At 48.0% G+C, this 55,902-nt stretch carries 67 protein-coding genes and 1 pseudogene (2 of these 68 cut by a window edge); 13 read left to right on the forward strand and 55 right to left on the reverse strand.

The window, feature by feature from the left end; genetic code table 11:
- From FN001_RS13485 to FN001_RS13495, 3 genes are all read left to right on the forward strand, one after another.
- Positions 1–452 carry the 3' portion of a lactate utilization protein gene (locus tag FN001_RS13485; protein ID WP_142412187.1) on the forward strand. 142 nt of this gene lie to the left of the window's left edge, so only the last 452 of its 594 coding nucleotides appear in the window; its start codon lies off the left edge, out of view; it ends in the stop codon at positions 450–452.
- Between the two features lie 11 nt (positions 453–463).
- Positions 464–880, forward strand: a complete 417-nt coding sequence (locus FN001_RS13490; RefSeq protein WP_118530560.1) for a CBS domain-containing protein — start codon at positions 464–466, stop codon at positions 878–880.
- A gap of 123 nt (positions 881–1,003) precedes the next feature.
- The gene (locus FN001_RS13495; protein WP_021903995.1) at positions 1,004–1,174 is read left to right on the forward strand and encodes a DUF1540 domain-containing protein; all 171 of its coding nucleotides are present in this window, start codon (positions 1,004–1,006) and stop codon (positions 1,172–1,174) included.
- Between the two features lie 84 nt (positions 1,175–1,258).
- Here FN001_RS13495 and FN001_RS13500 read toward each other — a convergent pair whose 3' ends face one another.
- Positions 1,259–1,822: a manganese catalase family protein gene (locus tag FN001_RS13500; protein WP_486463524.1), complete on the reverse strand. Its 564-nt coding sequence runs from the start codon at positions 1,820–1,822 to the stop codon at positions 1,259–1,261.
- Positions 1,823–1,960: 138 nt separating this feature from the next.
- Here FN001_RS13500 and FN001_RS13505 point away from each other — a divergent pair, with 138 nt between their 5' ends.
- The gene (locus FN001_RS13505) at positions 1,961–2,509 is read left to right on the forward strand and encodes a hypothetical protein (protein ID WP_142412189.1); all 549 of its coding nucleotides are present in this window, start codon (positions 1,961–1,963) and stop codon (positions 2,507–2,509) included.
- 790 nt (positions 2,510–3,299) lie between these two features.
- Here FN001_RS13505 and FN001_RS13515 read toward each other — a convergent pair.
- The 5 genes from FN001_RS13515 to FN001_RS13530 form a co-directional block, all read right to left on the reverse strand.
- The gene (locus tag FN001_RS13515; RefSeq protein WP_142412191.1) at positions 3,300–4,073 is read right to left on the reverse strand and encodes a M15 family metallopeptidase; all 774 of its coding nucleotides are present in this window, start codon (positions 4,071–4,073) and stop codon (positions 3,300–3,302) included.
- Positions 4,074–4,140: 67 nt separating this feature from the next.
- On the reverse strand, positions 4,141–4,608 hold the full coding sequence (locus FN001_RS13520) for a phage holin family protein (RefSeq protein ID WP_142412192.1): 468 nt from the start codon (positions 4,606–4,608) through the stop codon (positions 4,141–4,143).
- 24 nt (positions 4,609–4,632) lie between these two features.
- Positions 4,633–5,895, reverse strand: a complete 1,263-nt coding sequence (locus tag FN001_RS13525; protein ID WP_142412193.1) for a fibronectin type III domain-containing protein — start codon at positions 5,893–5,895, stop codon at positions 4,633–4,635.
- Between the two features lie 3 nt (positions 5,896–5,898).
- The gene (locus FN001_RS18635) at positions 5,899–6,015 is read right to left on the reverse strand and encodes a CD1375 family protein (protein WP_279230972.1); all 117 of its coding nucleotides are present in this window, start codon (positions 6,013–6,015) and stop codon (positions 5,899–5,901) included.
- Positions 6,015–6,413 (reverse strand): hypothetical protein, encoded by a 399-nt coding sequence (locus FN001_RS13530; RefSeq protein WP_142412194.1) that lies wholly within the window; start codon positions 6,411–6,413, stop codon positions 6,015–6,017. The genes FN001_RS18635 and FN001_RS13530 overlap by 1 nt, the downstream gene beginning before the upstream one ends.
- A 188-nt stretch (positions 6,414–6,601) precedes the next feature.
- Between FN001_RS13530 and FN001_RS13535 the strand changes: the two genes are divergently transcribed.
- Complete coding sequence (locus tag FN001_RS13535; protein WP_142412195.1) at positions 6,602–7,189, forward strand: hypothetical protein; 588 nt, start codon at positions 6,602–6,604, stop codon at positions 7,187–7,189.
- Here FN001_RS13535 and FN001_RS13540 read toward each other — a convergent pair.
- From FN001_RS13540 to FN001_RS13720, 39 genes are all read right to left on the reverse strand, one after another.
- A complete protein-coding gene (locus FN001_RS13540) occupies positions 7,186–8,022 on the reverse strand; it encodes a pyocin knob domain-containing protein (protein ID WP_142412196.1) in 837 nt (278 codons plus the stop codon). The two genes, FN001_RS13535 and FN001_RS13540, sit on opposite strands and share 4 nt — an antisense overlap.
- Positions 8,019–8,174 carry a hypothetical protein gene (locus tag FN001_RS18175; protein ID WP_185911941.1) on the reverse strand — a complete coding sequence of 52 codons (156 nt, stop codon included), beginning with the start codon at positions 8,172–8,174 and terminating at the stop codon, positions 8,019–8,021. The genes FN001_RS13540 and FN001_RS18175 overlap by 4 nt, the downstream gene beginning before the upstream one ends.
- A 2-nt stretch (positions 8,175–8,176) precedes the next feature.
- Entirely contained in the window at positions 8,177–8,614 is a 438-nt protein-coding gene (locus FN001_RS13545) for a hypothetical protein (protein ID WP_142412197.1), read from the reverse strand.
- A complete protein-coding gene (locus FN001_RS13550; protein ID WP_142412198.1) occupies positions 8,608–9,012 on the reverse strand; it encodes a hypothetical protein in 405 nt (134 codons plus the stop codon). Before FN001_RS13550 ends, FN001_RS13545 begins: the two co-directional genes overlap by 7 nt.
- Positions 8,996–11,227, reverse strand: a complete 2,232-nt coding sequence (locus FN001_RS13555) for a hypothetical protein (protein WP_142412199.1) — start codon at positions 11,225–11,227, stop codon at positions 8,996–8,998. The genes FN001_RS13550 and FN001_RS13555 overlap by 17 nt, the downstream gene beginning before the upstream one ends.
- Positions 11,227–11,604 carry a hypothetical protein gene (locus FN001_RS13560; RefSeq protein ID WP_142412200.1) on the reverse strand — a complete coding sequence of 126 codons (378 nt, stop codon included), beginning with the start codon at positions 11,602–11,604 and terminating at the stop codon, positions 11,227–11,229. Before FN001_RS13560 ends, FN001_RS13555 begins: the two co-directional genes overlap by 1 nt.
- 12 nt (positions 11,605–11,616) lie before the next feature.
- Positions 11,617–14,712: a phage tail protein gene (locus FN001_RS13565; RefSeq protein ID WP_142412201.1), complete on the reverse strand. Its 3,096-nt coding sequence runs from the start codon at positions 14,710–14,712 to the stop codon at positions 11,617–11,619.
- Positions 14,713–14,897: 185 nt separating this feature from the next.
- Positions 14,898–15,263: a Gp15 family bacteriophage protein gene (locus tag FN001_RS13570; RefSeq protein WP_142412202.1), complete on the reverse strand. Its 366-nt coding sequence runs from the start codon at positions 15,261–15,263 to the stop codon at positions 14,898–14,900.
- A complete protein-coding gene (locus FN001_RS13575; RefSeq protein WP_142412203.1) occupies positions 15,238–15,534 on the reverse strand; it encodes a hypothetical protein in 297 nt (98 codons plus the stop codon). The genes FN001_RS13570 and FN001_RS13575 overlap by 26 nt, the downstream gene beginning before the upstream one ends.
- A gap of 12 nt (positions 15,535–15,546) precedes the next feature.
- Complete coding sequence (locus FN001_RS13580) at positions 15,547–16,002, reverse strand: phage tail tube protein (RefSeq protein ID WP_142412204.1); 456 nt, start codon at positions 16,000–16,002, stop codon at positions 15,547–15,549.
- Positions 16,003–16,012: 10 nt separating this feature from the next.
- Entirely contained in the window at positions 16,013–16,417 is a 405-nt protein-coding gene (locus tag FN001_RS13585; RefSeq protein WP_142412205.1) for a phage tail terminator protein, read from the reverse strand.
- The gene (locus FN001_RS13590; RefSeq protein ID WP_142412206.1) at positions 16,417–16,797 is read right to left on the reverse strand and encodes a hypothetical protein; all 381 of its coding nucleotides are present in this window, start codon (positions 16,795–16,797) and stop codon (positions 16,417–16,419) included. The genes FN001_RS13585 and FN001_RS13590 overlap by 1 nt, the downstream gene beginning before the upstream one ends.
- Positions 16,797–17,135, reverse strand: a complete 339-nt coding sequence (locus FN001_RS13595; RefSeq protein ID WP_142412207.1) for a hypothetical protein — start codon at positions 17,133–17,135, stop codon at positions 16,797–16,799. Before FN001_RS13595 ends, FN001_RS13590 begins: the two co-directional genes overlap by 1 nt.
- Positions 17,136–17,139: 4 nt before the next feature.
- Positions 17,140–17,526: a head-tail connector protein gene (locus FN001_RS13600; RefSeq protein WP_142412208.1), complete on the reverse strand. Its 387-nt coding sequence runs from the start codon at positions 17,524–17,526 to the stop codon at positions 17,140–17,142.
- 1 nt (position 17,527) lies between these two features.
- Positions 17,528–17,767, reverse strand: a complete 240-nt coding sequence (locus FN001_RS13605) for a hypothetical protein (RefSeq protein ID WP_142412209.1) — start codon at positions 17,765–17,767, stop codon at positions 17,528–17,530.
- 11 nt (positions 17,768–17,778) lie between these two features.
- Complete coding sequence (locus tag FN001_RS13610) at positions 17,779–18,735, reverse strand: major capsid protein (protein WP_142412210.1); 957 nt, start codon at positions 18,733–18,735, stop codon at positions 17,779–17,781.
- 3 nt (positions 18,736–18,738) lie between these two features.
- Entirely contained in the window at positions 18,739–19,329 is a 591-nt protein-coding gene (locus FN001_RS13615; RefSeq protein ID WP_142412211.1) for a phage scaffolding protein, read from the reverse strand.
- A 581-nt stretch (positions 19,330–19,910) separates the two neighbouring features.
- Positions 19,911–20,138 carry a hypothetical protein gene (locus tag FN001_RS13620; RefSeq protein ID WP_142412212.1) on the reverse strand — a complete coding sequence of 76 codons (228 nt, stop codon included), beginning with the start codon at positions 20,136–20,138 and terminating at the stop codon, positions 19,911–19,913.
- A complete protein-coding gene (locus FN001_RS18275; RefSeq protein ID WP_207705629.1) occupies positions 20,135–22,567 on the reverse strand; it encodes a phage minor capsid protein in 2,433 nt (810 codons plus the stop codon). Before FN001_RS18275 ends, FN001_RS13620 begins: the two co-directional genes overlap by 4 nt.
- Positions 22,545–22,796, reverse strand: coding sequence for a hypothetical protein (locus FN001_RS13630; RefSeq protein ID WP_243122025.1), 252 nt, complete (start codon positions 22,794–22,796; stop codon positions 22,545–22,547). The genes FN001_RS18275 and FN001_RS13630 overlap by 23 nt, the downstream gene beginning before the upstream one ends.
- Complete coding sequence (locus FN001_RS13635; RefSeq protein ID WP_142412213.1) at positions 22,753–24,285, reverse strand: phage portal protein; 1,533 nt, start codon at positions 24,283–24,285, stop codon at positions 22,753–22,755. Before FN001_RS13635 ends, FN001_RS13630 begins: the two co-directional genes overlap by 44 nt.
- Before the next feature lie 2 nt (positions 24,286–24,287).
- A complete protein-coding gene (locus FN001_RS13640) occupies positions 24,288–25,676 on the reverse strand; it encodes a terminase (protein ID WP_142412214.1) in 1,389 nt (462 codons plus the stop codon).
- Positions 25,673–26,182: a terminase small subunit gene (locus FN001_RS13645; protein WP_142412215.1), complete on the reverse strand. Its 510-nt coding sequence runs from the start codon at positions 26,180–26,182 to the stop codon at positions 25,673–25,675. The genes FN001_RS13640 and FN001_RS13645 overlap by 4 nt, the downstream gene beginning before the upstream one ends.
- Before the next feature lie 427 nt (positions 26,183–26,609).
- A complete protein-coding gene (locus tag FN001_RS13650; RefSeq protein WP_118598649.1) occupies positions 26,610–27,035 on the reverse strand; it encodes an RNA polymerase subunit sigma-70 in 426 nt (141 codons plus the stop codon).
- A gap of 404 nt (positions 27,036–27,439) precedes the next feature.
- On the reverse strand, positions 27,440–27,772 hold the full coding sequence (locus tag FN001_RS13660; RefSeq protein WP_142412217.1) for an SH2 domain-containing protein: 333 nt from the start codon (positions 27,770–27,772) through the stop codon (positions 27,440–27,442).
- Between the two features lie 20 nt (positions 27,773–27,792).
- Positions 27,793–28,248, reverse strand: a complete 456-nt coding sequence (locus FN001_RS13665) for a hypothetical protein (RefSeq protein WP_142412218.1) — start codon at positions 28,246–28,248, stop codon at positions 27,793–27,795.
- Positions 28,241–28,597: a hypothetical protein gene (locus tag FN001_RS13670; protein ID WP_142412219.1), complete on the reverse strand. Its 357-nt coding sequence runs from the start codon at positions 28,595–28,597 to the stop codon at positions 28,241–28,243. The genes FN001_RS13665 and FN001_RS13670 overlap by 8 nt, the downstream gene beginning before the upstream one ends.
- Entirely contained in the window at positions 28,557–28,901 is a 345-nt protein-coding gene (locus FN001_RS13675) for a hypothetical protein (RefSeq protein ID WP_185911942.1), read from the reverse strand. Before FN001_RS13675 ends, FN001_RS13670 begins: the two co-directional genes overlap by 41 nt.
- A gap of 11 nt (positions 28,902–28,912) precedes the next feature.
- Positions 28,913–29,206 carry a hypothetical protein gene (locus FN001_RS13680; RefSeq protein WP_142412221.1) on the reverse strand — a complete coding sequence of 98 codons (294 nt, stop codon included), beginning with the start codon at positions 29,204–29,206 and terminating at the stop codon, positions 28,913–28,915.
- Positions 29,207–30,620: 1,414 nt separating this feature from the next.
- Positions 30,621–32,717, reverse strand: coding sequence for a PcfJ domain-containing protein (locus FN001_RS13690; RefSeq protein WP_142412223.1), 2,097 nt, complete (start codon positions 32,715–32,717; stop codon positions 30,621–30,623).
- Positions 32,718–33,290 carry a DUF7666 domain-containing protein gene (locus FN001_RS13695; RefSeq protein ID WP_142412224.1) on the reverse strand — a complete coding sequence of 191 codons (573 nt, stop codon included), beginning with the start codon at positions 33,288–33,290 and terminating at the stop codon, positions 32,718–32,720.
- Positions 33,277–33,789, reverse strand: a complete 513-nt coding sequence (locus tag FN001_RS13700) for a hypothetical protein (RefSeq protein WP_142412225.1) — start codon at positions 33,787–33,789, stop codon at positions 33,277–33,279. Before FN001_RS13700 ends, FN001_RS13695 begins: the two co-directional genes overlap by 14 nt.
- A complete protein-coding gene (locus FN001_RS18180) occupies positions 33,723–34,061 on the reverse strand; it encodes a hypothetical protein (RefSeq protein ID WP_185911943.1) in 339 nt (112 codons plus the stop codon). Before FN001_RS18180 ends, FN001_RS13700 begins: the two co-directional genes overlap by 67 nt.
- Positions 34,054–35,082, reverse strand: coding sequence for a tyrosine-type recombinase/integrase (locus FN001_RS13705; RefSeq protein WP_142412226.1), 1,029 nt, complete (start codon positions 35,080–35,082; stop codon positions 34,054–34,056). Before FN001_RS13705 ends, FN001_RS18180 begins: the two co-directional genes overlap by 8 nt.
- Complete coding sequence (locus FN001_RS13710; RefSeq protein ID WP_185911944.1) at positions 35,079–35,939, reverse strand: rolling circle replication-associated protein; 861 nt, start codon at positions 35,937–35,939, stop codon at positions 35,079–35,081. The genes FN001_RS13705 and FN001_RS13710 overlap by 4 nt, the downstream gene beginning before the upstream one ends.
- Before the next feature lie 144 nt (positions 35,940–36,083).
- Entirely contained in the window at positions 36,084–36,365 is a 282-nt protein-coding gene (locus FN001_RS13715) for a hypothetical protein (RefSeq protein WP_142412227.1), read from the reverse strand.
- Positions 36,341–36,502 (reverse strand): hypothetical protein, encoded by a 162-nt coding sequence (locus FN001_RS18185; RefSeq protein WP_182427652.1) that lies wholly within the window; start codon positions 36,500–36,502, stop codon positions 36,341–36,343. Before FN001_RS18185 ends, FN001_RS13715 begins: the two co-directional genes overlap by 25 nt.
- Positions 36,499–36,660 (reverse strand): hypothetical protein, encoded by a 162-nt coding sequence (locus FN001_RS18190; RefSeq protein WP_185911945.1) that lies wholly within the window; start codon positions 36,658–36,660, stop codon positions 36,499–36,501. The genes FN001_RS18185 and FN001_RS18190 overlap by 4 nt, the downstream gene beginning before the upstream one ends.
- 38 nt (positions 36,661–36,698) lie before the next feature.
- Positions 36,699–36,896, reverse strand: coding sequence for a hypothetical protein (locus FN001_RS13720; protein ID WP_142412228.1), 198 nt, complete (start codon positions 36,894–36,896; stop codon positions 36,699–36,701).
- A gap of 452 nt (positions 36,897–37,348) precedes the next feature.
- Here FN001_RS13720 and FN001_RS13730 point away from each other — a divergent pair, with 452 nt between their 5' ends.
- From FN001_RS13730 to FN001_RS13745, 4 genes are all read left to right on the forward strand, one after another.
- Entirely contained in the window at positions 37,349–37,756 is a 408-nt protein-coding gene (locus tag FN001_RS13730; protein ID WP_142412230.1) for a helix-turn-helix domain-containing protein, read from the forward strand.
- Positions 37,757–37,761: 5 nt separating this feature from the next.
- Positions 37,762–38,199, forward strand: coding sequence for an ImmA/IrrE family metallo-endopeptidase (locus FN001_RS13735; RefSeq protein WP_142412231.1), 438 nt, complete (start codon positions 37,762–37,764; stop codon positions 38,197–38,199).
- Positions 38,196–38,804 (forward strand): hypothetical protein, encoded by a 609-nt coding sequence (locus FN001_RS13740; RefSeq protein WP_142412232.1) that lies wholly within the window; start codon positions 38,196–38,198, stop codon positions 38,802–38,804. The genes FN001_RS13735 and FN001_RS13740 overlap by 4 nt, the downstream gene beginning before the upstream one ends.
- 392 nt (positions 38,805–39,196) lie before the next feature.
- A complete protein-coding gene (locus FN001_RS13745) occupies positions 39,197–39,646 on the forward strand; it encodes a DUF4231 domain-containing protein (protein WP_142412233.1) in 450 nt (149 codons plus the stop codon).
- On the opposite strand, the gene FN001_RS13750 is transcribed toward FN001_RS13745, so the two are convergent.
- A complete protein-coding gene (locus FN001_RS13750) occupies positions 39,639–39,821 on the reverse strand; it encodes a hypothetical protein (protein ID WP_021905403.1) in 183 nt (60 codons plus the stop codon). The two genes, FN001_RS13745 and FN001_RS13750, sit on opposite strands and share 8 nt — an antisense overlap.
- A gap of 36 nt (positions 39,822–39,857) precedes the next feature.
- On the opposite strand from FN001_RS13750, the gene FN001_RS13755 reads away from it, so the two are divergent.
- Positions 39,858–40,277, forward strand: coding sequence for a TIR domain-containing protein (locus tag FN001_RS13755; RefSeq protein WP_142412234.1), 420 nt, complete (start codon positions 39,858–39,860; stop codon positions 40,275–40,277).
- A 247-nt stretch (positions 40,278–40,524) separates the two neighbouring features.
- Positions 40,525–41,979 (forward strand): recombinase family protein, encoded by a 1,455-nt coding sequence (locus tag FN001_RS13760; RefSeq protein ID WP_142412235.1) that lies wholly within the window; start codon positions 40,525–40,527, stop codon positions 41,977–41,979.
- Positions 41,980–42,030: 51 nt separating this feature from the next.
- On the opposite strand, the pseudogene FN001_RS13765 reads toward FN001_RS13760, so the two are convergent.
- From FN001_RS13765 to ileS, 7 genes and pseudogenes are all read right to left on the reverse strand, one after another.
- Positions 42,031–42,132 (reverse strand): annotated as a pseudogene (locus tag FN001_RS13765) (manganese catalase family protein); the annotation flags it as partial.
- 1 nt (position 42,133) lies between these two features.
- Positions 42,134–42,508: a spore coat protein CotJB gene (locus tag FN001_RS13770; protein ID WP_243122027.1), complete on the reverse strand. Its 375-nt coding sequence runs from the start codon at positions 42,506–42,508 to the stop codon at positions 42,134–42,136.
- Positions 42,505–42,777 (reverse strand): spore coat associated protein CotJA, encoded by a 273-nt coding sequence (locus FN001_RS13775; RefSeq protein WP_118514883.1) that lies wholly within the window; start codon positions 42,775–42,777, stop codon positions 42,505–42,507. The genes FN001_RS13770 and FN001_RS13775 overlap by 4 nt, the downstream gene beginning before the upstream one ends.
- Before the next feature lie 217 nt (positions 42,778–42,994).
- Positions 42,995–43,855 (reverse strand): peptidoglycan DD-metalloendopeptidase family protein, encoded by an 861-nt coding sequence (locus FN001_RS13780; protein WP_142412236.1) that lies wholly within the window; start codon positions 43,853–43,855, stop codon positions 42,995–42,997.
- Positions 43,856–44,118: 263 nt separating this feature from the next.
- The gene (locus FN001_RS13785; RefSeq protein ID WP_185911947.1) at positions 44,119–45,084 is read right to left on the reverse strand and encodes a SpoIID/LytB domain-containing protein; all 966 of its coding nucleotides are present in this window, start codon (positions 45,082–45,084) and stop codon (positions 44,119–44,121) included.
- Positions 45,085–45,354: 270 nt separating this feature from the next.
- Positions 45,355–47,808 carry a glycogen/starch/alpha-glucan phosphorylase gene (locus tag FN001_RS13790; RefSeq protein WP_142412238.1) on the reverse strand — a complete coding sequence of 818 codons (2,454 nt, stop codon included), beginning with the start codon at positions 47,806–47,808 and terminating at the stop codon, positions 45,355–45,357.
- Positions 47,809–47,990: 182 nt separating this feature from the next.
- Positions 47,991–51,194 carry an isoleucine--tRNA ligase gene (gene ileS / locus FN001_RS13795; protein ID WP_142412239.1) on the reverse strand — a complete coding sequence of 1,068 codons (3,204 nt, stop codon included), beginning with the start codon at positions 51,192–51,194 and terminating at the stop codon, positions 47,991–47,993.
- Between the two features lie 796 nt (positions 51,195–51,990).
- On the opposite strand from ileS, the gene FN001_RS13800 reads away from it, so the two are divergent.
- Positions 51,991–53,448 carry a nicotinate phosphoribosyltransferase gene (locus tag FN001_RS13800; protein ID WP_142412240.1) on the forward strand — a complete coding sequence of 486 codons (1,458 nt, stop codon included), beginning with the start codon at positions 51,991–51,993 and terminating at the stop codon, positions 53,446–53,448.
- Positions 53,449–53,569: 121 nt separating this feature from the next.
- Positions 53,570–54,148, forward strand: a complete 579-nt coding sequence (locus FN001_RS13805) for a TIGR01440 family protein (protein WP_142412241.1) — start codon at positions 53,570–53,572, stop codon at positions 54,146–54,148.
- Positions 54,149–54,332: 184 nt separating this feature from the next.
- Here FN001_RS13805 and rbr read toward each other — a convergent pair whose 3' ends face one another.
- A complete protein-coding gene (gene rbr, locus FN001_RS13810) occupies positions 54,333–54,869 on the reverse strand; it encodes a rubrerythrin (protein ID WP_118298609.1) in 537 nt (178 codons plus the stop codon).
- Positions 54,870–55,151: 282 nt separating this feature from the next.
- A protein-coding gene (cysK, locus tag FN001_RS13815) for a cysteine synthase A (RefSeq protein ID WP_142412242.1) crosses the window boundary here: on the reverse strand, positions 55,152–55,902 show its 3' portion. Its footprint extends 182 nt past the window's final position; 751 of the gene's 933 nt are visible here — the last part of the coding sequence; its start codon lies off the right edge, out of view — the gene reads right to left on this strand; its stop codon occupies positions 55,152–55,154.

A 55,902-nucleotide genomic window follows, 5' to 3' on the forward strand; every position in this document is an offset into this window, starting at 1 on the left:
AAGAGATGAATCTCTTTGAGATCCTCGGAAAAGACAACGAAGTGATCTGGCACTGGGAACAGGGACCGGATGCAAGGATCAAGGCGAAAGATTCCACCGTATATATCCTGAGTGCCAACTCCGCTGCCGCGACTGGCCAGATCATCAACATCGACGGGACCGGAAACCGTCTTTCCGAGAGCTTATTTGGACCGAAACGAGTATACTATGTGATCGGGAAAAATAAAATCGCGCCGGATCTGTCCTCCGCAATGGATCGCGCGCGAAATATCGCCTGTCCAAAGAACGCGGCGCGTTTTAACAAGAAGACTCCTTGCGTCGTGTCCGATGACAAAAAGTGCTATGACTGCAACAGTCCGGAGAGGATCTGTAACGCGATCCTGATCTTAGAACGCCCCTGTACCGGAATGGAAGTTGAAATGGTATTTATCAACGAAGATCTTGGATATTAAAGGAGAGACACATGAATATTCTGTTTTTTCTGACACCAAAGAGTGATGTGGCATTTATCTATTCTGATGCGAACCTGAGAGAAGCGATCGACCTGATGGAAGCGCACCGCTACTCCGCCCTGCCGATCCTTACGAAACAAGGACGGTATGCCGGAACGCTGACGGAAGGTGATCTGCTCTGGTACATGAAGAGCCATATGAACCAGAGTTTAAAGGATATGGAGCTGATCTCCATCATGGAAGTAAAGCGCCGTCAGGACAACAGCCCGGTAAACGCCGGTGCGAAAATGGAAGATCTGCTGGACAAGGCGATGCAGCAGAACTTTGTCCCGGTACTCGATGACAATAAATCCTTTATCGGAATTATCACGAGACGTGATATCATGAAATATTTTTCCGGTTCCTATAAGAAAACAGGAAATGCTTAAGTTATTGGATTCCGGTTCAAATGGCTTTTTCCAGACTGTCGCATAAATTCCTGTCATTTTCTTCCAGCATCATTTTCTGCCGTCCGGTTATACTGATACCATCCCAGAAAAAGGTGGTGAGAAATGATGAATCAGGAAAAGAACGACAGCATCCAGTGCTCGATCCATAACTGCGTGCATCATGCGGAAAATGTGGATTACTGCACCTTAGACCGCATCCATGTAGGAACGCATGAGCTCAATCCTACAAAAAAGGAATGTACCGACTGTGATTCCTTCCAGTGCAAGATGTAGTCCTGTCTGACCCTTGACGAGAAAAGAGATCCCTTCCTCCCATAAATTTTATGGAAAAGGAACGGGATCTCTTTTTCTATTCTTCTACCGTGAATTTCCTGCCCTCACCGGTGCCGGATCGAAGCTCGGATTGAACGCATAGAAATTTCTGGAATCGAGCCGGTCCTGGAGGCCGCGGAGTGCTTCTCCGAAGCGCTGGAAATGGACGATCTCGCGCTTCCTTAAGAAACGGATCGGTTCACAGACATCGGGATCTGTCACGACACGAAGGATGTTGTCGTAGGTGCTCCGGGCTTTCTGTTCCGCAGCAAGGTCCTCGAACAGATCGGTGATCGGATCACCTTTCGACTGGAATTCGCAGGCATTAAACGGCACGCCGCCGGCTGCCTGGGGCCAGATCCCTGTGGCATGGTCGATATAGTACGGGCCGAATCCCTGCGCTTCCAGCTCCTCCGCTGTTAAGTTTCTCGTGAGCTGGTGAACGATCGCCGCGACGATCTCCAGATGGGCGAGCTCCTCCGTTCCGATATCCGTCAGAACCGCTTTCTGCTCCCCATACGGCATTGAGTAGCGCTGGGAGAGATAGCGCATGGACGCACCCATCTCGCCGTCAGGTCCACCGAAATGCAGAAACCTATGATAATATATTGGCTGTTAGCATGTCTGGATCTTTCAAGACAAGAGTGTTGAGAAGTGCCTAAAAATAAGACTTTCTGGTAAAAAAATATTCCGGCTCATTCGCCTGGACCTCATGGCTGAAACCTATGATATTTAAAAAATAATAATTTGAGTAAGTGCAATATCGGTTATTCTTATAATGGAACGGATGGAACAAACGCTATCTATACAGCAATTCCGAACGGATCGACTGTGTGGTTTAGCATAAATGGAAATACCAAAGTAGGGCAAGAACTTGGCTTATCACAACAGTATGAAGGCGCAGAAATCATTATATGGAAAAGCTCGGATTGGCGTGGTGGAGCTTTAGCAATAGGTGGAGATGGATCGCCAGTGATGATCGGTCAAAACAATGGTTCGAATTCTATAAAATGGAATCCACTTGCTTTAAAGAGTGATTTGTTTAGCTCAGGGTCTATAACAAATCCAAATACTTGTACTGTTCCATTTTGTCTTGTAAATGGATGGCACTCTGCGATTACTAATGTTCCTGATGCCGCAAAGGGGAAGTATTCAATCTTATTGAACATATGGGAGTACGGACCAAGCAGCACAGGAAATTTAACAAGTAACCATATGCAAGCACTTATTATTGAGAAAGGTGGCGGGATATTTACTCGACTGTACATCAATAGTGCTTGGTCCGACTGGGCATAATTATGACCAGTTTTCGAAGTTACCGTTTTCATACATCCTCGTGTGCACAGTATTATTACCTGTTATAAGAATTTGTAATCTCACTTTTGTCAAATCACCGATATCTGTAGGATAAAGCCAGGTAGTTTGTAAGCTATTCCAAGTGTTTTTTGCGTCATCAGGAACATTTACAAGATCATGACTCCATCCGTTTACAACAGAAAACGGCGTAGTACAAGTATTTGGATTAGTAATCCAGTTGCGTGAAAACAAATCACTCTTTAACGCGTATGGAGATGCTTGCCAGCCCTTCGAGGAATCATTACAGTAAAAATGTTTGCCGCTATAATCAAATGCATGGAGCATTCCCCGTTCGGCAATACCAACAGTATTGTTGGTTGCAGGAGCGATTGGAGATGTGTATGGGATCTCAAACACAAACGACTTACTCCATGCACCAACGTCCATGAGCTGAGACAGCTGAGTGTACCCTTTATCGGAAACATTTATAAATTTGTTACTCAAATTATTATTTTCATCTGACNCGATTGGAGATGTGTATGGGATCTCAAACACAAACGACTTACTCCATGCACCAACGTCCATGAGCTGAGACAGCTGAGTGTACCCTTTATCGGAAACATTTATAAATTTGTTACTCAAATTATTATTTTTTTTAAAAGCGGTCACAAAATCTAAAAATTATCGTTTATATTGTCGAGGTTGTGTAATCGTTGTTTTTATCTTCGGTATTTTCCATCACCATTTAAGGAGGCGGCTCTTGCTTACGCAGGAGACCGCCTTCGCCCCTTTACAAGATGATCGCTCCTCTATCATTTGTCCTCACCTGCATCTCGCCCTCCAGCATACCACCATCCTGGCCAAATGCAAATACTTCTTTTCCAATCACCTGTATGCAGCTGGTGAGCATCGCCCCATCAGATCCGAGATAATACCATCTTCCCTCAGACTGTTTCCAATCGTCGTGAAGCATATACCCTGCTGACCCGAAGTAATACCAGTGCTTTTCTCCATTCCACTCCAGCTCTTCCCATTTATTCTTTGGATAACTGCCATCAGCATTCTGCCACCACCAGCCGTTTGCATCATGCTGCCATCCTGCGATGACGGTCTTTTTCTCTTCCTTTGGCCATGTCTTCATGAACTCTTCCGGGGTCCTAAATTTCTTTTTGATTCCACTGGTACTGCTGCCCCAGTCTGGGAGCTGGAAATGGGGTTTATCCGGGATAGACTTCCAATTTCCTCCCCACTCCAGGCCGATGGATATCCCGATCGCGCCGACCTTGCCGAAAAATCCATCGTTATCGTAAAAAGCGTCCTTCCCATCAGCTCGATAAATATCAAAGGCCGTTCCCCACTGGTGATAAGAGCTGAACGATGATCCTGGAGCATTTGTTACTCTCTTTCCTGGCTTTGTGCGTCCCTGAGCATACAGGGCATCCTGCTCCGCCGTGGTGCGTAGCGTCTCACTTATCTTAATCTGCAGCCCCTGCTTCGCGCACTCTTTGATCAGCTCTGCGGCCAGTGTCTGGAGCCGCGGATGGCATAACGTAATATCTCTCATAAACATTTCCTTTCCTTTAAAACAAAAAGCCCCGGAGGCATCCTCCCGGGAAGTTGCACCGGTGCAACTAATCATGATCTTCTGGAATAGTTACCCCTGCATGAATTAGCTTTTCCGTCACCGCCAGACCACGGATCAAGAACTCCGGCACATTATATCCGCATTCCACGAGATTTTCCAGGATGCTGCGGATCTCATTGACAAGCAACGAAGCCAGCGTAAACCAGCCAAGTAGCACCAAGAATCCCAGATCAATTCCCATGAGGTCTTTCCCGAGATGGATAAACAGTGCCGGGATCAAAAATGCAACCGCAATGATGATCCAATATCCTACTTTCTTTACTGCTCCTTTAAGTCCCGCTTTGCTACTTTCCTTCCCAAGTCTTCTTGACTTGTACCATCCAGTAAGCCAGTCCAGAATATTGCAAAGCAAATATCCTGCAAACACATACCAGTATGTTCCAAAAATCAGTGTCAGAATCATCACTACTGAGCCAGCCACAGCATTGTAGCGATCAATGAAGGTTTTTGTCATGATTACCACTCTCTTTCTTTAAATTTATTCTAACCAAATCTCATAGATTTCTGCCTGTATGCCTCCAGACGTTCCATTCAAACTGTTTGAATTTCGTGCACCAAAATACAGAATGTCGTTCGTCTTCTGTTTTATCGACATTTCAAGCGTTTGTTCCTCTCCCGTCCACGCTACTCCTCCAGATGCAACACTGGTGAAAGTCGAATTTGGCTTTGCGAACATGCTGAAATAAAAATTATAATTATGCCCATATTGTGCATCTGTAGCCTTGAATTTTACAATAACTTTCGAATACTGGCTCAGATCCCATTTGCCTTTTGTTACAAATGTCCCCGATGACAATTTTGTGCCATACACAATAGACTCGGTTCCCACATATGTAGTGCCGCTATGTACATACTCATCGCTGAGAGCGATCTCCGCAAAGTTCGTTCCCCTGTTATATAAATATACATGAGTAGTTGTCGCATCTATATTGACCTGCGTTCCATTTGGCCATCCTGTGTAGAAATTCACACATGAAAAGTAATACTTTGTCACCGGTTCTAATCCTGTAATATCTACATAGTTACTTCCACCTTTTTCATGAGGGTTATTTCCTGCCCCTGTATACACTCTTGTTCCGCCGCTCGCTCCCGGAGTTCCTGATGTGCTCATTTGAATAAATATCCCTTCCCACGGCCAGCTTGTTGGATTTTTCCAGCTAATACGGATCGTGTTATGAGAGAGAGCGGCCGCACTAAAAGATATTGCTGATTGAGTTTCCCCTTTTCCCGTTTCTAATACTCCGTTTGCCCAGTAGGTCTTTCCTTTTGGTACTTCTTCAGGTTTTACAGTTGCTCCGGCAGTCTGGCTTGCCAAGCTCGCCGCGATGATTTTGCCTGATCCATTATGTATTCCAGCTGGAATGGTAACAGACTGCCCTGCTAAAAGTCCCGTACTGGACCATGCGCCGCGATCTTCCTGTGTTCCTGTAATCGTTTTACCATTAACCACCGCTGTCTTGCCTTTTCTTATGTCTGAGTCTGCCGCGGTTCCACCGGTCTGGCTTGCAAGGTCTTTTGCCGTTACGGTTCCCTTTCCATCGTGATATCCTCCCGGAACCGTTACAGACTCTCCTGCTGCTAAGGTCTTTTTCCAGCCAGACTGATCTAACATTGTTCCTGTTGTTGGATCGTCTCCAGAATCTCCTGTGATAGCTGTATACGGGGCAAGAACATGTTTACGATTGGCTGTGCACTCATCTGATCCGGCGGCTCCCTGCTTAATTAAATACGCGTCTGCCACTTTTTATCCCTCCTTCGAGTTCTCCTGAAGCCACTTCTCTGTCTTTTGTCTCCAAAGCTTCGGAACATCTTCAAGTTTCATTTCTCCTGCCTTGATACGCATACCATAAAATCTCGCCATTATTCCGCCACCCCTTCCATCTGCTCTGCAAGGTCACTCGTCGCTTCTCCAAGATCTTTGATAGCTCCATCCTGCGTCGCCTGTCCCTCTTCCAAGGCATCCAGACGCTTCTCTTCGGCAGTTTTCTCCCGTAAACCGAAGAGAACCTTCACAGTGCCATCTTCCTGTTCTGTAGCCTGAATATGAGGTTCCGTAAGAACCATTCCAGAATAAACGCCGACAATGAGATCTGCACCATTCTTCACAGTAACCTCCTGAAGGTTCTCCTGAGTAAGTCTTTTCCATAACGTGATCACATCAGCAGCAGACTGGCAGATTACCTGCAACGCTGTGAGGGAAGCTCCCGCCTCCAGTTCGATGGCAGAGCCATCCTTTAGGATCAGTTTATCTTTGTTCATATGAACTCCTTTCTGCCCTTCCTTATGGGCATAAAAATAGCCCTGGAATGGGCTTGTCTACGGGTAAATAAAAAGAACCATCACGGTGTAATCACCGAAATGGTACTGGGCTTAAGCATCGTTTTGTTGACATCAACAAAATCATCACCATATCCCCGGCCCCGGGAAAATGGTATGTTAATAATAATTTGAGTAAGAGATTATTAGTTGGAGACAATATTGCATCTGCCGATCTCTTGAATGATTCCCCTGATGAACGATTTGGCACGTTGTCTATGCGTTTTAGTGATGGAACAATAAATCAATTATTGCTCTTAAAGGACACAGCGGCTGTTACCATTTTGAGAAATAATGTATGGCAGGAACAGTATCGGCTTGCAACGACGTCAATGCTATCTAATTACATTTCTAAGTCAGGGATTAAATTTGTTGAACAATATTTAAAATCTACGCAAACATTATCACCATCTGGCACAACTTTATTAAATGACGCAAGTATAACCATTCCTTTTAACTGTATCGCAATTTTAACATGGAAATTATGGTGTAAATCTTCTGAACAGAAGACATGGTTTTATTATATGGTGAATAATGCTTATGTTCAGGGAGAACACCAGTGGGACGGAACTGTTCAAAACGACGAAGTCATAAATATATTTGTTATGAACCGTTTTTCAAAAGATCAGGAGTTGACAGTTTCGGTAAAGGGCAACTGCTCAGTTGTCGGCAATAATACATCGCTAACAAGATACAGTTTTGTTTTCATCCCTGTTTAGGATTTGAATTGAATTTCATGTGTTGTCCATTTTTTGCTATCCTTGTTATATGTTTGAATAACACGCCTATTGCAAAGATAAGAAGTATACTCTTGTGCTATGTAATAAATATTTTCAGCTGATCCACCAGCAGACCTATAGACGACGAGTGTAAAAGCATCTGATAACGGGCAATTTTTTAAAGAAACAGCTGTACTATTATCTGTGCAATAGTAATGTCCTGGAGTTGTTATTGTTTGCATATCTGTTCCGGCAATAATTTCAGTGCCTGAACTTTGTGGCCATAAATCATTTAATGTAGCTACTTTGTATTGTTCTTGCCAGACGCCATCTCGACGCAATGTAACACTAATACGATCTTTGAAAACAATCATTTGGTCCTGTCCTTTATCAGAATCAAAATTTAAAACAAAAATCCTGTTGTTTTCAGATGACGCATCAGCTAACCATCCGCCTTTATATCCGACAATACCGATTCTTTTACTCAAATTATTATTAGTCGTATCAATCAGATCCTTCAGCGCCTTCCCCTGTGTGGCATCCAGCGGATTTCCTTCCACCGTAGCCAGAAGATTATTGACCACCTGAGATTTCGCCAGCAGCTTGTTCGCGACCTGTTCTGCAAGCGCATCAAGAAGCTCCTGAGCAGTGACCTCTCCACCTCCTGCCAGATTCTCCGTATCCGTTGCAAGCATATTCTCCAACTTTTTAAGCACCACCTGCGCCTTCGGTATACGTTTCAGTTCTCCGCCGTCTTCAGCAATAAAATACTGGCTGTCCGTCAGATCTGCGGCCGGTACCGTACACAGGTTTTTTGTCTTTGTTTCGCTCATTCTGTCTCCTTTCCGCAGGTCAAGTAAACTCCATCATTGTCCACCAGCTGAACCCCTGCATTGTCCGTAAGATAGATATTCAGATCCTTATCTCCGCCACCTTCATCAATCCGACTGGCCGTCGCAAGGATTCCTCCAATTATGGTCCACATTCCTATGCCCCCTTAATCTTCAGAGGCAGATCCATGGATGGTTTTTCGAAATTACAGTACGCCGTAAACTGCCCTTCTTCTGTTACAATCCGATCCACTTTGTCCCATTCTTTTCTAAGCCTTGTCTTCTCTGCTTTTGATGTTATATCAGCCGCACACTCAATAAATGGGCGGTCCGTATCCAGCATTCCTTCAACCTTAATTGTTTGCGCATACGGCGGTGTACTTGTCCATCCTGCCTCCGTCAGCGTCACTGATTTCTCCCCATACAGCCTGTTTACTGCCGTGTTGGTATTATTCATATCCAGTGCTCCGAAGCTCGTACCTTTCTGGGTGTACGTGGTCGCATCCTTTAATGTAACCTTCCCTTCCGTATCCGTTGTCATTTTATATTTCCGTTCTCCCTCAAAGAGATCATCCTTGTAATCAGTCTTTAACATCTGAAATCACCTCCTCCCAACGTGAATGCCAGAGACTTTCTTCCCGCAAGTGCTCCAGTGAAATTATTGTGCATGATGAGGCATGCCGACTCGATCCGGTTCAGCTCCTCCCATGTGATGAACGGCTGGTTATCCTGATAGTTTTTCCGCACTCCCACATCAAACGGGTATGTTCCTGCACAGATATGGTCCACATTCGCCTCAAACCGGTTGATCTCATCGGCGTAAAATCCGTAATCTGTATACGTCTTATCCTCACCCATCTCCTCAAAAGGAAACTCTTTCCACAATTCTCTGGACATATCCCGGAGTTCATTCAGATTATTCTTGATCCGGTTATAATCCTCGATATTCATGAAGTCACTGGCCTTCCAATCTGTCTTAGGAGTCTGCCACATATCCCATTTCCCTCCTTGCCTTTACTGATCCGGAGAATGCTCCGTTAAAATTCAGCGTATGCTCGTAAATTCGGAGCAACAGCCCTGATACATATTTGTTTTCCAGATATGCCAGATCGTTCGCGTCAAGCCGCGGATCCCCACGATAGCTCAGATCATATTCCCGGTCCGCCTTCATGTAGTCCCCGATCCAGTCCGCCAGATCTGCGGCATGTACAATATCAGATACCAGTGGATTCTCCCAGGTTTCTACGGATCCTGTGGTACCAAGCTGTCGGCTCACTTTCGCCTGGGAAGTCATGTATTCTTTTCCCGATACAACGATCTCACAGGCTCCTGCTACCCCTGAAAGCTCCACAGTAGCAAAGTAGCACCCAGATTCTACAATCTTCGCCGTCTGCCCCTCCTGTGCGTTTGTGATCTCACATGTGATGTCATATGAAGCGTTCGAAAAGTAAAATGTATACCGGTTATCCAGTGCGGACACCGCAATCGTTTCCCGAGTGAGTTCCTTCGCCGCTTCACTGCTCGGACCGTAAATTGTACGCACCACCTGTAGCTCCCGTACTTTTGCCAGCTGTGTGCCTTTCGGCGTCTTCGTCAGCTCTGCGCCGTACTGGAATTCGTAATCGGTGCTGTCTCCGAAAATTACATTGTCGAGGATCACACGGTTATACGGGGTTCCCTCGGTGAACTCCATGATCATCTGATCAAATTCTGGGAATTCATGGTTTATGGTGATCGTCTCATCCAGCCTTGAAACGGTATAAGACTCCTGCGGCACTCCTGCCAGATATGTATGGAAGATCATCTGCTTCGGGGAATTCTGTCCAAATTCGAGCGTGATCCCAAAGCACTTGTATCCTGCTTCCATATCGATCTCCAAAGATGGATTTTCCGTGAAGGTGCCATCTGCTCCTGCCACCTGTTCTGAGATGTAGCCCGTGCTGATTTCTTCCGAAGCCTGGCGGGGCAAAAAGTATCTTGTTGATCTTACATCCGTATAGTCCCGCGCCGGTGATGCATAGGCTCTCCTGTATCCTCTCTGAAGGACTCCGGCTGCGTTGCTGTAATAAGTCTCATTATCCGATTTTGCTGTGGCATCCGGATTGAAGCTTGAGCCCATGAAAATCTTTCCTGTTCGATCCTGATAGAGAAGACATCTCCCAGCGTTCGCAATCAGTTGCAAGGCCTCTCGGTGAGATACCGCAGGCATGGGATTTTCTACCATGATATCCTTCAAGTAAGTGTCCAGCCAGTAATCACGCCGATCCACTCCGGCATCATCCAGCACATCGACCGCTAAGTCGTACAGGCTGATACCCTCCGGATGAAGGATCCCGCCATAATACGTCCCCGTAAGGTCTTCAAATCGGTCCGATGCAGTGAAACTCATTTCTTCATCGTCCGCCGACCACTCCCGAAGGTACGCTGTGGCTCCCGGCATCCATTCTATAGATCCATCATCCAATGTCTGACCGTATAAGACCGTGATCTCCTGCCCAATTTCAAGATAGTTCACTGCTGATTCCGAATTTTCAATGTCCCAGGCACGATTCTTGTTGTCGATCGTCAGATCCATGTCCAACGTCGGTAGTTCCTCCATAATCGGGCTGATATGCTCTTTTTTCGTAGCCGATAGAATCTCGCGATTCCCGAAGTAGATTCCGATTCCCAGCGTGATCTGCTGGATCCGGAACCGGCTCTGTCCATTTACCATTTTTGATGGAGTAAATCTCAGGTACGTCGCTCCGATAAACAGCTCATCTGTAGTGAACGCCGCTGCAGTGTTTCCTGTTACCGTAACAGTGTGATTATCTGATTCGATCATAAAATCGACCGGATAGGCTTTTCCAAAGTCAATCGTGACTCCTTTGATATCATGGAGCTCCGGGAGCCGGATCTCGATGGGACCGAGAAGGGATTCACTCACAAGTCCCTGGTTCAACACCACATCCGCCCTTGTACGGGGAAGGAAGTACATACTGCCGTCCACAGCGCTATAGTCCTGATCGCATGTTGCGTACAGTTCTTCCACTTTATAGTTATCAAGCGGCATTTTAAAACTGCTGTAGTAGGTATAATTGTCGTGATCCGGCACGTATGCTGAGGACTGCGCTTCCTGGTTAATGAGTCCAATCGATACACGAATGTACCCCTGCTGCCGGAAGCTTCCCTTCATGTGTTCCTTATATGCGTTGCTTGCTGACTGCATTATTCGATCACCCCGCAATCGATAATATTCACTTTACAGTCCTGGTACCTGGTCGGAAGCCCGTCCGCATCAAACTCGATCGGCGTGGCCGTTCGGTTTCCTGGGTACATCCGGATCGTCTGGAACCCATTATGTACCATATCCGGGATCTTCGCTGTCACCACAAACTTATCGAACTCCTGCAGCATTGCGGCCCACGTCTCAGCATCCAGAAACTTCCACTGCAAGCCATCCACTTTATGCTGATCTCTTCCGACTTTCTGCCCCACGAACTCTCCCAGGGCATTCTTTCCGTCTGAGACATTCGTTGCCACTACAAGATTTGCTCCAACATCGGGGGCGGGAAATTCCCGCCCGTTGATCGTAATCACTGCCATGCTCCCGCCTCCTTATGTCGTTTTCAGTGTGTAGCCGGTCCTCTTATCCAGCTCCGTCAGTTTCTTCTTGATATCCCGCACATCAATCTTGACCGTCAGGTCCATCGCCTCGATGAGGTTAATGATTTGCTTCAGTAGATCTACCATAAGTGCCAGATACTGGTCGCTCATATTATTTCCGGATGCAAGTGCCACGGCGCGGTCTACCATCGCCTGCATGCGGTCCTCCGGCGCTACGATCTCGCCGTAATGCCGGTTATCACCGATCATTGCAAGCTGCGGTGTATTTGCCCGCACAAAGCCGCCCTGCGCCAGTCTCGGGAGTTTTACCGTGGACATGGTAGGAATATCAAGTCCAAAGCTCTCTCCGCCGATTCCCGGCACCCAGTCCGGTATATCAAAACTCAGATTGTTAAGAGCATCTATCATTTTGTTGACGCCCTTAACGACTCCGTTTGCCATCTTCTCGACACCGGAAAGAATATTGTTGATCGCACCGCGGATTCCAGACCAGATACCGTCGAAGATACTGATAGTCTTCTCCTTCAGCCCGGACCAAACACCATTCCACTTCTCCTTGATACCATCCAGTGCCGTACTAATTCCAGACTTGATCGCCGTCATGATCGCCGTGATCTTATCCCGGATTCCATCAGTAATAGTCGATATCGTGGTGCGGATTCCGGTCCAGATCTGCTCGGTCTTTGCTTTTACAGCGTTCCAGGCTTCTGCAATCTTATTGCTGATTGCAGTGAAGATGCTCTCTACCAGAGCTTTTATCGCATTCCAGCAGGTCTCCCCAAATGCTTTTACCGCGTTCCATGTGAGCGTCCACTTATTCTTGATTCTGTCTAATATCAGTTCGATAACAGACCGTATCGCCTCGAACACGGTCGTTACCAAGGCCTTCATTGCCGTCCAGGCACCCGACAGCATCTGTTTTACACCGCTCCATGCCCTTTCCCAGTCCAGAGTAAATACTCCTAACAGGAAATCCAGGAGACCGTTGAGGAAATCCAGAACTCCGCTGATCACTTTTCCAACATTTGTGAGAAAATTAAAGAATGCATCGATCGCCTTTCCAAGGTGACTTGCAATCTTCGGCGCTACATTCGCAATAAACCACGCCAGGAACGGCTGAAGCACTTTCTCCCACACCTGCTGAATGCACTCGGTTACTTTTCCAGCAAACTCCAGGAACTTATCGATCAACGGCTGTAAGGTCGATGTAGTAAAGTCTGCGAAGCGATCTGCGGCATTCTGAAGTACCGGGAGAATATTCGCCTGGAATGTGTCCAGGAATACCTCTGCAAGCTTCGAGATGCCATCTCTGAAGCTTTGTAAGAGTGGGCTGATACTTTCATCATATTTTTTCTGTACCGAATCAATTAAGCCCGCAAAGGTCGTTCTGATTGCAGATGTAACGGTCTGCACCACGTCCAGAATGCCCTGGAAAGCTGCTTTGATTTTCTCCTGATTGTTTATGATCGGTGTCGCAATAAGATCTAAAATATCACGCCCGAACGATCCTGCTAATGCAGTAACGCCCATAAATGCATCAGAAAAAATTCCAATGAGATCCGCCGTGATCTGCTTCCCGGATCCACTCCGTAATACTGTAAAAATTTCAGCCACTGCTGCCGACAGATTCCCGGCTATTCCTGCAATATCGCCACCAATATCAAACATGGAAACGATATATCCACGGATTCGATCCGTATTTTGCTGAAGATACCGATCTAATCCCCCGAGAAGGTTGTCCGCAATCGACATCCCGATAGATCCGAATGATCCGGCTATCTTTCCAAGGCTGTTCGCCGCAGTGGTCGCAAACTCATCCGCGGACCGCTTTACCGCCGGATCACCAAAAATATTCTTAACGGACTCCCGGATCCCATCGACAGATCTCTGAACATCATCAAAGACTGCTGTATCACCGAACCCACTCCAGAATCCATTCATAAAGGACTGCCGAAGTTCATTGATCTTCTTCTGGATATTGTCCAGACGGCTGTCGATCTCATCGGTTCCTTTTGCCAGGGATCCCATGTCGATATCCTCGGCTCCATAGTCCCCAGCTCCACTGCCAGAGCCTCCGCTTCCAGAACTATCCGAAGGATTGATAATGTTCAGCTCATCGATTCCCGTGGACATACCTTTCATGTCCTTGGCAGCCTTCTTTGCCGCAGTTCCGGCTCCGGATGCTGCGGATCCGGCTTTGTCTGATGCGGCGGCAACCGCTTCCATTCCTGCTGCCGCCGCAGAGACTCCTCCACCAGAGGATTTCTTTCCGGAGATCAGCTCTGTAAACGCCTTGAATGCATTTGCCAGAGTCATCAATTTGCCAATGATCGTGTTGATCACTTTGAGCACCGGAGAAAGAACATTGATCAATCCCTGTCCGATCGTTGCCCTCAGGCTATCAAATTGTAATTTGAGGATTCTTACCTGGTTTGCCCATCCATCGGAAGTTCTCGAAAAGTCTCCGGCCGCAGAGGTCAGCTGATCCTGCACAAATTTATACCGCAGGGCAACCTTTTCAGCCTCGGACATCTTCGCCGTCGTCTTGCCGAATCCATTTGCCAGAGCATAGCTGTCTAATGCGGTTTGCGTCATGACGATGCCCAGATCCTTCAGGCTCTCCGTCTCGCCGGTAAATACCGATTTCAGCTTTGTGTACGCTTCATCCTGACTGATATTGTAGAAAGACGCTACATCTCCCGCCAGACCGGTCAGCGTCGTTCCCATTTCGTACGCCTGCTGCTCACCGAATCCAAATGCCTTCGCCATAGCCCCGAAGGTTCCTGTGAACTGCTTCGCCATCGTCTCCGACAGTCCAAACTGAGCTGCGGAATTCTTTGCAAACTCATTGATCTTCTGATTCATTCGCGGGAACACAACGTCGACGACGTTCTGGACCTCCGCAAGGTCGGATCCGAGTTCAACGCACTTTGCTCCAAAATCTACAATCTTCTTTACAGCGAACGCGGCTGCCAGGGAGGCACCTGCTTTCTTTGCAAGTGCCTGGATCCCTGTCATCTGCTTCTCAAATGTTCCTTTATTGACGACCAGATCCAGCCCGATCTGACCAACACTGTCAGCCGCCATACCTATCACCTGCCTTTTAAGACAGGCACATCGGCACAGCGTCTTAGATTCTTAATTCAAATATTTTTTTACAGTCTTTATTCTTGCACTTAAAAAAGACACCTCTGCATTCGGCGTCCTCGGATCGATTTGCATTGACCGGATGCCCACAGTATGGGCACCGGACTTTCTCCTGCTTTACTTTTTCAATTTTTACCGCCTCCAAACATCTGAGCCATTATCTGCTCCAGAGCAGCCATCTCACGGTCATAGTTCTTTTCCGTCATATTATCGGCCTTACGATCCCGCCATGCATCGTAAATACGGCGCTGATCCGTCGTGAAATGCTTGATCACTTCCTTATCCGTCTCGGATCGGATGGCTACTACACGCCCCAAAGCGGTATCCGGGGACAGCCCGGCCAGCAGCGACTTAAACTCATCCCAGGATACCGTCTCAAATTCTTTTGTTCGGATTCTCAACCCGTACTGCGAGAGAAAACTGGAAATGATCAGATCCCAGTCCTCAAACAGGTCGTAGTACGGGTCAGTGCTCTCCCGATGTGTCTGTATCTCCTGAAATGACGCTTACCGCCGCTTCTACCACGGTGATAAGGTCTGCAAAATTCAGCTTCATGTCATCCAGTACTTTTCTGGATTCCTCAGGGAACACGAGATTATACAGTGTGATGACCTCTTTCGGTGTCGGATCGTCCCCCACCAAGTTCATGACCTTTAACATGGTCGGCGCATCCGCGTTCACATCGATCTCCTTATCCTTGATCTTCAGCTTCGGGTTTCCATCAAATTCCAGCTTATTTGTAATATCTACTACTTTTGCCATCTTCACTCCTCCTTATAATGTTGCTGCCGCCGTGAATGTCGGTTTTCCATAGAATACCGCCTCAAACTCCAACGTATCCAGATTTGTAGTATCGCCGCCGCCCGGAGTCGTGACGTTGATCACCACGATGCCGGAAAGCTTTGCACCGGAGACCATTGTCCATTCGAATTTTGTCATAACGTCCTGTCCGAACTTCCATGCAAGTCCTGCAATATAATCGTTTCCTGCATCTCCCACGGATCTCTTGCCTTTAAAGCTAAAGCTCAGCTTTTTTCCAGTCATTGCGGCTTTCGCCCAACCGGCTGCATCCATTGCGTACCACTCTTCCACAGTGCCATCAATGGAGGGAGAGAAGTTCTCAAGGTCTGACGGCATCGCCATGTTTTCGTCCAGACTCTCCTGTCCTTTGGTGCCGAATTTAAAAATATTGTTGTGTACCGGGTACACTTTTCCTACTGTATCAGCCATTTTTTCGTCCTCACTTTCTCTGATAGATGAGATCCAGCCAGATCACATACTCATATATCCCGCTGTCATCCGTCCCCACGTCCTGAGGTTCCGGCACCATCAGGCAGAGATATCTGATCGGAGTCTCTCCGATGGTCAGACTGGTTATCTCTCTTAACTTGTTAAATAATCCATATGCCGCCTTTTCGCTCTCTCCCTTGCTCTTAGTCCAATGGACCAGCAGAGAGATCGGTCTGGTATTATAGGTCGTATGTTCCAGACCGCCCAGTGCGGTATGCGGCGGACCGCTGGATTCACGGCCGTATACGCCGACCGACTTCTGTTTCTTATTGTCCAGCTTGCCGATATAGACGTTCTCATCTTCCGCAATTCCCAGCTCAGCGATCCATTGCCGGATCTCCGGTAATGTCAGCATCAGACACCACCTGCTTTCTTATAGAATCTCTTGAAGGCATTCTGTGCAAAGTCTGCCTTGTCTCCACCTGGAAGCCACGGTGTAAACCACTTTCCTCCAGCATTTGGGTTTTCCGTCTTTTGGAAGTGATATTCCGGATGATAGTAGAGGCGGCGCGCATACGGCGTACTGGATACGATGGATACCCTCCCATTTGCAGACTCACTGTAATCTACGAACGTCGCGTCCTCTTCCAGATGTCCTGTATCGAACGGCATAACCTGTGCCTGCACAACTTCCGTGTGCAATGCCTCTGCTGTCTGCTCTAACGCCGTCACCGCCGCCTCCGACAGCTGCTGGATCCGCGGCCAATTTAACTTTACCGTTGATCTCACTTCCATCAGACCACCTCCATACTGCAGAAGTTCACCGTTCCATCCGGGTTCCTGTTCTTGCAGCCCTGCTCGATCCGGCGCTCTGCGCCAAATACCGTCAGGGTCCCACCACTTAATGTCGGCATATCCGGGGCGATGTCTCCCGGGAACAGTGCGCTTCCCGTGATCTGCACCAGCTTCTTCTCAGCTGTCAGGATCGTCTTCGCACGGTCCTGGAAGTTGCACATCAAATCTGCATCGAACAGATGCTTCGGTTCTCCGAGGTTATTGAGCTCCTCAGATTCCAGATGGACGTGCACAGGTGTCTTGCACAGCCGTTTCGGTACCAAAGATGGGTATTTCATCGTCTCACCTCGCTAACCGGCAGCACAGCCCCGTCTGACACAACAGAGCGTACACATCGCGCTTCATGGCAACTCCCTGCTCCGTGATCACGTTCCATGAGGAGCCAAACTGTGCCGATACACCATTAATTGCATAGCTCTGCAGGATCGTGTCGATTTCATCTGCATTTTCTGTTTCAAAATCAGCCTGCTGACAGGTTACTTCCCGGATCAGCTCCTGCTGAAACCTTGAAAGATTAGAAAATCCCTGACCTGCAATCCGGTTGAAGGTCAGGGAATCAATGTGTCGGCTGGCCTGCCGGAGAGCTTTTAAAAGCTTGTCCTCCGGCACGATGTTGCCTTGATATTCGTTCTGATAATATTCTTTGCTTGCGTACGGCTCATATGCCATATCACTGCCCCGCCTTCTTCTTGGCTGCCTTCCCAGTTACGGTGACAGATGCTTCTACGTCTGCCGGAATCTCTGCTGTTTCCTCACCTTTCTGCTCTGCGTTGCTTTCTTCATCGACCTTATACCCATGATCTTTGAACCATTTGATCAGATAAGGATCTTCTGTCTCTCCCATTCCATTGCAAAACGGCACCGACGCTGAAACACCAGTGTATTCTTTATTCGGACTATAGATTTTCATATCCGTTCCTCCTATTTTACCTTGATTCCACGGAATACACCTGCTGCCTTGGACGCCTTCAGAGCCAACGCGGCATTCATCTCTACCTCGCCCTTCTTTACCGCTCCAGCAGTGGAGAAGTCCGGAAGCCATGTCTGCACCGGGGAAACTCCCGCAAAGGAAACTGCATGCAAACCATCCATAGCAAGACGAGCAGCAAATAAAGAGGTGGTTCCTTCAGCACTATCTGTGGCAATAACATCATCATTTGTTCCAGGCTTTGCCTTCATATCTACAAACGGGATATTTCCATAGCTCTCAACCTGATTGCCCCAGTTGTCATTTGTCACGGAGTACATGCTTGCACGTCTCGCACACGCTCTCAGCTTTGCGATCATCTTCGTATTTCCAGCGATGAAGGACGGGGTTCCATCAAGACCAGTCAGGAATTCATCCAGCATATCAAGGAAATTCTGGAAATTCTTTGTGATAAGCTCAGATGTGGACAGGTCGATCGTACCGCCCTTATTGTATTCTGTATCGCTTCCGGTCAGTGCTTTGTCCAGTCCATCGAACGCTTTTGTATTCACACCGCTGTCTCCGTTAATGAAAGTATCATTAAACAGGGCCTGCGCTGCTTTGATTTTCTGAGCCTGCTGAAGTTCTACTTCACTGACGATACCACCCATGCTTGCAATCACACGGTCAATCTCATAAGAACCACCAAACACCTTGATTTCAACCGTATGGCGCTCTCTGGTAACCTCTGACGGTGTGTATTCCTTATTGATCTCACGGAAATCTGCTGTAGGCTGTGTCTTTAAACGTGTATAGGAATAACTCGGAGTCGCACCGCCTCCGGTCGGGGATACTGCATCATCAAACGGGATATGCTCCAGAATCCAGTTCGATTTCTGGAACTCATCGATAACTCCTAACTGCAGGTCATCCTGCACATTCTTTTTTGCTTCTTCTAATGTAATTGCCATAAATTACTCCTTTCCCTCTGTTCCAAGTTTAAGCTGTGCAGCGATTGCTTCCTTCATGCTAAGGTGTGTATCACTGTTGCCTTCAGTTGTTTCTTTTCCGCCTAACCGGAAAAAGCCTTTCTTTTCATTCGGCTTTTCCTGTCTAAAGAGAAACGGTTTGCTCTCCTTTAAGCTCTTGATCTGTTCGTCCAGACCGGTTACCTTTCCATCATCTCCCAGAATCAGCTTATTGCGGTCCACAAGACCAGCTACCAGATCACTGTCCTGCGCAGATGCAGACACTGCCATACGGATCGCATAAGTCATCTTCAGATCCTTCATGGCTTTCTGGTTGTCCTCGTCCTGTTTCTTGTTCTGATTCTGAAGATCAGCGATCTGCTGCTTCAGCTTCTCGTTATCCCCCGCAGATGCCTTTAATGTCTCCAGCTGTTTCTCGTGATCCTGTGCCGCGGTCTCCAGCTGTTTGCATTTCTGCTCGGAAGCATCGTATGTCTCTTTTGTCACATAGTTTTCCAGCTCTTTTTTTGACTCATCTGCGGCTTTCTTGGCAAGGCTTTTTTCAATGCCAAGGGCTTCAAACTGTTCCTGTGTCATTCTCAAGCTCTCCTTTCTGGTAGTTTTACGTCATTCCGGACATGTTTTACGCATAAAAATAACACGCATTTGTTTCTGCGTGTTATACTCTTCATATATGATTGTGTGAGGTGAAGCTTATGTATCTTTCAAAACGGTCCCGCAAACTACTCCGATCTGCCTGCAAGACAGCTCCAACCGTCCAGGGAAAATATTATTCTGGTATCGAGCTCGCTCGAAAATTCAAAATTTGCACCGACGGAGAAGCGGTCCTGGTTGTCAAAAACCTAAAGGACAACTTACTGGTTGAAATTCCCTACGACACCTGTCCCGACTTATTTTATTTGACGGAACCAGGAAAATCATATAGTGAATTCTGTCTGCATGAATTTTGGGAATTCTTCAAATGCTCTGTTCTCTGCCCTATTATCGTAACCTGCATTACAGAGGCAATAATACATGGACTACCAATACTGTTACAATTGATATCACAACCGGGACAATAAATTCATAATAATATTCTTTCATGCCTACCTCCTGCTGTTGCACCGGTGCAACTCTACTGTAAATAAAAATCTCACCAGTTTATTTACTGGTGAGATCTACTCTACATTCTCGATTTTATCTGCTATCTCATTAAGGCTTTTTCCATCAAAAAACGGGGTATTCATCGCTTCTGACACCGACGCTGCTGTCATCGTGTCATCTCCACACCACAAATCGATCTGATCCAGAGCAAGCGGATCAACGCCACATGACTTCCCATGAAAATCGAATGTGACATGGGAACATAAGCTTGCAATAAAGTCTCTTAATTCATTTGCACTCATATAATATCTTCATTCTCCTTTCTTTCCTGTTCTGTCAGTTCTCTTACCGGACGCCCTTTCAGCTTTCCTTCTTCGTCGTAAATATAATCATGTGCATGTTCTCCATGCTTTCCATACGGATGTCTCTTCGGGTTTCCATGATCATTGTTGCTGATCTGCTTATTTTGCTTGCCATCAGCTCCATAATAGTTCCGATCAATTCCACCACGTTTTCCAACGACCTCTGTTATGGTATTAGGTTCTGCTGTAAGAGTTGTCTTACTTACCCTTATTATATCAGAGCCACGCATATTTTCAACGGGTTTCGCTCCTGCTGCCTTCATTGCATCGGAAATGACCTCTGCGATCCGATCCGGAATCCTTTCTCCCTTCTCCATCGCCAGAAAGCCCTCTGCGAACGTCTCATATGGATTCTCGATTGCGTACTGGCTGATCTTCGCCGCCTCGATCTTCGCACTTCTGGAGTATTCCGTGTTAATATCATAGCCCCAGTCGTTTCCGATCATTTTTCCTCCGAGTTCCTTCGCTCTGAATACGTTCTTCTTCTGAACATAGTCCGTATTTGCATGGCGATGGATAAAATGTCCATATTCATGAAGAAGCGCATCAGACATATTCTCGCGAACTGCATACCTTGAAACATTGAGGTCAATCTCAGCCTCTGCCTTGGCAAGAACCGCTTTCTCCCTCTCATATCCCTTAATCGTCCTATCTTCCAGGATTTTTTCTGCCTCTGCCAGTTTCTTCCGGGCTTCTTCTTTGGTATTGTAATGCTCCCAGTGTGCTCTATGGGATTCTTCCGACTTCTTGACGGTTTTAAGGTACTCTGCCGGATCCCGCATCTTGTTGGATAAATAGATCTTATCATCCAGCCAGTTATACGTTGCTGTTGCATCCGTAACTTTAAACGGATTATACACAATACCTTCTGGCATAATCCCATACCGCTCTTTCAGGTGCTTCAGAGTCTTCTCAATCTGATCCACGGCCTCCGGTGCCATCTGATCAAATAACTTTGCTTCTTTAACAATGCCTTCGCTGATCAGGCGCTCTTCCGCCGCTTTTCTGTAGATGCCCTGTTTCTCACGGATTCCTTCATCCGCTGCCTTGATCTGCTTCTCAAGCTCTTTCTCAGATTCGACAACCTTCTGAATACGTTCCATCTCTCCCTGCGTTGCGGTGAGATCCAGATATACTTTCTTTTCCAGCTCCTTCTTCTCAGCGAGGATCCCGTCCATCTTCTTATTCAGGTTATCCCGTTCTTTCCGCTTTGCAGAGATTTCCTTCTTTATTGTCTGCATGTCCGGAGCACTCTCTTTTTTCGGCTCGCCGGTCTGCTGAGCTTCCTGCCGTCTTTTCTTCCATTCCTCCCGTCTCGCTGCATAACGCTTCTGATTTTCCTCATCCAGAGAATACGTTTCCAGCCGTGTGTACTTTTCTTCCTGCCTCGCTGCATATTGTTTCTCAGCTTCCTGCTTGTTCTCCATGTCGATGGCTTCCAGTTCTTCCTTGGTCCAGCTGTCGTCTGCTGTGGAAATGCCCGGAAAATAGGTCGTATGGCTGTCTTTGCACCGTGGATGATACAGCCCATGGGCGATCGCATAGCTCATCAGCGGATAACTCTTTCCTGTCTCCGGATCCACACCGTCTGACCGGCCGCCGCTCCACACATCATCGATCAGGACCTTTCCCACGAACGGCAGGCACTTCGGACACGGGTTCCCGCCTCTCTTTGCCAGAATGACGGTCGTGATTCCCCATTCCTGCCGTTTCTCGCCTTCTCCCTGAAGGTATGCCCGCTTGCTGGCGGTGCGGATCGCCATGTCTGCATAGTCCTTCAAGGTGTGTTGAGCACCATTCGAAAACGTAACGCAGCTCAGTCCCCGGGAGAGCATGTCCCGCGTCGCCATGTCCACCGCTTTTTCATAGGTTCCGGCCCCGGTGTTCGCGTATACCTGTGCGCTGTAAATCGCCTTCCGGTAGTCATCGTTTGCTTTCCTCAGGATTGCTGTCTCAGCCTTCTCCATGTCCGATACCGTTGCTTTTATCAATGCGTCGAGTTTTCTATCATTAAGCTTGAAAAACTCTCCTGCTGCCCCGCGTGTGACTTTCTTGGCTCCCTGAAATCCGTTCTTGATTGCTTTCAGGATCCGGATCTCCTGATTCATGTTCCCACGCGCTCTCGCTTCCCGGATCAGTGCCTCGATGTGTGCATTGATACTCTTGAACTGCCTGGAATATCTCTTCTGGTTTTCCTTCTTGTACTTCTCCAGTGCTTTCAGCTGCTCCGCCTGCCACATTGACCACTCATAGCCTTCTTTCTCCTCCTCTGCCCGGTGCCGGTCCATGTTACGCATCATGGAGTCGATCAGCTCCGCCTCGATCTTTCGGAACGCTTCTGTAATGTCATACTCGTTTTTCTCCGCCATCTGCATTCACCCGCCTATTTGCCAGCACCCGGAACCCCTGCGATTTAAAACCGCGGGTGAGTGCTTTCAATTCAGTCACGCTCCGGCATTTATCATTTCTCAACTCGGCATATCCGTCTTTTTCAACCGCATACACTCCAAATGGTACCTGATCACTCGCCACCTTCAGAAGCCCCTGATACTCCTCACGGCTCATCCGGTACATTCGGTTCATGATTTTTACCTTCATTTCTATTTCCTCCCATATTTACCTGAAAAGAACCGGCAGCCATATTGACCCCCGGTTCTTCCATTTCTACAATCCCCTGCTCTGCCTTCAAGCGGGTCACTTCTTCCTCTTTCTCTTCTTCGGTCCATGTATCTCCATAAAGCTGTTCCACTGATGCCTCAAGGCTCATGATTCCATACTGCTTCGCTTTTCCTACGGTATCCACAGTTGTGCCAAAATCCGGAGATGCATACTCGCCAAATTTTACCGTCGGCTTGTAATCTCCGGGATCATCCATGCACATTACATCATGGCACTGCATGATTTTCGTGGCAAGCTCCGGAATCACTTCATTCAATGTATCTACGATCTTATTGCGCACATGCAGCGTGACCTTTTCTTTTTCCCTCTGGCTTTCCGCATTATCCGTCTTCTTGAGATCGATTCCAAGTGTCGACGGTGACATAATGCCCTGAAGAACCATATCAAGAAAACTCGTATAGCTGCTCACATAGGCCTCATAGGAAATCTGTGGCTGTGAAACTTCCACCTGCTGGTTCGATTTTTCAGCCATATTGTCTCCGATTGCAATAAAATCGTTGTCGAATGGATTCGCCGGAAGAAGTTCTCCGGTATCAGGATCTCGCGGAATGAGATTTTCCGGGATGTATCGCTTAATACGTCCCATGCGGATCGCATCTGCCCACTGGCTGATCACCTCATCCAAACCGTCTATGACATCGGTTTTACTGTCAAATAGTGCTTTTCCACGATCCTTATATTTGACAGATGATAAGATCTTAATCGGAACTGCAAGCATCAGATCTCCCGGAATTCCTGTGTCCATAAGATGTGCTGTCTCCGGAAGCCTCTTTAATTCGGTTTCTTTCCCTGCCTCATCATACAGCTTGTATCTGACATATCCATGACCGTATATCTCTTCCAGCCGGAAGGTTTTATTGCCATCCTTGTAATCGGTATAAAACTTGACTTCTTTCAGCTGTGAGTGGACATATACAAAATCTACGTCCTCCGCATCATAAAACTCTACGATCGGATACCGGCTGCATTCATCTGCAGTTATCTTAAATGCTCCATCTCCGGATGCCAGCGCACCGGCAATTCCTTCTCCAATCACATCATTAAGACGTTCTTCCTTGAATATCTCTTTCCAAAGCTCGTTGATTGCTCCCAGATCATCTCCAAAAGAGATCTCATCCATATCTGCCAAGACCATATCCTTGTACCGGTCAACAACAGTGGTCACGATCCCACTATGCATTTTATGGACACTGCCCTGTGCATCTGCTGCCCAGAACCTTGCCTTTTCTACTTTCCATCTTGCGGTCTTCTGGAAATACTGCTCGATCTCCGCAGAGTCACCGCGGTACCACAATTTATTTTTGATCACATTTGCCTGAAATGTATGCGGCTCAATGATCACCACTTCCCTATCCCGTCTCGTTTCAATCCGAAACAGCTTTTTTATAAAATTCTGAATCCAGTTCATTTTTACCACCCCCTGTAAATCTTGCTCTGGTACGGAATCCATCCATACTGTACCGAGTTCACCATGTGGTCATGGCCGTCCTCCGGTGTATTATCCTTATCTTCCCGCCAGCTGTAGACTTCCAGCTCATGTATGTAAACAGGGCACGTATCCAAGACGAAAAAACAAGGTTCCTTGTCTTCATCAAAAGAAAACCAGCCAAGCTGTGCATTGATACGGTCGATGATTTCCATTTGCTTCCAGGCATCATTGAGCACGTATACACAGCCATTCCTGCGTTTGTACTTGTTCCACTCCTGCATCGTTGCCTGATCGGCATTATCTAAAAATGCATTTCTGGCCATCCCCCACTCTTTTCGATTTCCATCCATGAATTCCACAATGTTGAGCACGGTATCTGACGGAGCTAACGGTGTTTCCAACTCGGCATTGCTGTATACCTTCTCTGCCAGAACGATACCTCTGCCTTTGTTGGTGATCCCAAGGAAAGACAATGCGATCGTATCCGGCGATTTCTGGGAATACGACGTATCAATCCCCACTGAAAAATACATAAAAAATTCTTTTTTCTTTTCTTCTTCCGGGCGCTGAACAAACTGCATCGCCCACTCTTTTGTCTTTACATGGGCTTTCCGGTTAAAGTTCGAAAATACCAGTCCTGTCGCCTTCCCCCGGATTCCCTGTATCTTATTCTTCCAGATTTTCGTCCCCTTCGGCGTGTTTGCCAGGATCTTGTCCAGCTTTTCTTTCGGAAGACCTAAATTATGGGTAAAAGAAAAGAACCAATGGACCCATCCGGGCTTTGGCTCTTCCTTTAATTCATCTCTGATCTCCTGCGGTGTCTCTGCCTCCCACTCCGGAAGTGGACGGCTGCAGTTAATATATTCTTTGTATACGTCAAGTGACGGATCATCCGGGTTCAGCGTTGCCATAAAATAGTCACACCGCATCGCTGCCTCTCTGACGAAATCAATATCTGATGTATTGACCTCATCGATGTACAGGCACCCGTACTGACCTCCAAGGGCTTTCTGCCACTTCTTTTTGTCTCCATATCCCATGACATAAATGATCTTGTCACCGCCCGGAGCATGGAAAAGAATATGAGGAATCTTATCGTCTTTGGTTCCGTTTCCGTTATAAACTGCCAGACTCCCGAAATCATCAATGATCCCCAAATCCTTGTTGATGATGTTCTTTTCCGCAGTTCCGGTATCCTTGGCTGCGAGGATATGAAGCTTCTTCGGGGACTCTGCTACCTTCAGCATAAACTTAAACAGTCCCACCGTTGTTTTTCCTGCTGCTGTGGTTCCCTCCAAAAATTCTACCGGCGCGTCACACCTGAGAAACGCTTTATATTTTTCCGACAAAATAAGGCGTTCTGTGCTCACGATCCATCACCCCGTATCTGTTTCAGCAGATCATCCAGCTTCGACTTCTCTGCCTCCAGGGATCCCGATACCTCCACCTTGTCCTTGAACATTCCCAGGTGCCGACCTAAGAGCTCTGCTGCCTTCAGCTTATCGTTTAGTTTTACCTCTATTCCATTTTTTCCTTGCTTGATCCCTGCAAGTGCCTTGACCTGATATTCCGTCAAAGAGCTGGTGTCCTCGATCTTGACCGTCCCACCTTTAACATTGACGTAGTCTGTCAACCTGGCAAACGCAATCGCCGCAAGTTCCCTGACGACCATGTCCTGCGTGATCTGTGTCCGTTCCTGCCTCTCTTTCATGCGCTTTTCAATATACGCTGCAACGTTAGCATTTGTTAGCAATCTGCTTCCATTCGCTCTCGCAACCTCATCATTCTTTACTCTGGGGTAAGCGACCTTGTAAGCCCGGGTGGCGTTCAGGTCGATCAGATATTCATCTGCAAAGATCTTCTGTTTTTTCGTCATCCGGACTCACCTCGCTTTTTAATGCGATCCCGCCGTCACCATAAAGGACTGCCGATTGCAGCCCTTAAAGGAGGTCTGCCATCTGGTGACGTGCGCGCCGCATGTCAATGGGCAAAGAAAAACACCTGTCTTTCGGCAGGTGCTCTCTGGATAGCGTTTCCGCCGTCCAACTGGTTTATAATTCTTCTAGACAAGCAGGACACCGAGGATCGAACTCGCGGCTCGGGTTTACGGCTCATGCTCCCTTCCGTCCTGGGAGATGTCCTGATGTTTGGCGGCCGGTTCGAATTCCAGCCGCCCGGTACTATATGGGGTCAAGCACTTTATAGGAAGTAAGGTGTAGGAAGCCGCCGGGCTGTATGCCTTTGGCTTCAGGTTACACTATAACATTTTGAGTCGGGACATTTGGGACATTCGGGACAAACTTTTATTTTTCATCCATAAATCTCTGATATTCTTTCTTTACACTGTCCGCTGTTGCCTTCCGCCCCATCCGGATCGCCACTTCCGACCAAGACAACTCCTCGAAAATTTTATAACGAATGATTCTCTGCATTCTCTGCGGAATCGTAAGCATCCAAAGATCCACCTGCTGCTTGATCTCTTCCGCCCGTCTGAGCCGTTCCCGAAGAACCGCTTCCCGCCGATCCAGCTCGTCCGGATCTTTTATCGTTGGGTATGCCAGACCTTCAATGTGAAAGCTTTTCGCTGTATAGGGAAAATCATGTGAGGATCCTGTTACCCGATCCTGTTCAACTCTCTTCCTGCTTTTCTTAATCTTTGACAGGGCTGTCTTCGCTTCTTTTACCTGCTCGCAGGCATCTATGTACTGCTTCAGGATCTCCTTGTCCATCGGTTTCACCTCCCTGCTCTCTATGCTTCGAACCCATATTCATGCCATCATATGCCCGGTGTGCGGCGCTCCAGCTCTTAGGGCGACGATCTGCAATCATGGCTTCGTATTCCCCTTCCCGCTTTCCATGCACCAAATTTTTGAGCGCTTTGTGCTCATTCTTTGTCCTCATACCCCCACTCCTTTCTTAAGTGCGCACATTGTGCACAATCCCTTAGCTCCCTGCTCTTCCGCAATATCCGCTAACGGCATCCTCCAGCACTGCGCTCCACACTCCGGGCACTGTGTGATTCTCCATCCAGGCTTCCCATGCTGAATATTGGCGTACAGTGGCATGCAGTAGTAGCCTCCTCGATCAGTAGCCTTTCTCGGCTTTATCTTTACTTCCATCCCGTTCTCCTTAATCAAATTTCAGTTTGGGTAATATCTTCCGCGTCTAAATAAATACACCCGTCTACTTCATAATCTCCATTCTCCCAGTCTGCATCAAATGACTCCCGGTCTCCAATGTATCTACCGATCATGCCATCCTGCTCGATTAGATAATGTAATTCCTTATTTTTTTCATCATCGACCAGACCACAAAAGACGTACTTTCCTTCCTCTGCATTACTCTTAAGCACATACGCAGGCTCACCGTCCATGCGTTTGTAAATGCTTTCCCAGAGTGCGCGATCATCATCCTGGGTATCCAACTTATCGATCATTTTCTTTCCATTGAGAATTACCTTTTTCATTTTCCATCGTCCTCCTAATCTTAATTTGCATCACTCTGTATCTCGTAGCGAATTCCACATGTTTCATACACTTTATCTGCATATGTGCGTATGTCTTCCTGTTCGTCCGCCAGGATCCTGTTCACCTCCCCAAGAACTGCATCCGAAAATCGGATAAGGCTGGACCTTTTATCGCTTCCTTCATCCACCGGCTTCCAGCGAAATTTCTGTACCAAGACATTAACAGAGGTCGCCAGGAGAAGGCACATGACCTTCTCCATGATCTCGCTCTCTGTTCCTCCTTCCAGTAGCTCTTCTCGCTTTTTCCATTCCTTCTGAATGTGCTCATTTATTTCTTCCGTGATCTCTGCCTTGAGCTCCTTTTTCTTATCTGCGACCGCCTGCCGCTTGATTGCTTCGATCTGAGCCAGCGTGTACTGATATACAGCCCTGCTGCCGGTCTCTCGCTCCTGGCGCCGTCTCTCTGCCCTAGTCATCTTCTCCCTCCAGATAGTTCTTCCCAAATTCTTTCATCCACAGCTCATGATCATATCGTTCTTCAAATGCTCTCTGTGCAATTCTTTTCAGGTGCATGTCCACCTCTTTATTTACATGAGGCGCTTCCGGTCCATGTTCGTGATGTCTAGTTTCACATACATACGCCCACAGCCCATAATGCTCCGCCGCCTTCCTAAATGCTCCGAATCTCCCATACACGAAGTGATGTTTATGGAGTCCCGTGTGTGGCAGTTCGCCATAGTATCCACGCTTCTCGGCTTCTTCCCGGCACAGTAAGCACTCCCGGTCAGCAGGCCCCGTCCTCGCCTGTATGATGCTCTTTGACATTGTTCTCCGCCTCCTGTTTCTTTATCGCTCCATACCGGATCATTTCTGCGTAACTACGCCAGCCTTTTCTTTTCGCCCTTGCCATGCCCCGCAGCACCATTTTCCTGTATGTCTCCCATTCATCTTTGGCATATTCATCCCATATACCACCGTTTGATACCAGAATTCTCCATATCCTCTTATATGTACTGCCTCGCTTTGCGTAATTGCTGACACAGGATGTATTTATACCGATGAGATCGTGCACGTCCTGGGCATACAGCCCATCATATTCTATGGTTCCGGTCCGGATATTCTTCAGCATATATAAGTTCTTCATATTGCTACCTTATCCACGATTTCCGCCCACCTGAAGGATTCTGTCAATCCTCCCGGGTACTGTAGCACAATCAAATGCTTGTGCTTTGCAATCACAGTTCCCCTCCGATGTGCTATCCCTGGTTTCGTTCCATCTGGGTTCATATTCACATATCCCTTCATGGTAGTTACAGGGATTCGATCCCCAACCTTTATTTTCTTTTTGATTCTTTCTATCTCCGGCGGATAGATTCCACCCCGTGGATCCGACGGTGGATATACTCTACTGAAGCTTTCAGATCTGTTACTCAATGACAACTCCCTCCTCCGTAATCGTAATCATCTGGATGAGTCCTGGATGCTGACGGAGATAAGTCAATATCGGCGCACATATATTCTCCGCATGCTGCCTCTGCTCCGCCCGGATCCGCTCAGCTTCACTCTCCTGTACCTCACTGCCATCGTGACATTTGATATAGTTGGACGGAAGATATTCTGGGAATTGAGCAATTTCCATCTGTCCTTCCAGCTGATTTTCTGCTGTCTGTACTGACTCCTGCTGCCGTTTTTCCTCCTCAGCCGGCACATGCTNACTGCCATCGTGACATTTGATATAGTTGGACGGAAGATATTCTGGGAATTGAGCAATTTCCATCTGTCCTTCCAGCTGATTTTCTGCTGTCTGTACTGACTCCTGCTGCCGTTTTTCCTCCTCAGCCTTCACATGCTCCACAATTTCAGTAGGTGCGGCGTCATGGATCTTTGCCGACGTTTTCGGTGTTTCTGGCGCTGTCTCCTCTTGCGGTCCCTGCTTTGAGCGGCTTGGCAGTTTTTCTGGTTCTCTGGCCTTCGTTACTTTGGATACTTTCCGTTCTTTCTTCTTCTCCGGCTCTTCTGTCGGTTGCACCGGTGCAACTTCAGTCTTTTTCTCCGGATCCGGATCCGTGTGGCTGGAGCAGTAATCGTCTATCGCCTTGATCAGCGCATCCCAGGAATACATATCCTTGCTATTGCTCCGAATGTTGATCAATGCGATTTCTGTGTCCAGTCCCTTGACAGATAACATCAGCCGTCCTACTCCCTTGATCCGGATCGAGTGCATCGCTTCTCCGGCCGGTGCCAGGATCTCCTGGAGCAACGCTTCTTTTCTCGTGGACTTGAGTGCCTGGCGAATCTTGATACGCATATACAGATCCTCTTCCAGGAGCTGATCCACTACCTGATGCAGGATGTCCGGTTCCTGCTGCCCGTCCTCCTCCTTTGTGGTCTCTGCCTGTTCTGCAATGATTTCCAGATCGGAGATCTTACTCTCAGCATCCAGTTCCTCTTTCACCGCCTTGATATCGCTCTTCGCGAAGATCGGCGTCAGTTCTTCGATGATCGTGTCCGGAAGTGTCAGCATGAGTGCCAATTTCGCGGATCCGAATCCCTGATATTTTTCGTTCAATCTTGTCGGATCCTCCGGATCGGAAAATCGTGTGTGGATATTGATGAAACGACTCACCTGGGACTTGTCCATCGAGTATTCTTTCTGCGCAAATTCCAGGTATGACGTGTATCCGGATTCTTTAAGGACATCCGTGTCCCTCGCCATCTTGAAGAGATAGCCGATCCGGACAAAGCTCTCTGCAGCTTTGCCCATCTCGGAATCCATTGCAATCTTCAGTTCTCTATATGAAACAGTAGTCTTAACCTCACTATTCTCTCTTTCTGCAATCTCCATCTTCTACACCGCCTCCATAAAATCTTCTGCGAGTCCCTTCAGGACTCTCTCGTTATTAGCCTTTCTAAGTTCTTCCAGGTTTCTTTCCCTCTTGATCTTGCTCGCTGCCGCCAGTTGCCAGTCTTTGTTACGCAGGCGTTTCTTAAGTTCTCGTTGCCATTCCCGAAGAAATCCCCGAATCTCCTCAATGTTTGGCTCCTCGTCGTACATTCCGCGGTGCTGGCGGATCGTGCCGCCTGGCTCCACTTCGATCGTATAAAATGGCACATCCGGCTCTTCTTGGCGGCGTAGGAAACAGATATATGTCTCCTGATCCCGAATGCGTTCGAAATATCGATCTGTACTGCCTACACAGTGATGCAGCGCATTTCCCTCTGACATAATGTCGGTGAGATGCTGCGGAACGATGATCTTGTACTCGGTGTTCTCATACTCATACCGTGGTGCAATCTCCTCCAGTATTTCCTCTGCACCCGGATACTTCTCCCTAAGTTCCCGTGCACGACGCTCCTTCATCTCAGTATCACGTTTCATTGCTTCGATCATCTCAATATGCCTGATGGCTTCTACAGCCTCGTTGTGGCGGCGTTTCAGCTCACGCGGCCGATAAACCATCTCATCCGTGATGTCTTTGCCAAGCCTCTTACTCATAGACAGGTAGTCTTCCCACTGATTCAGGATTGATTTCGCAGATTTTCCTTTGTAGCTTATTTCTCGCTGCTTAAGTACATAATTCATGATCTGCTCTGGCGTCATTTGATCCTTGATGAAATATGTATACACTATTCCAAGATCTTCTGCTGACACAAAAGCCATAAATTTCTCTGAAAGTTTCTTCCCGGATTTTTCCGCCCATCTGAGCCATTCCAGTTCGATTTTTCCGCCATTCATTTCCCTTAGACGGTTAATCTTCTGCCGATCTTCCAATCCCATAACCTGCTCAATCGTAGTTCCGGACGGATTTAATTTTCCATAGTACCCACCATTGATACTGATACGCTCAGTCACTTGAGTCACCAGCTTGTAAAATCGACCTTTAAACAGATATTCTATCATCCCAATGACATCTGAATCATTTCGTGCAATCATAATTCCATTGTAATCTGCCTGTGTCCCTGCTGCTGCCATCTGTCCAAATAGTCTTGCCAGCTTCTTAAAATCCGTCTTTTCCAGTGCCTCACTCCCTTCCGGGTATAAATAGCATGTCCCAACTCTCTTATTTGCCGGATCTCTCCTGTCGAATTCTTCATAATCGGAGTATTTACTATGCTGATTGTAGTAAATCTGCAGTCCGCTCTTTCCGAGCGGTTTGGCTTTTTCAATGAATATCCGGAATGCTTCGGACAAATGAATTTCGTACCCCCGCTCATTAAAATTGGACTGAATATCAAACTGGCGGTACACAGCCTGTCCTTCTGTTGTCTCCTGGATCAGTGTCACCTGATTCCACTCCATGGTTCGTTTTCCACGACGCTTCAAAATTAAATTTTTCCCACAGCTAGAGCAGGTAAATACTGAATTATGGCAAAGGTTCTTTCCATCTTTTTTTATCTCTAACTCCGCATTGCAGGCAGGGCACCGATATTTTCCATCTTCCCGTTTATATGTTGGATATGGATCTTTCCAAACAATTTCTGCTGCCCATGCGCGGAAATTTTTCGGAAGTTCTGGAACAGTGGACATGAGCTTTCTAAGACGTTCCTGGCGGCGGTCCTCTTTCGCCCAATTTCTGTCTCTGAGATAATTCTCCTCCAGATCACAGATTTTAAACAGGACATCATCGTCATACTGCGTTTTTTTAATTCCCAGTGCTGATCTGATAATATCTCTATCACTCTCGGTGCTCATTATGTTCCTATAATCCGTGTACCAGTTCCAAGTATCTCGACTAAATACCCGAACCAATTTCTCTGCCGAATAACTTCCATCCCGAAGCAATCCATATTCTTTCGTCATAACGTTCATGAGATAGCGGCCTTTATAGTCCTGATCTATGAAGCAATCCAGTACCAGAAGATCCGGTGTCCGCGCCGCAATGACCTGCCAACCATCTCTGTCACACTTCGGGATCGGCACTGCTTGTCCCTGTTTGATTTTCATCTACACCACCTCCACAGTACGTCCATCTGGCAGCACACTATACCAGATTCCTTCTTTTCCGTTCTCGCCATCGATCTCACCGAGAGCCGCCACCTGGAACCAGCCCGGCTTTGTCTCCATGATGAGTGCCAGGATATCTCCCTTCTTTCCTCGTGCCATCGGTTTCTTTCCCCTGGCGATCACGATCCCGTCACCATTTCCCTCTGCCTTGTCTTTCTGGGCTTTTACGCGATACATATCCATCTCCCAGTCCCGTTCCGGATGGCGGACCATATACTTTATCGCTTCTTTCACGATATCCCGGCGTGTCAGTTCCTGAGTAAGTGTCAGCTGCTCACATGCGATTCTCGAGTTTGTCCCATCCTCGTCTATCGGTCCCTCTGCCTCCGCTTTAAAGATTCGATCATCCAGGCTATAGTACCTGAGGCAATCCAGGATGTACTCACATGCGTGGAGGCCGCGGTTCCCGCACTTCGTGCTATCCGCATGGGCTGGAACCCCAAGCTCATACTGGAAGGTTCCGTGCCCCATCGTACAGGTCATATCAGCCTTTGTAGCCTTATACACCCGCATGTTCTCCACCTCCCAGATAATATTCTTTAATCAGCCGCTTCGCTGTGCCCATGCCCGGGATCCCGAGCTTACAGCCGTTCTGTGCCCATGAAGGGAGTCCTGCTGCCTTGACGATGTCCTTATCCACGTTCTCGGCGTGAGTAAAGCTCCACTTCACGAGCTTTCCGATGCACTCCTTCAGGCTTTTGCCCTTCCTGCGCACCGCCAGGCGCATCTCTTCATTCTCGACGCACTGGATCCGGATGTACTCCAGCCAGTCCACCATAATTTCTTTGGGCTGCAGTTCCGCCGCCTCGGCCTTCAGCTTTCCGTGTGCCGCCATGAGAGCAGTCGCAAGCTCCGGCGCATCTCCTGCTATAAAATCTTCCGCATCCTCTCTATCGATCCCATTCTCCTCTGCGATCGCATAAATGGCTTCCTCATCGCCTTCTTCTAACTGCGCGGCCGCCGCGCGGTTGATCTCCTCATAGGAATCAAATTCCCCGAATTTCTCAAACATTTTCGACTCTCCTTTTTCTCAATATTCATCCGGACAACTCCTGCTGCCCGGTTTACTCTACACATAAGCTGTCCTTCATGCTGTTGAAGCTCTTCAACATGAACTATGGCATGTCCTCCCATCTGCTTCAGCAGCGCATAGATATATCTGGTCGCTTCTTCCCTTGCCGACCGTTCTCTCTCCGTCTCCTGAAGCGCCCTTTCAAGCGCTTCTTCCAGATTCCGGATCTTTCTTTCATAGTAACCTTTCAATTCTTCACCTTCCTCAGCCATATTTTTCCTCTGCCGCCCACACAGTCTCCTGCCGGATCTCCGCATAGCACATGAGCAATGTTTGAACATTTTCGTGTCCGAGCTTTTTCGCAAGCAGCTCCGCAGGCATTCCCCTGTTGATTAGATCTGTTCCGCGGGTGCGCCGATATACGTGCGGCGTCAGTTTCACCCTCGCCAGACGCTCATCACGCGCCTTTATCTTCTTCAACAATGCCCGGATCCCGGCCTTCGTGAGACGCTGATGCGGCTTGACCGAGCTGACAAATAATGCCTCGTTATGATCTGTCCGCTGGGCGAGATATTCCGCCAGGTGTACCCCGCACTCTGCCGAAAACGTGATTTCCCGTTCCTTCCGCCCTTTTCCGAGGCATTTCGCTCTCCGGCGGCGGAGATCGATATCCTGACGGTTTAAGCTGACCAGCTCTGATACACGAACTCCGGAGCTATACAGGAAATCCACCAGAGCAATCTCCCTCTCTGTATGGCACTTGCTACGCACCATCTCCCGTTCCTCTGCGGACATGATCGACTGCATAACATGGGCGGTCTTGGTGTCCTTGATCCGCTTGATCGGATTCTCCGGGATCAGGTCATACTCATAGCAATAATTGAAAAAGCCGCGCAGTGCCCGGAGACGCAGGTTATATGTTGCGTCTGACCACTTTCTTGTGCAGCGGACATTCATTTTTCCCATTTTTCCTCTTGCGAGGTGCATCTTGATATCACGCTCCGTGATATCCTCCAGAGCTTTCGGCACATCCGCAAGGAAACTCCTCAAATTATAGGCATAGGTTCTGATCGTTGATTCTGTGCAGCCCTGCAGCCCCAACTCGATCATCCAGCTCTCCACAGCCTCTGCCAGCTTGTCCCCTGCCTCTGCTACCTCCGTACACTCTTCTTCCAGCGTATAGCCGGAGAGATTCATATACAGCACGGACTGTATATCCACAGCCTTTTCATATCCTGTAAGATCTATAAGATCGCTTGTTGCTTTACTGATAATCGCATGAATGTCTGTCATCTGCGGCTCCTTTCTCCACCGGCACGCGGCCGGCGGCTGGTGCTATGTGAACGGGTGCCTTTTGTGACATGCCCCGAAGGGGTCTTCTTTGTTTCCCAGTCTGCATCTGTGGGATTCAGTTTTACCTCCACGTATCTCTGGTACGGATATCCCAACATATCAAATCCGTTATACAGGCTGTCTGGAAGGATGTAGTATCCCGGAGACGGTCTCGGTTCCTTCTTCCAAGTCTTATTAGGCTTGTCCTTTGTTGTTTTCTTCGGTTGGATCAGATTTCTGGAACAGGAATATCTCTGTCCCACAGCGCTGTCCTTCCGTCTGAAGCTTCTCTCTGTCTCTTTGATCAGATAGTCCGCCAGCTGGCTATACTCTCCTGTATCGTACAACTGGACATATTTGGGATTTCCACGGATCGCTTCCGGTCCATTCTGCGTCCATAACTTCCGTACCATGTCCGCTGTTGTCTCGGATCCGGTGTTGATGTTATTCACGATCATGTGATGATGGATATGTTTTGCCACATACTCGGTTGCGACTATGTACTTCAGTTCGTATCCAAACTTCCGGAAGCGGTTTCGCAAACGTTCAAGGAAATTCGTCAGTTCTTTCTTCGCTGCTTCCGGAGATGGACTCGCCTTCCCTCGATAGGTCAGCGTTATATGCCAGTCACCCGGTCGAAAGTTCGCATTGATCAGACGTTCCAGCTTTCTCCTCGCCTGTCTTCGGTTCGCCTCCTGCATCTCTTCACTGGTCTTTTTCCCCAGCAGGTTATGCTCTACTCCCTTTCTCATACCTCTGGGATAACAGTTAATGATCTCCCTCGTGGCTCCCGCTTTATAAATGATCCTTCTGTACATTCCACACCTCTAAAGTTAATCCCTTAATCGAGTCCGAAAAGACTCGTCAAACCCTTGCTTTATCGGCGCTTTTGTGCTACTCTGTATGTAGAGATTTTTGCGTAGCACACGCACCTTGGAGCTGTCCCCACAGCTCCTATTTTTTTACTCTTTTCCACCCATCAGCGCCTCGCCTATCGGACCAGCAATTCCGAACATGATGAATACCGTTCCGACACAACTGACGCCCACACGGCCGCTCACAGCCAGCAGAGTGACAAGAATTCCAAGCGCTGTCATCATCAAAATAGCCAGTGCCCACACAATCTGTATCGCTGCTTTCCACACCGCCAGAGCCTTCCGAATCCGGCGGCGATTTCTTCTCTCCCTCGCCCGTTCAAACCGATCTTTCCGCTGATCGATCACGAAGCAATAGCATTTCCCCATGTCTTTCTCCACCTCTCATAGTAGTTTTCCTGTTCTTTTGCTTTGATCCGGATCTTCTGCGTGCAGGTATCGCAGATTCTCTCGTCTCCCGGATCCACATAGATTGTGTCTCCGCACTTATCGCACTTGTATCTCACCCTGCTGCCTCCTTTCTTGTTACTTTGCAGTATCCTGCTGCCTTCATGGCATTCTCCTGTAGCAGACAGGCTATGTCCTTTTTCCGCTCTGCTGAAAGCTCCTCGAACAGATATTCCTGTCCATCGATCTTGATATGGTTCACGATTTTCATTTCCATCACGCCACCCCTCTTTAGGTTATGCCGTGTCGTTTGTCCTATGTTCTTGTGGATCTACCATCACGCCCTAACGACTTCAATGCTGCTTTCGTCTGGTACTTCTGGATCGTCTCTGCCGTAGGAAGCTCCTGACCATGTTCTCCATAATACAGAAGCACCGCCATGAAGCTTATACGCCATACAATCCACTTCGACACTGCGATCAGCAATGCCAGTACCAACAATCCTGTTAACATGTTTCTCGCCTCCTCTCTACTCCAACAAGCGTTCAATCGGTACGCCTAAGTAATCAGCTACTTTCTGAACCTTTCGAATTCCGGGATCTGTTTTATTCCACTTACAGATACTGCGATTTGAAAATCCAAGATCTTTTTCTAAGCGCCAAACAGATATTCCCTTTGCCTTGCATAATAATCTAATATTGTCAAACAGCACTTTTTTCACCTCCATCATTTACGCAAAGAGAAAATAATCTCATTCTCTTATTGACATTTAGGAGAAAATATTCTATTATACAAATAGGCAATGTGAATATATTCTCATATACCCAGTCTTTTAAATTGGTCGTTTATCAACTGGTGGTATCTGTACGAGAATACTTTCTCCTTACATCCCTTACTATACGAGAATATTTTCTTTTTGTCAATACTTTTTCGAGATTATTTTCTCGTGTTGAGAGGAGAATACTATGACATTAAAGGACCGCGTAAAAAAACTTGCTCAAGAACGCGGTATTAGTCTTCCTGCATTAGAAGCTGAGCTTGGGTTTGGTAACAGCACTATCGTAAAATGGGACAAGTCCACTCCGAATGCAGACAAGCTAAACGCTGTAGCCAAATATTTTGATGTTACAATGGATTATTTGTTGAATGGAAATGATGACACAAGCCTTACTACTCGTGATGAAAGAGATATCTCTAAAATTATAGAACAGACAAAAGAACAGCTACTTTCCCAGGAAGGTCTGATGTTTGATGGCGATCCGGCATCTCCGGAGGCGATCAATTCTATTCTGGACGCAATGCAGATTGGAATGGAAATGGCTAAGAAAAAGAACAAAGAGAAATACACGCCCAAGAAATATAAAAAGGACTGATTTCTATGTGCATAAAGAAACTGGTGTCACGTCTTGTCCGGAAGTATGGGACGCGTGATCCATTTGAGATGGTAAAAGGAATGAATGTGATCCTAGTCCATTATCCCCTAGAAGGTGTCCGTGGCTTTTATCAATACTTTCAGCGGAACAATCTCATCTATCTGGATGAACGGCTCACAGAGGCAGAGCAGCGCTTCGTTCTCGCTCATGAGCTAGGCCATCTGTTCCTACATAAGAAAGCGAATGCGATCTTTATGGATTCCAGAACACACTTCAACACGGATAAATATGAGCGGGAAGCAGACACCTTCGCGATGGAGCTTCTGGTTCCAGACTCTGTGATCTTCGAGCATCCCGATCTGACGATCAGCCAGCTGGCCCGCCTGACCGGTTACGCTGAACAATTACTTGAATTACGGTTAAAACGAAAGGGAAATTCATGAGTTTTTTCAATTTTTTTAAACCGCATCGATATGATATGGATTCTTTAAACGGTATAAATTCTATTCCTGTTCCGGCTAAAAATTATAATACTGGAGACCCAACAAAGGATTGTATTTATTACGTCTTGCAGCGAAAAGCAACCGAACATAAAAAGAATGGGAGAATGGATTTAGCTATTGCTTGTCTGCGGAAATCCAATGCGTTATCTGATTATGAAAGTCGCCCGCTTCTATTAGAGAAAGACTATCTCCGTTTAGTAAAATACATTTTGCAAACAGGAGATATCACTCTGGCAGAAGAAGAGGAGGAAAAAATTTATAAACGACATCCAGAATTCAAGGATAGACGTGTTTCTAATCTTGCAAGGATAAAGGAAACTTTAAAACAGAATAGGCAATTTAAAAATGATTTGGTCATTGTGAGTGTGTGCCATTCTTGTCCAACATGTGGAAAATATGATGGTGAAATTTTCTCTATCAGCGGAAAAAGCCAAAAATATCCAATGTTACCATTAGACATCACTCAACATGGAGGATTTTGTCCAAAATGTTATCTTGGTTTGCACCCATATTTTGAGGGAATTTCAACTCCCCTAAAAAACTGATGACTATATGATTGTATTGGGAAATATAGAACGAACCATGAAAATATAATATACTTACCCGGGGAACCGAAGGGGCGATACTCCAGCTTCCGGACTTTTTAGGAAGGAGCTGGTATACATGGTTACATATAGCGATTTGTTCGCCTTTGTGAGCATGATCTGTTCAATCGTTACTCTTGTTTTTACTCTCAGCAAACACAAAAAGTAGCGCCCCTGTCCTGGTAAGATAAGGCGCTACTTTTAGCAAATTACTCTCGCCGGCGGCTGGACTTCACCCAGCTTTCGGTTCTCTTGTTAAGTATATTATATCGAATTGGATTTGATTTGTCAAATAGGGCTTGAGCTGCTGCTAATGGAGTTTTTATAGCAAATGCAGAAACGGAGGGTATGAAATGGATATTAACGAATATATTTCAACTCGGCTTGATCCACAGATTGAATGGTATGATAAAAAATCAGTGCATGCTCAAAGAAGATATAAGCAATTTCAGGTAGCCGAAATCATTCTTGCTGCATTCATACCTCTACTGTCCGGTTACACCTCATTGTGTGATTTGATACCTATAATCATTGGTTTCCTGGGTGCGATCATCGTGATCATCGAATCCATCACAAAATTATATAAGTATCATGAAAACTGGATCCAATACCGTTCCACCTGCGAAATGTTACTCTATCAAAAGCATTTGTACTTGACCCAGTCCTTCCCCTATAATCCTAACAATGAGACTGTTGATAATATTTTTATCAAAAATGTGGAAGAGATCATGTCTGCAGAAAACCGCCATTGGAAAAGCATCAACACTGCGGAAAAGGGTAACTCAACGCAGGATGCTACTTAACACGCTCATAGGTTTTTTCAAATATATCCGGCTTGCAGGGATATTTTTCCCCGTTTACACCAGTAACGATCCAGTCTCCCGGGGATGCTTTCATATCGCCTTCTAACGTATGAATTATTTCCTCATGATCGATTTGATAAGCATCAACGACTACTGGTTTTTTACGAAACTTCATATCTAATCACCTCATAATTATTGAAAGGAGAGCAAAATGCCAAGTTTATACGATTACAGATTATTTATCAGTCATGCATGGAAATATGGTGATGACTATGACAGACTTGTCAGGTTCCTGGATAACGCTAATTATTTTTCATACCGCAATTACTCTGCCCCACGTGAAAAACCACTTTTCCCAGCTGGTACACCTGCTACTAACGATGACATCGGAAGACTCATTACCCAGAAGATTGCGCCTTCTCAAATAACAATCGTTATTGCAGGTATGTATACTTCTTACCGCGAATGGATGCAGTATGAAATTGATGAATCCGTCCGAATGGGAAAACCGATCCTCGGTATTCGTCCATGGGGAAATACTATGGTTCCCGCATATGTATCTTTATATGCCAATGAGATCGTAGGCTGGAACACAGACTCCATCGTTTCTGCGATCCGCAGGCTCGTATGATTTATTATCTATTCTTATAATAACATATTACTTTATTATATACAAGGACTTGCAAAGCCAAAAGAAAAACCGGTCCCCTGCTCCAACAGGAAACCGGCTTGCATATCTCCGAAGAGATACAATGTGACATACCAATCACAGAATCTATTGTATCATCTTCGAGCAGCCAAGACAACGGGAACATTTGTTTTCCGGTGGCTGTTATTTTTGTACCCTAAAGTCCATATGGTTTACAGGAGATGATATTATGGCACAGACTTTAAGGATCGGCGCCGCCTATATCCGCGTCAGCACCGATGATCAGGCAGAGCTGTCCCCCGATGCACAGCTCCGTGTGATCCTGGAAGATGCGAAAAAAGACGGCTTTATTATTCCGCCGGAATACATGTTCGAAGAGAAGAAGGGAATCTCCGGACGGAAAGCCGGAAACCGGCCGGAGTTCCAGAAGATGATTGCTGTTGCAAAATCCCAGAGCCCGGCTCCCTTTGAACGTCTGTATCTCTGGAAGTTTTCCCGCTTTGCCCGCAATCAGGAAGAAAGTACCTTTTACAAAGGTGTTCTCCGAAAGAAATGCGGGGTGGAGATCAAAAGTGTATCAGAGCCGATTGCTGATGGGATGTTCGGCAGGCTGATCGAATCCATCATTGAGTGGTTCGATGAATATTATTCTTACAATCTTTCCGGAGAGGTGCTCCGCGGTATGACCGAAAAGGCGCTCCGGAACGGATATCAGGTGGTTCCCTCTCTCGGCTACAAAGCTGTAGGTGACGGAAAGCCCTTTGTGATCGATGAAGAGAAGTATCCGATCGTGGAATATATTTTTCAGGCATACGTCAGCGGTCTGGACATGACCGGAATCGCCAGAAAATGCAATGAACGGGGATGGACCAGCAAGCGCGGGACACCTTTTGAACGTCGGACAGTCTCCCGGATCCTGCATAATAAATTCTATGCCGGAACGGTTGAATGGAATGGGTATTCTTTTCAAGGCACCCACGAAGTACGTCCCTCCGTCACTGATTGCTTTGAATCGGCGCAGGAACGTCTGCATCGGGAATACCGCCCGGCTAATCGGCGGGACGTGTCTTCCTGCAAGCACTGGCTCTCCGGTCTGCTCCATTGTTCAATCTGCGGCGCAAGCCTCTCTTTCAACCGGGCCGGTCGTGTAAAAAAACGTGGAGACACTTTCGTATGCTGGAAATACGCGAAAGGTGTCCATAAAGGCCCTGCTTCGATCTCTGCCAACAAGGCGGAAGCTGCTGTAATGGCTTCCCTGCACTCTGTCATTGAATCGGGGACTGTCGAGTTTGAGCACATCAGAAAGCAGCCTTCCGAAGGCACCGATGAGATTTCTATTCTTGACGCGGCGCTGGCCCGCGTTGCCGTAAAGGAGAGCAGGATCCGGGATGCTTATGAATCTGGGATTGACACCCTTGAAGAATACAAGGATAATAAGCTTAGACTTGCAAATGAACGGCAGGAGCTTCTTGCCGAAATTGAACGACTAAAAGGGATTGCTGCTTCCACTCCGGATGATGTTCCGTCCGATGAAGAGGTTCTAAACCGGATCAAAGATGTATATGGCCTCTTATCTGATCCAGATGTCAGCTACGATGTGAAGGGTGCTGCGGTCCGCAGCATCATTTCGGATATCGTTGTTGATCAGACACAGAAGGAAATTCATTTCCACTATTACGCATAAGCGCCGCAAACCCTTATTTTATCTGGGTTTGCGGCATTATTATAGGTTTCTGCCATACGGTCCACCGTACTGGCTCATGATAAACTGTGCCATCTTCGCATTCGGCTCCTTAATATTCACCGGAAACTGCAGTCTTTTTTCATAGACCCACATCTTAACATCCTCCTTCCCACGGCCATTTTTCAGTTACCCAGTCCCAGGATGAGGATGTCACATCGGCATATCTCAATGGTCCAAACTGGCTTTCATAGGCGGCAATGGCCTGATTTCGCATGTCGCGGACAGCCTGGTAATAGCGGAGTGCATCCTGATTTTCCGGATGAGTGTCCAGGAACAGGATCACATCATCCATCGCAAATCCTGCCTCCATGATCTGGCGCATCAGTGCCTCTTTATCCTGAAATATCATGTCTCCACCGCCCTGACAGCTGCCGCACGCCGGCACGACATTCTGCGCAGACAGGCGCGGATCACGGATCGGTTCTGCCGGCATTCCCGGCATCATACTGCATCGATAGAATTCTTTCATCTTCTGCACCTCCCCATCGCGAATGGAAGATCCAGAGTCGGGAAGATCGTCCCCCGGACAAAGCCTCTGGCTAACGGATATGTGGTTCCCCACATCTGCACCGGGACGTAGCCCATGCCTACCGGAAATATCGGATCATTGCCGTCAAAGCAGGCACGGGACACCGGGCGGACGACAGGTCCCGGGCCGGAAATATCAGATGGAAGTCTGCCGCAGCCGCAGGGAGAAGTCCGGGCGGTATCCGGCAGATCAGAATTTCTGCAATTCATATGCGGATGTCTCCTTTCTTTGTTCTGATATTATGGTATGCACAGAATCAAAAATGGGATCTTTCCACTGCGAAAAAGAGCCTTCAGAAATTTCTCCCTGAAAGCTCTTCCACAAAACTCCTCTTTATTTATTGCCGCACACTGTCTCTTCCCTGCGCATTCATAACCGGATTGATTCGTGGGCACAGGTATGACACTGACCGGGGTGATCTCCCGCTCACTCCAGAAAATCCAGCGCATCCACCGGCACGCCGTCTTTTAAGAATTCGAAGAACACATTCGTTCCTTCCACCGTATAGTATTTCGTCGGCTCCGCGACATAGCCTAAAAGGTCGCCCCGGTGGACATACTCGTTTTCCACGACCGGGATCTCCTTTAACTGACCGCAGACGGCTGTGTAGCCGTTTCCAAAGTCGAGATCGACATAGTTTCCGATCTCCTCATTCGTCCCCACAGAGACGATCCTGGCGTCCGCAGGGGCCGATACCGGGGTGCTCACCTCGCTCTGGATCACATTTGCCGGGTTGACTTTATACTGGTCCAGCGTCGGAAAATATGTCGTGGTGTCCATACTGTAGCCGAGAACGATGTTCCCGTTTACAGGCCAGGCGAGCTTGTCCGTATCGGCAAAGTCGAGCACCAGGGACTCCGTGACGGCAGCTCCGGCTTCCGCCATGGAACGATCCGATGCAGCCCCGGCTCCGCCTGACGCATCCGCAAGACCGGTATCCTCAGAAACGCCCGGGGCAGCTGCAGCAGGATCCGTGCCTGTTCCCGCCTCATTTTCCGCAAGCGCAGCATTTTTGCCATCTCCGGTATTTTCCACGTTTCCGGTTTCATCTTTTGATGCCGCCAGTTCCCCGGCCAAAGTATCCCCTCCGGACTCTGCGCCTGCGTTGGAATCCCCCGCGATCACATGTTCCGGATCTTCGATCTCCAGATAGGGACTCTTTTCGATATTTTCTCTCCCCTTCTGGATCCTCACAACTCCTGCTGCCGCAACAATAGTCAGCAGGCCGAGCACGAGCATGACAAGGACAAATTTGTCCCTGAACAGCTGATTTCCTTTTTCTTTCACGTTTATCACCTCGGTTATATTTTTACCCGTGATGATAAAGTTATTCACAAAAGCAAAAAATTCTGCGATAATTCAGCAAGTCTGCACATTTGCCGGACAGACCGCACAAAGCTCACAGCAGAACATATGCCCCGGCACATTCCTGCACTGGGCACAGTCGTTTGCAGCATTCTTCAGCTTCGCGCAAACGCGCATCATTAGCACATCGTGCCAGCAGCACGCAATCCTGATAAAAAGGAGCAGAGTCATTCATGCCAGATCCTCTACTCCGCGATCTTCACGATTTCGATCCCCTGGAAATAATATTTCAGCAGTTCCTGAAACGCACTCCCCTGCTCTCTCTCCATGGCGTCCGCCCCAGCCTGCGAAAATCCGTATCCGCTGCCGATCCCTTTCGAGGATACCCGGATCTTTCCGTCCGCGGAGGAAAAATAAAAGCATGATGACGAAAGCCCCAGGGAATCCCGGACCTCATCTCCCGTATAGTCCATATTTCCGATCTGCGCCCTTTTTACATATCCGGCACTGTCCCGCTCGATGATCTGGATCTTCTCCGCGATCCCGTCCGCAGCCGGCTGCGGTCCGCCGATCCGCCCGATCCTGTCCGCAAACTCGCTTTCCGTGAACGTCCGGACATATAAAAATCCATCCGTTTCCAGATCCCCCGGACTCTCCACAGAAGAAAGATACGGATACGCCGCCAGCTCTCTCGTCTTTCCTGCCGACGCGAGACAGTAGAACGGCTCGATCAGTTCCCCGTCATACTCCGCGACAAGTCCTTCCGTCTCCCGGACCGCCCTGCGGACCTTCTCATAGTACTCCTCAAAATGTTCGTTTCCCCACTTTTTCTCCATCTCCCGCACACTCAGGCAGTCGATGTCCAGCTCTTCCTCCATAAGGTCCCGGTCCAGAGTCCTGCTCCGTTTTCCCCATCCCGCAGCTCCGGCGCCGCTGTCTGTTCCCGGATCCGCACTTCCCGGATCGTCCGTGTTTTCCCCACCGATCCCGGGATCCACGATCCGGTACACATACGTCCTTGCGAGCACGGCCTGCGCCTTCATTGTCTCAATCCCATATCCCGCCGGGATCTCCGCCGCCACCATCCCCACGAAAAACTCCTCTGTCGGAATGCTCTCCCCCACATCCGTCCGGATCCTGCCTGTCCACGCGAGAGTCGTCACATAGGGGATCATGACCATCGCGAACAGGAGCATAAAAAATCGTTTCATAAAAAATACCCGCCTCATACACCGTGATATTTCCAGTGTATGAAGCGGGTGATTCTTTTATGTTAGTAATATTGTAACTATTCAGTAGGTCTGCGCACTTGCTGCGCTGACCGTAATAAAACATGGGACGGAAGGCAAAAATCCCATCGGCGAAGCCGATCTGGAATGGATTTTTGCTCGTAACCTGCCATGCATCCGAAGGAAATCTCCGGGGGAGGTTTCTGTAGGTGTGAGGGTACTGAACAGTTACGTAATATTTTAAGTGTCGGATTACAGCTCTACCTTGATCTTCTCAAGATGCCAGATATCTCTTACATACTCCTCGATCGTACGGTCAGAGGAGAACTTTCCTGCGGATGCGGTATTGAGCATCGCGGTTCTCGCCCACCACTTCTCGTCGCGGTATGCCTGGTCGATCTTCTTATGAGCTTCCGCATAGGAACGGAAATCCTTTAAGATGAAGTAGGTATCTGCGCGGTCGCTGCTCTGGGTGTTGAGCAGGGAGTTGTAGATATCGCGGAACAGCTCCGGATCCTGCGGAGAATAATAGCCGTTGATGAGCTGCATCAGCACGCGGCGGATATCCTGATCATTGTTGAAGATATCCATCGGGTTGTAGCCGCCATTGTTCTCAAGGTTGATGATCTCATCTGCGGATGCTCCGAAGATGAACATGTTGTCCTTGCCGACTTCCTCCGCCATCTCGACGTTCGCACCATCCATGGTTCCGATCGTCAGAGCGCCGTTCAACATGAACTTCATGTTGCCGGTACCGGATGCCTCCTTGCTTGCTGTGGAGATCTGCTCGCTGACATCAGCGGCAGAGAAGATCAGCTCTGCGTTGGATACACGGTAATCTTCGATAAATACGACTTTTAACTTGCCGCCGATGGACTTATCGTTGTTGATCACGTTTGCTACATTGTTGATGAGCTTGATGGTCAGCTTCGCGCGCTTATATCCGGCTGCCGCCTTTGCTCCGAAGATGAAGGTTCTCGGAACGATGTCCATATTCGGGTTATCTTTTAACTGGTTGTAGAGATACATCACATGAAGGATGTTCATGAGCTGTCTCTTGTACTCATGCAGACGTTTTACCTGAACATCGAAGATGGAACGCGGGTCAACGTCGATTCCGTTGTGTTCCTTGATGTACTTCGCAAGACGGATCTTGTTCTGGTACTTGATGTTCATGAACTCCTGCTGGCACTTCTCGTCATCCACATAGACAGAGAGTTTTTTGATATTGGAGAGGTCGGTGATCCACTCGTTTCCAATCTTGTCGGTTACCCAATCTGCAAGGAGCGGGTTTCCGTGAAGCAGGAAACGTCTCTGGGTGATACCGTTTGTTTTATTATTAAATTTCTCCGGCATCATCTCATAGAAATCACGCAGTTCCTGTTTCTCAAGGATCTCTGTGTGGAGCTTCGCAACGCCGTTTACGGAGAAGCTGCCGACGATCGCGAGGTAAGCCATGCGGACCTGTCCGTCGTAGATGATCGCCATTCTGCGGATCTTCTCGTTGTCGCCCGGATATCTCTGCTGGATCTGAGCTACAAAGCGGCGGTTGATCTCCTCAACGATCTGGTAAATACGCGGAAGAAGGCGGGAGAAGAGCTCGATTGGCCATTTCTCAAGAGCTTCCGCCATGATCGTGTGGTTCGTGTAGGCACATGTCTTTGTGGTGATCTCCCAGGCCTCATCCCACTCAAGATTCTCCTCATCGAGAAGGATTCTCATTAACTCTGCAACGGCAACCGTCGGATGCGTATCGTTTAACTGGAAGGATGCCTTCTCATAGAATTTATGGATATCGTCATGTTTCTCTTTGTACTTCTTAACTGCGCGCTGAACGCTCGCGGAGATAAAGAAATACTGCTGTTTTAAGCGAAGCTCTTTTCCGGAATAATGGTTATCATTCGGATAAAGGACCTCAACGATGGTCTTCGCAAGGTTCTCCTGCTCGACTGCCTTCTGGTAGTCACCTTTGTCGAACTCGCTTAAGTTGAAGGTATTCACAGGCTGTGCATCCCAGATTCTCAAGGAGTTTACGACATTGTTGCCGTATCCCACGATCGGAATATCATATGGACCTGCCATAACGGACTGGTAGCCCTTCTGTACAAAATGATTTCTCTTTCCGTCCCACTCGGTCTCCACATAACCGCCGAACTTGACCTCCGTCGCGTACTCTGCGCGGCGGATCTCAAACGGATAGCCATCCTTTAACCACTCATCCGGAACCTCAATCTGATATCCGTCACGGATCTGCTGTTTGAACATTCCATAACGATAACGAATGCCGCAGCCATATGCCGGATAGCCTAAAGATGCAAGGGAATCCAAAAAGCATGCCGCAAGACGTCCAAGACCGCCGTTTCCGAGTGCCGGATCCCGTTCCTGATCCTCAATGGAATTCAGGTCAAATCCCAGTTCAGAGAGTGCCTCCTCGATCTCCTTCTGCTCACAGAGGCTGATGATATTGTTGCCGAGGAAACGACCGGTCAGGAACTCCATGGACATGTAGTAAACGATCTTCGCATCCTGTTTGTCGTACTCTTTATGAGTCGCGATCCAGCGGTCGATGATCATGTCCTTGACTGCAAGTGCGACAGCCTGGTAAACCATAGCCGGAGTCGCCTCGTCGATCGTTTTGCGGTAGATGCTCTTTACGTTGAACACAATGGTCTTCTTCAGTTCATCCTTGTTAATTGTCTGACTCACCCCTAAAGTCCTCCTTTATACTCTCTTAATGGCCGGATCCCGCGCCATGCCGCTTTGGGCCGCGTCTGTGATCCGGTCCATGTGAACCCCTTATTTACAGGAAGGTTCCGCATTGCGGGTCTGTCCATAAATATTGTTCATGAAATCCCCGCGCTGCGGAACTTTTTCCTGTTGTCATCCGTCTATTTTGTCACTTTCGCGACACCGAGTACAACATCTTCACCGTTGATGTTCCACTCTTTTGTATATCCAGTCATCTCGCCGAGCGTGATGCTGTCGGCCATGACTTCGCTCTTTAACTCGTCTGCGTACTTCTTGATCAGATCTGCGATCTTCTCATTCTTGTCCACGTAAACGTAGATGTGGTCCATAACCTCGAATCCGGCCTCTTTACGCATCGTCTGGATCTTGCTGACGATCTCGCGGTAGAAGCCTTCCTCGAGAAGCTCCGGTGTCAGAGTCGTGTCGAGAACAACTGTCACGGTGTTGTCCGCCTCAGATACATAACCTTCCGTCTGCGCCATATCGATCAGAAGATCATCCTTTGTGAGAACAACCTCGTTTCCGTCAAAGTTGAAGGTCAGAGCGCCCTTCTCGTTTAACGTATCCATTGCAGCGTTTCCGTCTAACTCAGCGAGAGCTTTCTTGATGTTTCCGAGCTGTTTGCCGTACTTCGGTCCTACCGTCTTAAGCTGCGGCTTGAAGGTGTAGGATGTGAAGTTTCTCACGTCATCCGTGAACTCTACGGACTTCACATTTAACTCGTCCTCAATGATCTCCTGGTAGAACTCTGGAAGCTTCTCCGGTGCCTTTACGAACATTCTGGCGATCGGCTGACGGTTCTTGATGTTTGCGGTATTTCTCGCCGCACGTCCCATAACAACGATCTTTAATACTTCATCCATCTTCGCTTCCAGCTCGGCATCGATATGTGCCTCATCAACGGTCGGGAAGTCGCAGAGGTGGATGCTCTCCGGAGCCGTCTTATCGATGGATCTTACCAGGTTCTGATAGATCTCCTCTGTCATGAACGGGATCATCGGAGCTGCTGCCTTACTGATCGTCACGAGTGCTGTGTAAAGAGTCATGTAAGCGTTGATCTTATCCTGCTCCATGCCCTTTGCCCAGAAACGCTCACGGCTTCTTCTTACATACCAGTTGCTCATGTCATCCACGAACTCCTGGAGTGCTCTTGCAGCCTCCGGGATGCGGTAGTTCGCAAGGTCGTCATCCACTGCCTTAACAGTAGAATTTAACTTGGATAACAGCCATTTATCCATGACCGGAAGCTTATCGTACTCCAGTGTGTATTTGGTCGCGTCAAAGTTATCAATATTCGCATAGAGAACGAAGAATGCATAGGTGTTCCAGAGAGTACCCATGAACTTTCTCTGTCCTTCCATAACGGCCTTTCCGTGGAAACGGTTCGGCAGCCACGGTGCGCTGTTGATATAGAAGTACCAGCGGATCGCGTCAGCGCCGTATGTCTTTAATGCATCAAACGGATCGACAGCGTTTCCTTTGGACTTACTCATCTTCTGTCCGTTCTCATCCTGAACGTGACCGAGAACGATAACGTTCTGGTACGGCGGCTCATTGAAAAGCAGCGTGGACTCGGCAAGGAGGGAGTAGAACCATCCTCTTGTCTGGTCAACGGCCTCGGAGATGAACTGTGCCGGGAACTGTTTGTGGAAAAGCTCCTGATTCTCGAACGGATAGTGATGCTGTGCGAACGGCATTGCGCCGGAGTCGAACCAGCAGTCAATAACCTCCGGTACACGGTGCATTTCTTTTCCGCAGTCCGGGCAGGTGATCACTACATCATCGATAAACGGACGGTGAAGCTCAACCTCTCCCTTGTCTCCGTCCATCTCCTTGCTGTATTTCTTAACAACATCCTGATAGTTCGGGCTCATCTTCTTTAATTCTTCACGGCTGCCGATGCAGTGCATCTTTCCGCACTCACACTGCCATACCGGAAGAGGTGTGCCCCAGTAACGGTTTCTGGAGATTCCCCAGTCCTGAACATTCTCCAACCAGTCGCCGAAGCGTCCTTTACCGATGGATTCCGGAATCCAGTTGATCTTATTGTTGTTGCGGATCAGGTCATCCTTCACCGCTGTCATCTTGATGAACCAGGACTCTCTCGCATAGTAGATCAACGGTGTGTCACAGCGCCAGCAGAACGGGTAGCTGTGCTCGAATGCCGGTGCCTCGAATAACAGACCTTTTTCCTTTAAGTCTTTTAAGACCATCGGATCCGCTTTCTTCACGAATACGCCTGCATACGGAGTTTCCTTTGTCATGTCGCCCTTTGCATCTACAAGCTGTACAAACGGGAGATCATAACGACGGCCTACCTGGGCATCGTCCTCACCAAAAGCCGGTGCAATGTGTACCACGCCGGTACCGTCTGTCAGGGTAACATAATCTGCGCATGTCACGAAGTATGCTTTCTTGTGCTGTTTCTCGCAGATCTCAACTGCGCAGTCGAATAACGGCTCGTACTCCTTGTACTCAAGGTCCTTACCTGTGTAGGTTTCGAGGATCTCGTAAGCAGGAGTTCCGTTCTCCTTGTCAGCAAGCTTTCCGAGAACAGTGTCAAGAAGAGCTTCCGCCATGTAGTAGGTATAGCCGTCTGCGGCCTTTACTTTTGCGTATGTCTCTTTCGGGTTTACGCAGAGTGCCACGTTGCTCGGAAGTGTCCACGGTGTTGTGGTCCATGCAAGGAAATATGCGTCCTCGCCTTTTACTTTGAAGCGGGCGATGGCAGATTTTTCCTTTACATCCTTATATCCCTGGGCAACCTCATGGCTGGAAAGCGGTGTTCCGCAGCGCGGGCAGTACGGAACGATCTTGAATCCCTTGTAGAGGAGTCCTTTGTCCCAGATCTGTTTTAATGCCCACCATTCGGATTCGATATAGTCATCATGGTAGGTAACATACGGATTATCCATATCAGCCCAGAAACCAACGGTGCTGGAGAAATCCTCCCACATTCCTTTGTATTTCCAGACGCTCTCTTTACATTTCTCGATGAACGGCTCAACACCGTACTGCTCGATCTGCTCTTTTCCGTCGAGACCAAGAAGCTTCTCGACCTCAAGCTCTACCGGAAGTCCGTGGGTATCCCAGCCGGCTTTACGCGGAACCATGTATCCTTTCATGGTGCGGTATCTCGGGATCATGTCTTTGATGACACGGGTAAGTACGTGTCCGATATGCGGCTTGCCGTTTGCGGTAGGCGGTCCGTCATAGAACACGTATGGGGTTCCTTTTCTGCGGCTGTCGATACTTTTTTCAAAGATTTTTTCGTCTTTCCAGAATTTCTCAACCTTTTTTTCCCTGTCCACAAAGTTCAGGTCTGTTGATACTTTCTCGTACATGACACATTTCCTCCAATTCTTTTTTTCGCGCGGGGCTTTCTCGTTGCCTCGGCTTCCCTCTGCACTCTCCGCAGACGGTCCCCTGCCGCGCTCTTCGTGTTTTTGTGTGTCGTATGTCAGGTCCGCCCGGCGCCTTTCCGGTGCCGTCGGTTGGTAATAAAGAAATAAAAAAGCCCTGTTCCAATGAGAACAGGGCGAAATAACGCTTTTAACCACCTATTACTGCATACTGACATATGAGTTTCCGTTAACGGCGGAAAAGTCCGGGGACACTTACTTTCCGGGAACACGGTTCGCACCCGGGGTTCAGCTTCCAGCTCGGGAGTGATCTTCCTTTCACGAAAAAGCACCGGGCTTCCATCGTCCCCGGCTCGCTTTGGCTTTCTGCTTGTGAACCTACTGTCTCCGTCATGGCTTTTTTCTATGATCGCCTGCATCTTAGATATACAGACAAATCAATTATAAATATAAGGTATTTAAAAGTCAAGGGAATCCCCCGACTGTTGCGAATTCTTTCCATATTTTCTCTTTGTCCGGTTTTCTTTCTAAGGTTTTTAGTCATATTTTACGTTCTTTTTAATTGATCGTTACTTTTTTAACGTAAAATTTGCCTTTTCGCACAAGAGCTGATATAATCAATTTCAATACGTTTGACAGCAGCGCGTTTCTTTTGGGGTGAACCGTGCTCACGCTGTCGCTATCATCCGGTATGAGTTCCTGTCCGATGCTATGCCGGATCGCTGCGTTCAATATTCCGCGCGGTATCCGACGCGGAGAAACATGAAGGAGAAATATTATGAGCGAACGAAACCTGACGCTGCTTACAGATCTCTACGAGCTGACCATGATGCAGGGTTACTTTCATGCAAAGGATGCAAATGAAACCGTCATCTTCGACGCATTCTACCGCACAAATCCGGACGGAAACGGATTTGCGATCGCGGCCGGCTTAGAGCAGGTTGTCGAATACATTGAAAATTTACATTTTGATAAGGAAGATATCGATTATCTCCGCACCACAGGACTTTTTGGGGAAGATTTCCTGGAATATCTGGCAGACTTCAAATTCACGGGTGATATCTACGCGATCCCGGAAGGAACCGTTGTGTTCCCGAGAGAACCTCTCGTAAAAGTCATCGCTCCGATCATGCAGGCCCAGCTCGTTGAGACCGCGATCTTAAACATCATCAACCATCAGAGCCTGATCGCAACAAAGACTTCCCGGATCGTCCATGCAGCCTGCGGGGACGGAGTTATGGAGTTCGGATTAAGACGTGCACAGGGACCGGATGCCGGGATCTATGGTGCGAGAGCCGCTATGATCGCCGGATGTATCGGAACCTCCAACGTTCTCTGCGGCCAGATGTTCGATGTCCCGGTAAAAGGGACCCATGCCCACAGCTGGATCATGAGCTTCCCGGATGAGCTCACCGCGTTCCGCACTTACGCAAAGCTCTACCCGACCGCCTGCATTCTTCTCGTTGATACTTACGATACCTTAAATTCCGGTATCCCGCATGCGATCCAGGTATTCAAGGAAATGCGCGAAGCCGGAATCCCGCTTACCTTCTACGGGATCCGTATGGACAGCGGCGACCTCGCCTACCTCTCCAAGGAAGCGAAAAAGATGCTGGATGCAGAGGGCTTCACAGACGCTGTGATCTCCGCATCCAACGATCTCGATGAGACCCTGATCACAAGCTTAAAGAACCAGGGCGCAACCATCAACTCCTGGGGTGTCGGAACAAACCTGATCACCTCCAAAGACTGCCCGTCCTTCGGCGGCGTTTATAAGCTCGCTGCGATCATGGACAAGAAGACCGGCAAATTTATCCCGAAGATCAAGCTTTCCGAGAACGAGGAGAAGATCACAAACCCGGGCAACAAGACGACCTACCGCATTTATGGCAAGGACAGCCACAAGGTCATCGCGGACATTATCTGTCTCGTCGGTGAGACCTTCAACGAGGACGAACCGCTGTTGCTCTTTGACCCGATCGCGACCTGGAAAAAGACACTTCTCGCTCCGGGAACCTACACGATGCGGGAACTTCCGGTCCAGGTATTTAAGGACGGCGAGTGTATTTACCACTCCCCGAAGGTCATGGACATCCAGAAGTACTGTAAAGAGGAACTGAATACCTTGTGGGATGAGACAAAACGTCTCGTAAACCCGCATGAGGTCCATGTGGATCTCTCCAAGCCTCTTTGGGATATGAAACATGAGCTGCTCGACAAATATCATTTCGAGTAATTTCCAGTTCACACGTTCCTCATGACAGCGGCATGCACCGCTGGATCCGTTTAACCATGAAACCATATGCCGCCCGGAGTATTTTCAGTCTCCGGGCATTCTGCAAAAAGAGGAAAATACTATGAGCGCAACAGATATCGCCACATCCGTCGATGTGGACCTTGACTTAATTTATGAACAGACAAAAGCGATCGCCGAGGAGCTGATCAATACCGCCGCAATGAAACCGGGGCAGATCCTGGTGGTGGGCTGCTCATCCAGCGAGATTGCTGCCCACGCGATCGGCTGCTACTCCAGCTGCGAAGTCGGACAGGCTGTCTTCACCGCCCTTTCCCATGTGACAAAGAAACACGGTCTCTACCTCGCCGCCCAGTGCTGTGAGCACTTAAACCGCGCTCTGATCGTCGAGGAAGAATGTGCTGAGAAATATGGCCTTGAGATGGTGAATGTAAAACCGCAGTTAAAGGCCGGCGGTTCCTTCTCCACCGCCGCATGGAACGGTTTTGAATCTCCGTGCGCCGTGGAATACATCCAGGCACACGCCGGAATCGATATTGGCGATACCCTGATCGGCATGCACCTTCGCCATGTTGCCGTTCCGGTCCGCACGAAGATCCAGTCCATCGGCTCCGCCCATGTCGTATGCGCGAGAACAAGACTCAAATATATCGGCGGAGAGCGGGCTGCTTACCAGAAATAGTAGTTATAAAAATGATGTAACTATTCAGCAAGCCTGCACATTTACTGCGCTGACCGTAAGATGACATTGACTTGAAGGCAAAAATCCCATGGGAATTCCCCAACGAAAAAAAAGTGGTCTTCATCCCGATTCTGGGATGAAGGCCACTTTTTTTTCGACTTTTATTTTCAACTGGTCCGTACTTTTAATAGTTCTCTGCGTGAACCTCAAAATAGCTCTGCGGGTGATTGCAGACCGGACATACCTGCGGTGCTTTTGTTCCGATCACGATATGTCCGCAGTTGCGGCACTCCCATACCTTTACTTCGCTCTTCTCGAATACGGAAGCTGTCTCTACATTTTTCAGGAGAGCACGATAACGCTCTTCGTGATGTTTCTCGATCTCGCCGACCATACGGAATTTCGCTGCCAGTGCATGGAAACCTTCCTCATCAGCGGTCTTTGCGAACTCATCATACATATCGGTCCACTCGTAGTTTTCGCCGTCTGCTGCTGCCGCAAGGTTTGCTGCGGTATCTCCAATCCCCTCTAATTCCTTGAACCACATTTTTGCGTGCTCTTTCTCGTTGTCAGCAGTCTTTAAGAATAATGCGGAGATCTGCTCATATCCCTCTTTCTTTGCTACGGATGCAAAGTAGGTATATTTGTTTCTTGCCTGGGATTCTCCGGCGAAAGCGGCCTCAAGGTTTTTCTCTGTTTTTGTTCCTGCGTATTTGCTCATAAAACTGGTCTCCTTTCAGATCTTGATTTTTATTTTCGGCATTCCCGTATTCAGTCTGCCTATCTTTTCTTCTGTTTATCCGTACTTTTTTCAACGGTCATCCGTTGTTTTCCTCATGTCTGTATTCTATCACATCTCGTTTCAAAAGTCAATAATAGTAATTATTACTATTTTATTTCTTTTTCACTTTATCACACGGCAACGCAAAAGACTGCGGGATCGCGCGCCTTTTCGTATAATCCTGCAGTCTTTTCTTCATCCATGATACAATTTTTAAACGTACTAGTCTGCAAATAACGGTGTGGACAGGTATCTGTCTCCTGTATCCGGAAGCAGCGCCACGATCGTCTTTCCAGCATTTTCCGGTCTCTTTGCAAGCTCAAGGGCAGCCCAGATCGCCGCTCCGGAGGAAATCCCGACAAGGACGCCCTCCTTTTTTCCGACTAACTTTCCTGCTGCAAACGCGTCGTCATTCTCAACCGCGATAATTTCATCGTAAACCTTCGTGTCGAGGACATCCGGCACAAATCCGGCTCCGATTCCCTGGATCTTATGGGAACCTGCAACGCCTTTGCTGAGTACCGGGGAGCTTGCCGGCTCAACTGCAACAACCTTCACGTTCGGGTTCTGTTTCTTTAAGTATCTTCCGGTTCCAGTGATGGTTCCGCCGGTGCCGACACCAGCGACAAAAATATCAACCTTGCCGTCCGTATCTTCCCAGATCTCCGGTCCAGTTGTTCTCTCATGAACTTCCGGATTCGCCGGGTTTACAAACTGTCCCGGAATAAAGCTTCCCGGAATCTCCTTTGCGAGTTCTTCCGCCTTTGCGATCGCGCCCTTCATTCCCTTTGCGCCCTCCGTGAGCACAAGCTCAGCGCCGTAGGCTTTCATAAGCTGGCGTCTCTCCACGCTCATGGTCTCAGGCATAACGATAATGATCCGGTAACCGCGGGCAGCCGCGACCGACGCAAGACCGATTCCTGTGTTTCCGGAAGTCGGCTCGATGATCGTAGAACCAGCCTTTAAGATTCCC

Origin of the sequence: Clostridium sp. Marseille-P7770 (assembly GCF_902143525.1) — a bacterium.
Taxonomy (GTDB): Bacteria; Bacillota; Clostridia; order Lachnospirales; family Lachnospiraceae; genus Pilosibacter.

What these genes read in the sequence shown, in the direction of transcription:
- FN001_RS13490 (WP_118530560.1), top strand. Translation starts at nt 464, where the DNA reads ATGAATATTCTGTTTTTTCTGACACCAAAGAGTGATGTGGCATTTATC.
- FN001_RS13495 (WP_021903995.1), top strand. Translation starts at nt 1,004, where the DNA reads ATGATGAATCAGGAAAAGAACGACAGCATCCAGTGCTCGATCCATAAC.
- FN001_RS13515 (WP_142412191.1), bottom strand. Translation starts at nt 4,073, where the DNA reads ATGAGAGATATTACGTTATGCCATCCGCGGCTCCAGACACTGGCCGCA.
- FN001_RS13520 (WP_142412192.1), bottom strand. Translation starts at nt 4,608, where the DNA reads ATGACAAAAACCTTCATTGATCGCTACAATGCTGTGGCTGGCTCAGTA.
- FN001_RS18635 (WP_279230972.1), bottom strand. Translation starts at nt 6,015, where the DNA reads ATGGCGAGATTTTATGGTATGCGTATCAAGGCAGGAGAAATGAAACTT.
- FN001_RS13530 (WP_142412194.1), bottom strand. Translation starts at nt 6,413, where the DNA reads ATGAACAAAGATAAACTGATCCTAAAGGATGGCTCTGCCATCGAACTG.
- FN001_RS13540 (WP_142412196.1), bottom strand. Translation starts at nt 8,022, where the DNA reads ATGAGCGAAACAAAGACAAAAAACCTGTGTACGGTACCGGCCGCAGAT.
- FN001_RS18175 (WP_185911941.1), bottom strand. Translation starts at nt 8,174, where the DNA reads ATGTGGACCATAATTGGAGGAATCCTTGCGACGGCCAGTCGGATTGAT.
- FN001_RS13545 (WP_142412197.1), bottom strand. Translation starts at nt 8,614, where the DNA reads ATGTTAAAGACTGATTACAAGGATGATCTCTTTGAGGGAGAACGGAAA.
- FN001_RS13550 (WP_142412198.1), bottom strand. Translation starts at nt 9,012, where the DNA reads ATGTGGCAGACTCCTAAGACAGATTGGAAGGCCAGTGACTTCATGAAT.
- FN001_RS13555 (WP_142412199.1), bottom strand. Translation starts at nt 11,227, where the DNA reads ATGCAGTCAGCAAGCAACGCATATAAGGAACACATGAAGGGAAGCTTC.
- FN001_RS13560 (WP_142412200.1), bottom strand. Translation starts at nt 11,604, where the DNA reads ATGGCAGTGATTACGATCAACGGGCGGGAATTTCCCGCCCCCGATGTT.
- FN001_RS13565 (WP_142412201.1), bottom strand. Translation starts at nt 14,712, where the DNA reads ATGGCGGCTGACAGTGTTGGTCAGATCGGGCTGGATCTGGTCGTCAAT.
- FN001_RS13575 (WP_142412203.1), bottom strand. Translation starts at nt 15,534, where the DNA reads ATGGCAAAAGTAGTAGATATTACAAATAAGCTGGAATTTGATGGAAAC.
- FN001_RS13580 (WP_142412204.1), bottom strand. Translation starts at nt 16,002, where the DNA reads ATGGCTGATACAGTAGGAAAAGTGTACCCGGTACACAACAATATTTTT.
- FN001_RS13585 (WP_142412205.1), bottom strand. Translation starts at nt 16,417, where the DNA reads ATGCTGACATTACCGGAGATCCGGCAATGGATCGCTGAGCTGGGAATT.
- FN001_RS13590 (WP_142412206.1), bottom strand. Translation starts at nt 16,797, where the DNA reads ATGGAAGTGAGATCAACGGTAAAGTTAAATTGGCCGCGGATCCAGCAG.
- FN001_RS13595 (WP_142412207.1), bottom strand. Translation starts at nt 17,135, where the DNA reads ATGAAATACCCATCTTTGGTACCGAAACGGCTGTGCAAGACACCTGTG.
- FN001_RS13600 (WP_142412208.1), bottom strand. Translation starts at nt 17,526, where the DNA reads ATGGCATATGAGCCGTACGCAAGCAAAGAATATTATCAGAACGAATAT.
- FN001_RS13605 (WP_142412209.1), bottom strand. Translation starts at nt 17,767, where the DNA reads ATGAAAATCTATAGTCCGAATAAAGAATACACTGGTGTTTCAGCGTCG.
- FN001_RS13610 (WP_142412210.1), bottom strand. Translation starts at nt 18,735, where the DNA reads ATGGCAATTACATTAGAAGAAGCAAAAAAGAATGTGCAGGATGACCTG.
- FN001_RS13615 (WP_142412211.1), bottom strand. Translation starts at nt 19,329, where the DNA reads ATGACACAGGAACAGTTTGAAGCCCTTGGCATTGAAAAAAGCCTTGCC.
- FN001_RS13620 (WP_142412212.1), bottom strand. Translation starts at nt 20,138, where the DNA reads ATGAGTGCAAATGAATTAAGAGACTTTATTGCAAGCTTATGTTCCCAT.
- FN001_RS18275 (WP_207705629.1), bottom strand. Translation starts at nt 22,567, where the DNA reads ATGGCGGAGAAAAACGAGTATGACATTACAGAAGCGTTCCGAAAGATC.
- FN001_RS13630 (WP_243122025.1), bottom strand. Translation starts at nt 22,796, where the DNA reads ATGAAGGTAAAAATCATGAACCGAATGTACCGGATGAGCCGTGAGGAG.
- FN001_RS13635 (WP_142412213.1), bottom strand. Translation starts at nt 24,285, where the DNA reads ATGAACTGGATTCAGAATTTTATAAAAAAGCTGTTTCGGATTGAAACG.
- FN001_RS13645 (WP_142412215.1), bottom strand. Translation starts at nt 26,182, where the DNA reads ATGACGAAAAAACAGAAGATCTTTGCAGATGAATATCTGATCGACCTG.
- FN001_RS13650 (WP_118598649.1), bottom strand. Translation starts at nt 27,035, where the DNA reads ATGGACAAGGAGATCCTGAAGCAGTACATAGATGCCTGCGAGCAGGTA.
- FN001_RS13660 (WP_142412217.1), bottom strand. Translation starts at nt 27,772, where the DNA reads ATGAAAAAGGTAATTCTCAATGGAAAGAAAATGATCGATAAGTTGGAT.
- FN001_RS13665 (WP_142412218.1), bottom strand. Translation starts at nt 28,248, where the DNA reads ATGACTAGGGCAGAGAGACGGCGCCAGGAGCGAGAGACCGGCAGCAGG.
- FN001_RS13670 (WP_142412219.1), bottom strand. Translation starts at nt 28,597, where the DNA reads ATGTCAAAGAGCATCATACAGGCGAGGACGGGGCCTGCTGACCGGGAG.
- FN001_RS13675 (WP_185911942.1), bottom strand. Translation starts at nt 28,901, where the DNA reads ATGCTGAAGAATATCCGGACCGGAACCATAGAATATGATGGGCTGTAT.
- FN001_RS13690 (WP_142412223.1), bottom strand. Translation starts at nt 32,717, where the DNA reads ATGAAAATCAAACAGGGACAAGCAGTGCCGATCCCGAAGTGTGACAGA.
- FN001_RS13695 (WP_142412224.1), bottom strand. Translation starts at nt 33,290, where the DNA reads ATGCGGGTGTATAAGGCTACAAAGGCTGATATGACCTGTACGATGGGG.
- FN001_RS13700 (WP_142412225.1), bottom strand. Translation starts at nt 33,789, where the DNA reads ATGTTTGAGAAATTCGGGGAATTTGATTCCTATGAGGAGATCAACCGC.
- FN001_RS18180 (WP_185911943.1), bottom strand. Translation starts at nt 34,061, where the DNA reads ATGGCTGAGGAAGGTGAAGAATTGAAAGGTTACTATGAAAGAAAGATC.
- FN001_RS13705 (WP_142412226.1), bottom strand. Translation starts at nt 35,082, where the DNA reads ATGACAGACATTCATGCGATTATCAGTAAAGCAACAAGCGATCTTATA.
- FN001_RS13710 (WP_185911944.1), bottom strand. Translation starts at nt 35,939, where the DNA reads ATGTACAGAAGGATCATTTATAAAGCGGGAGCCACGAGGGAGATCATT.
- FN001_RS13715 (WP_142412227.1), bottom strand. Translation starts at nt 36,365, where the DNA reads ATGGGGAAATGCTATTGCTTCGTGATCGATCAGCGGAAAGATCGGTTT.
- FN001_RS18190 (WP_185911945.1), bottom strand. Translation starts at nt 36,660, where the DNA reads ATGGAAATGAAAATCGTGAACCATATCAAGATCGATGGACAGGAATAT.
- FN001_RS13720 (WP_142412228.1), bottom strand. Translation starts at nt 36,896, where the DNA reads ATGTTAACAGGATTGTTGGTACTGGCATTGCTGATCGCAGTGTCGAAG.
- FN001_RS13730 (WP_142412230.1), top strand. Translation starts at nt 37,349, where the DNA reads ATGACATTAAAGGACCGCGTAAAAAAACTTGCTCAAGAACGCGGTATT.
- FN001_RS13735 (WP_142412231.1), top strand. Translation starts at nt 37,762, where the DNA reads ATGTGCATAAAGAAACTGGTGTCACGTCTTGTCCGGAAGTATGGGACG.
- FN001_RS13740 (WP_142412232.1), top strand. Translation starts at nt 38,196, where the DNA reads ATGAGTTTTTTCAATTTTTTTAAACCGCATCGATATGATATGGATTCT.
- FN001_RS13745 (WP_142412233.1), top strand. Translation starts at nt 39,197, where the DNA reads ATGGATATTAACGAATATATTTCAACTCGGCTTGATCCACAGATTGAA.
- FN001_RS13750 (WP_021905403.1), bottom strand. Translation starts at nt 39,821, where the DNA reads ATGAAGTTTCGTAAAAAACCAGTAGTCGTTGATGCTTATCAAATCGAT.
- FN001_RS13755 (WP_142412234.1), top strand. Translation starts at nt 39,858, where the DNA reads ATGCCAAGTTTATACGATTACAGATTATTTATCAGTCATGCATGGAAA.
- FN001_RS13760 (WP_142412235.1), top strand. Translation starts at nt 40,525, where the DNA reads ATGGCACAGACTTTAAGGATCGGCGCCGCCTATATCCGCGTCAGCACC.
- FN001_RS13770 (WP_243122027.1), bottom strand. Translation starts at nt 42,508, where the DNA reads ATGAAAGAATTCTATCGATGCAGTATGATGCCGGGAATGCCGGCAGAA.
- FN001_RS13775 (WP_118514883.1), bottom strand. Translation starts at nt 42,777, where the DNA reads ATGAATTGCAGAAATTCTGATCTGCCGGATACCGCCCGGACTTCTCCC.
- FN001_RS13785 (WP_185911947.1), bottom strand. Translation starts at nt 45,084, where the DNA reads ATGAAACGATTTTTTATGCTCCTGTTCGCGATGGTCATGATCCCCTAT.
- ileS (WP_142412239.1), bottom strand. Translation starts at nt 51,194, where the DNA reads ATGTACGAGAAAGTATCAACAGACCTGAACTTTGTGGACAGGGAAAAA.
- FN001_RS13800 (WP_142412240.1), top strand. Translation starts at nt 51,991, where the DNA reads ATGAGCGAACGAAACCTGACGCTGCTTACAGATCTCTACGAGCTGACC.
- FN001_RS13805 (WP_142412241.1), top strand. Translation starts at nt 53,570, where the DNA reads ATGAGCGCAACAGATATCGCCACATCCGTCGATGTGGACCTTGACTTA.
- rbr (WP_118298609.1), bottom strand. Translation starts at nt 54,869, where the DNA reads ATGAGCAAATACGCAGGAACAAAAACAGAGAAAAACCTTGAGGCCGCT.